The organism is Microbulbifer maximicatervae (SeqCode), from assembly GCF_052467325.1.
In genome coordinates this window covers 1501957-1559627 of the sequence record NZ_CP174310.1, presented here as the reverse complement: position 1 = coordinate 1559627, position 57671 = coordinate 1501957, and the positions used below count along the sequence as shown (strand labels likewise).

General features: G+C 49.4%; 48 protein-coding genes (1 of these 48 running past the window's edge). 24 read left to right on the top strand and 24 right to left on the bottom strand.

Annotated features, from left to right (window positions below; genetic code table 11):
- Window positions 1–495: 495 nt before the first annotated feature.
- Window positions 496–966 carry a hypothetical protein gene (locus ACJJIE_RS07100; RefSeq protein WP_444894085.1) on the top strand — a complete coding sequence of 157 codons (471 nt, stop codon included), beginning with the start codon at window positions 496–498 and terminating at the stop codon, window positions 964–966.
- A 609-nt stretch (window positions 967–1575) separates the two neighbouring features.
- Here ACJJIE_RS07100 and ACJJIE_RS07095 read toward each other — a convergent pair.
- From ACJJIE_RS07095 to ACJJIE_RS07075, 5 genes are all read right to left on the bottom strand, one after another.
- Window positions 1576–2025 (bottom strand): PaaI family thioesterase, encoded by a 450-nt coding sequence (locus ACJJIE_RS07095; protein WP_444894084.1) that lies wholly within the window; start codon window positions 2023–2025, stop codon window positions 1576–1578.
- A gap of 24 nt (window positions 2026–2049) precedes the next feature.
- A complete protein-coding gene (locus ACJJIE_RS07090; protein WP_444894083.1) occupies window positions 2050–2979 on the bottom strand; it encodes a DMT family transporter in 930 nt (309 codons plus the stop codon).
- Between the two features lie 82 nt (window positions 2980–3061).
- On the bottom strand, window positions 3062–5164 hold the full coding sequence (locus ACJJIE_RS07085) for a 3-hydroxyacyl-CoA dehydrogenase NAD-binding domain-containing protein (RefSeq protein WP_444894082.1): 2103 nt from the start codon (window positions 5162–5164) through the stop codon (window positions 3062–3064).
- 62 nt (window positions 5165–5226) lie between these two features.
- The gene (locus tag ACJJIE_RS07080; RefSeq protein ID WP_444894081.1) at window positions 5227–6429 is read right to left on the bottom strand and encodes a 3-oxoadipyl-CoA thiolase; all 1203 of its coding nucleotides are present in this window, start codon (window positions 6427–6429) and stop codon (window positions 5227–5229) included.
- Window positions 6430–6484: 55 nt separating this feature from the next.
- Window positions 6485–8362, bottom strand: coding sequence for an acyl-CoA synthetase (locus ACJJIE_RS07075; RefSeq protein ID WP_444894080.1), 1878 nt, complete (start codon window positions 8360–8362; stop codon window positions 6485–6487).
- Between the two features lie 468 nt (window positions 8363–8830).
- Here ACJJIE_RS07075 and ACJJIE_RS07070 point away from each other — a divergent pair, with 468 nt between their 5' ends.
- The 3 genes from ACJJIE_RS07070 (at window position 8831) to ACJJIE_RS07060 (ending at window position 12680) form a co-directional block, all read left to right on the top strand.
- A complete protein-coding gene (locus ACJJIE_RS07070; protein ID WP_444894079.1) occupies window positions 8831–10030 on the top strand; it encodes an acyl-CoA dehydrogenase family protein in 1200 nt (399 codons plus the stop codon).
- A gap of 27 nt (window positions 10031–10057) precedes the next feature.
- Window positions 10058–11185 carry an acyl-CoA dehydrogenase family protein gene (locus ACJJIE_RS07065; RefSeq protein WP_444894078.1) on the top strand — a complete coding sequence of 376 codons (1128 nt, stop codon included), beginning with the start codon at window positions 10058–10060 and terminating at the stop codon, window positions 11183–11185.
- A 64-nt stretch (window positions 11186–11249) separates the two neighbouring features.
- Window positions 11250–12680: a coniferyl aldehyde dehydrogenase gene (locus ACJJIE_RS07060; RefSeq protein ID WP_444894077.1), complete on the top strand. Its 1431-nt coding sequence runs from the start codon at window positions 11250–11252 to the stop codon at window positions 12678–12680.
- Window positions 12681–12715: 35 nt separating this feature from the next.
- Here ACJJIE_RS07060 and ACJJIE_RS07055 read toward each other — a convergent pair whose 3' ends face one another.
- The 3 genes from ACJJIE_RS07055 to ACJJIE_RS07045 all read right to left on the bottom strand — a co-directional run bounded on the left by ACJJIE_RS07055 (window position 12716) and on the right by ACJJIE_RS07045 (window position 16536).
- Complete coding sequence (locus tag ACJJIE_RS07055; RefSeq protein ID WP_444894076.1) at window positions 12716–13516, bottom strand: IclR family transcriptional regulator; 801 nt, start codon at window positions 13514–13516, stop codon at window positions 12716–12718.
- A 504-nt stretch (window positions 13517–14020) separates the two neighbouring features.
- Entirely contained in the window at window positions 14021–14992 is a 972-nt protein-coding gene (locus ACJJIE_RS07050) for a class I SAM-dependent methyltransferase (protein ID WP_444894075.1), read from the bottom strand.
- Between the two features lie 584 nt (window positions 14993–15576).
- Window positions 15577–16536 carry a ribonuclease Z gene (locus ACJJIE_RS07045; protein ID WP_282933089.1) on the bottom strand — a complete coding sequence of 320 codons (960 nt, stop codon included), beginning with the start codon at window positions 16534–16536 and terminating at the stop codon, window positions 15577–15579.
- A 201-nt stretch (window positions 16537–16737) separates the two neighbouring features.
- On the opposite strand from ACJJIE_RS07045, the gene ACJJIE_RS07040 reads away from it, so the two are divergent.
- Together ACJJIE_RS07040 and ACJJIE_RS07035 are read left to right on the top strand one after the other, a co-directional pair.
- A complete protein-coding gene (locus ACJJIE_RS07040) occupies window positions 16738–17583 on the top strand; it encodes an arylamine N-acetyltransferase family protein (protein WP_444894074.1) in 846 nt (281 codons plus the stop codon).
- Window positions 17580–18167, top strand: a complete 588-nt coding sequence (locus ACJJIE_RS07035; protein ID WP_444894073.1) for a flavodoxin family protein — start codon at window positions 17580–17582, stop codon at window positions 18165–18167. The genes ACJJIE_RS07040 and ACJJIE_RS07035 overlap by 4 nt, the downstream gene beginning before the upstream one ends.
- Here ACJJIE_RS07035 and ACJJIE_RS07030 read toward each other — a convergent pair.
- Window positions 18129–19427 carry an MFS transporter gene (locus ACJJIE_RS07030; protein ID WP_444894072.1) on the bottom strand — a complete coding sequence of 433 codons (1299 nt, stop codon included), beginning with the start codon at window positions 19425–19427 and terminating at the stop codon, window positions 18129–18131. The genes ACJJIE_RS07035 and ACJJIE_RS07030 overlap by 39 nt on opposite strands.
- 19 nt (window positions 19428–19446) lie before the next feature.
- A complete protein-coding gene (locus tag ACJJIE_RS07025) occupies window positions 19447–20907 on the bottom strand; it encodes an 8-oxoguanine deaminase (protein WP_444894071.1) in 1461 nt (486 codons plus the stop codon).
- A gap of 269 nt (window positions 20908–21176) precedes the next feature.
- Here ACJJIE_RS07025 and ACJJIE_RS07020 point away from each other — a divergent pair, with 269 nt between their 5' ends.
- The gene (locus ACJJIE_RS07020) at window positions 21177–21782 is read left to right on the top strand and encodes a TMEM175 family protein (RefSeq protein WP_444894070.1); all 606 of its coding nucleotides are present in this window, start codon (window positions 21177–21179) and stop codon (window positions 21780–21782) included.
- 50 nt (window positions 21783–21832) lie between these two features.
- Here the strand turns inward: ACJJIE_RS07020 and ACJJIE_RS07015 are convergent, their stop codons facing one another.
- The 6 genes from ACJJIE_RS07015 to ACJJIE_RS06990 all read right to left on the bottom strand — a co-directional run bounded on the left by ACJJIE_RS07015 (window position 21833) and on the right by ACJJIE_RS06990 (window position 27420).
- The gene (locus ACJJIE_RS07015; RefSeq protein ID WP_444894754.1) at window positions 21833–22198 is read right to left on the bottom strand and encodes a GNAT family N-acetyltransferase; all 366 of its coding nucleotides are present in this window, start codon (window positions 22196–22198) and stop codon (window positions 21833–21835) included.
- A 58-nt stretch (window positions 22199–22256) separates the two neighbouring features.
- On the bottom strand, window positions 22257–23411 hold the full coding sequence (locus ACJJIE_RS07010) for a JmjC domain-containing protein (protein WP_444894069.1): 1155 nt from the start codon (window positions 23409–23411) through the stop codon (window positions 22257–22259).
- Between the two features lie 129 nt (window positions 23412–23540).
- Window positions 23541–24914 carry an adenylosuccinate lyase gene (purB, locus tag ACJJIE_RS07005; protein WP_282933081.1) on the bottom strand — a complete coding sequence of 458 codons (1374 nt, stop codon included), beginning with the start codon at window positions 24912–24914 and terminating at the stop codon, window positions 23541–23543.
- Between the two features lie 15 nt (window positions 24915–24929).
- Window positions 24930–25568 carry a high frequency lysogenization protein HflD gene (gene hflD / locus ACJJIE_RS07000; RefSeq protein ID WP_413665869.1) on the bottom strand — a complete coding sequence of 213 codons (639 nt, stop codon included), beginning with the start codon at window positions 25566–25568 and terminating at the stop codon, window positions 24930–24932.
- Window positions 25569–25574: 6 nt separating this feature from the next.
- Complete coding sequence (gene mnmA / locus ACJJIE_RS06995) at window positions 25575–26720, bottom strand: tRNA 2-thiouridine(34) synthase MnmA (RefSeq protein ID WP_444894068.1); 1146 nt, start codon at window positions 26718–26720, stop codon at window positions 25575–25577.
- A gap of 97 nt (window positions 26721–26817) precedes the next feature.
- Window positions 26818–27420 (bottom strand): pseudouridine synthase, encoded by a 603-nt coding sequence (locus tag ACJJIE_RS06990; protein ID WP_444894067.1) that lies wholly within the window; start codon window positions 27418–27420, stop codon window positions 26818–26820.
- Between the two features lie 149 nt (window positions 27421–27569).
- On the opposite strand from ACJJIE_RS06990, the gene icd reads away from it, so the two are divergent.
- Window positions 27570–28820, top strand: a complete 1251-nt coding sequence (icd, locus tag ACJJIE_RS06985; RefSeq protein ID WP_020415259.1) for an NADP-dependent isocitrate dehydrogenase — start codon at window positions 27570–27572, stop codon at window positions 28818–28820.
- Window positions 28821–28924: 104 nt separating this feature from the next.
- Here icd and cspD read toward each other — a convergent pair whose 3' ends face one another.
- Window positions 28925–29224, bottom strand: a complete 300-nt coding sequence (gene cspD / locus ACJJIE_RS06980) for a cold shock domain-containing protein CspD (RefSeq protein ID WP_413662225.1) — start codon at window positions 29222–29224, stop codon at window positions 28925–28927.
- A 265-nt stretch (window positions 29225–29489) separates the two neighbouring features.
- On the opposite strand from cspD, the gene clpS reads away from it, so the two are divergent.
- Together clpS and clpA are read left to right on the top strand one after the other, a co-directional pair.
- Window positions 29490–29870, top strand: a complete 381-nt coding sequence (gene clpS, locus ACJJIE_RS06975; RefSeq protein WP_282933076.1) for an ATP-dependent Clp protease adapter ClpS — start codon at window positions 29490–29492, stop codon at window positions 29868–29870.
- 134 nt (window positions 29871–30004) lie between these two features.
- A complete protein-coding gene (gene clpA / locus ACJJIE_RS06970; RefSeq protein WP_444894066.1) occupies window positions 30005–32284 on the top strand; it encodes an ATP-dependent Clp protease ATP-binding subunit ClpA in 2280 nt (759 codons plus the stop codon).
- A gap of 97 nt (window positions 32285–32381) precedes the next feature.
- Here clpA and infA read toward each other — a convergent pair whose 3' ends face one another.
- The 4 genes from infA to trxB form a co-directional block, all read right to left on the bottom strand.
- Window positions 32382–32600 carry a translation initiation factor IF-1 gene (gene infA / locus ACJJIE_RS06965; RefSeq protein WP_010130378.1) on the bottom strand — a complete coding sequence of 73 codons (219 nt, stop codon included), beginning with the start codon at window positions 32598–32600 and terminating at the stop codon, window positions 32382–32384.
- 125 nt (window positions 32601–32725) lie between these two features.
- Window positions 32726–33445 carry an arginyltransferase gene (locus ACJJIE_RS06960; protein WP_413662222.1) on the bottom strand — a complete coding sequence of 240 codons (720 nt, stop codon included), beginning with the start codon at window positions 33443–33445 and terminating at the stop codon, window positions 32726–32728.
- Window positions 33438–34130: a leucyl/phenylalanyl-tRNA--protein transferase gene (gene aat / locus ACJJIE_RS06955; protein ID WP_444894753.1), complete on the bottom strand. Its 693-nt coding sequence runs from the start codon at window positions 34128–34130 to the stop codon at window positions 33438–33440. The genes ACJJIE_RS06960 and aat overlap by 8 nt, the downstream gene beginning before the upstream one ends.
- A gap of 88 nt (window positions 34131–34218) precedes the next feature.
- Window positions 34219–35166 carry a thioredoxin-disulfide reductase gene (gene trxB, locus ACJJIE_RS06950; protein WP_444894065.1) on the bottom strand — a complete coding sequence of 316 codons (948 nt, stop codon included), beginning with the start codon at window positions 35164–35166 and terminating at the stop codon, window positions 34219–34221.
- Window positions 35167–35576: 410 nt separating this feature from the next.
- On the opposite strand from trxB, the gene ACJJIE_RS06945 reads away from it, so the two are divergent.
- From ACJJIE_RS06945 to ACJJIE_RS06910, 8 genes are all read left to right on the top strand, one after another.
- Window positions 35577–36632 (top strand): methyltransferase domain-containing protein, encoded by a 1056-nt coding sequence (locus ACJJIE_RS06945; protein ID WP_282933071.1) that lies wholly within the window; start codon window positions 35577–35579, stop codon window positions 36630–36632.
- Between the two features lie 226 nt (window positions 36633–36858).
- Complete coding sequence (locus ACJJIE_RS06940; protein WP_444894064.1) at window positions 36859–39201, top strand: DNA translocase FtsK; 2343 nt, start codon at window positions 36859–36861, stop codon at window positions 39199–39201.
- Between the two features lie 93 nt (window positions 39202–39294).
- Entirely contained in the window at window positions 39295–39906 is a 612-nt protein-coding gene (gene lolA / locus ACJJIE_RS06935; RefSeq protein ID WP_282933069.1) for an outer membrane lipoprotein periplasmic chaperone LolA, read from the top strand.
- A complete protein-coding gene (locus ACJJIE_RS06930) occupies window positions 39899–41242 on the top strand; it encodes a replication-associated recombination protein A (protein ID WP_413662219.1) in 1344 nt (447 codons plus the stop codon). The genes lolA and ACJJIE_RS06930 overlap by 8 nt, the downstream gene beginning before the upstream one ends.
- Window positions 41243–41261: 19 nt before the next feature.
- The gene (gene crcB / locus ACJJIE_RS06925) at window positions 41262–41636 is read left to right on the top strand and encodes a fluoride efflux transporter CrcB (protein WP_282933067.1); all 375 of its coding nucleotides are present in this window, start codon (window positions 41262–41264) and stop codon (window positions 41634–41636) included.
- 47 nt (window positions 41637–41683) lie between these two features.
- Window positions 41684–42967 (top strand): serine--tRNA ligase, encoded by a 1284-nt coding sequence (gene serS, locus ACJJIE_RS06920; RefSeq protein ID WP_444894063.1) that lies wholly within the window; start codon window positions 41684–41686, stop codon window positions 42965–42967.
- Between the two features lie 92 nt (window positions 42968–43059).
- Window positions 43060–44454 (top strand): siroheme synthase CysG, encoded by a 1395-nt coding sequence (gene cysG / locus ACJJIE_RS06915; protein WP_282933065.1) that lies wholly within the window; start codon window positions 43060–43062, stop codon window positions 44452–44454.
- A gap of 64 nt (window positions 44455–44518) precedes the next feature.
- On the top strand, window positions 44519–44782 hold the full coding sequence (locus ACJJIE_RS06910) for a hypothetical protein (RefSeq protein WP_444894062.1): 264 nt from the start codon (window positions 44519–44521) through the stop codon (window positions 44780–44782).
- A gap of 22 nt (window positions 44783–44804) precedes the next feature.
- Here ACJJIE_RS06910 and ACJJIE_RS06905 read toward each other — a convergent pair whose 3' ends face one another.
- Window positions 44805–47162, bottom strand: a complete 2358-nt coding sequence (locus tag ACJJIE_RS06905; protein WP_444894061.1) for a penicillin acylase family protein — start codon at window positions 47160–47162, stop codon at window positions 44805–44807.
- A 295-nt stretch (window positions 47163–47457) separates the two neighbouring features.
- Here ACJJIE_RS06905 and ACJJIE_RS06900 point away from each other — a divergent pair, with 295 nt between their 5' ends.
- From ACJJIE_RS06900 to ACJJIE_RS06885, 4 genes are all read left to right on the top strand, one after another.
- Window positions 47458–50007, top strand: a complete 2550-nt coding sequence (locus ACJJIE_RS06900; protein ID WP_444894060.1) for a TonB-dependent receptor — start codon at window positions 47458–47460, stop codon at window positions 50005–50007.
- Between the two features lie 362 nt (window positions 50008–50369).
- On the top strand, window positions 50370–51674 hold the full coding sequence (gene egtB, locus ACJJIE_RS06895) for an ergothioneine biosynthesis protein EgtB (RefSeq protein ID WP_282933060.1): 1305 nt from the start codon (window positions 50370–50372) through the stop codon (window positions 51672–51674).
- 2 nt (window positions 51675–51676) lie between these two features.
- Window positions 51677–52645 carry an L-histidine N(alpha)-methyltransferase gene (egtD, locus tag ACJJIE_RS06890; protein WP_444894059.1) on the top strand — a complete coding sequence of 323 codons (969 nt, stop codon included), beginning with the start codon at window positions 51677–51679 and terminating at the stop codon, window positions 52643–52645.
- 187 nt (window positions 52646–52832) lie between these two features.
- Window positions 52833–53117 (top strand): DUF411 domain-containing protein, encoded by a 285-nt coding sequence (locus tag ACJJIE_RS06885; RefSeq protein ID WP_444894058.1) that lies wholly within the window; start codon window positions 52833–52835, stop codon window positions 53115–53117.
- Window positions 53118–53125: 8 nt separating this feature from the next.
- Here the strand turns inward: ACJJIE_RS06885 and ACJJIE_RS06880 are convergent, their stop codons facing one another.
- Window positions 53126–54373 (bottom strand): ArsB/NhaD family transporter, encoded by a 1248-nt coding sequence (locus ACJJIE_RS06880; protein WP_444894057.1) that lies wholly within the window; start codon window positions 54371–54373, stop codon window positions 53126–53128.
- Between the two features lie 76 nt (window positions 54374–54449).
- Between ACJJIE_RS06880 and ACJJIE_RS06875 the strand changes: the two genes are divergently transcribed.
- On the top strand, window positions 54450–55703 hold the full coding sequence (locus ACJJIE_RS06875; protein ID WP_444894056.1) for an MFS transporter: 1254 nt from the start codon (window positions 54450–54452) through the stop codon (window positions 55701–55703).
- 34 nt (window positions 55704–55737) lie between these two features.
- The gene (locus ACJJIE_RS06870; protein WP_444894055.1) at window positions 55738–56730 is read left to right on the top strand and encodes a hydrolase; all 993 of its coding nucleotides are present in this window, start codon (window positions 55738–55740) and stop codon (window positions 56728–56730) included.
- 25 nt (window positions 56731–56755) lie between these two features.
- On the opposite strand, the gene ACJJIE_RS06865 is transcribed toward ACJJIE_RS06870, so the two are convergent.
- Window positions 56756–57671: the 3' portion of a methyltransferase domain-containing protein gene (locus ACJJIE_RS06865; protein ID WP_282933054.1), read on the bottom strand. The gene runs 131 nt beyond the window's last position; 916 of the gene's 1047 nt are visible here — the last part of the coding sequence; the start codon falls outside the window, past its right edge; it ends in the stop codon at window positions 56756–56758.

Genomic DNA, 57671 nt, shown 5'->3' with positions numbered 1-57671 from the left:
ATTTTATTATTCAGGATATCCATAGATAAGAGTAGGGGGCGAGATGAGGCACAAGTATCTCCCTTGGCGACTGGTGCCGTGGCAGCGAATCTGGTGCAGGTATATCTATCGCTCGGAGGTGGATGGCAGATACAACAGGTACTTTCTGCACACAAGAAAAACTTGAATTGATAGTGTAGATATCTATCAATATTTTCATAGTATTAGGGAAAATAAAAATTTGTATATGTATTGGTCGGTGAAGAAAACCTTCCTCTACCTAAGTTGCATATCTAACAATTCATAGAGCCTCGTGGTCAGATTAATAATTGCACACTGATCCGGGCGTTTCTAAGGAATACTGAGCGACTCGTAGTGTCAACGATATCTTAAGGGATGGAAATGACCAGAACAATTAAGGATGGAGCTAATTTGATGACTATTGCAGCACAAACTGGGATGAGAATAGAGAATTCTGGTGGTCCCTATGTTATGACGTATAAAGGCAATTAACTTATGAAATATTCTTTGTTTTTAATGGCAATGTTGGTTTTGATTGGGCCAGTTTATGCAGAAGATAAGGAGTTTCGAGATTTGATAACCTCACATGAAAACAATCTCGCTTTTATGTACGACCTGCTTGAAAAAGGAATAGATCCAAATAGAGAGGCTCAGTTATACACTAACTTACTGGTTGGTTGGGTTACTTTTTCATCGGTTGCTGTTAAATACAACATTAAATCAGATATGCTAACACCTCGCAGAGTGTGCGAAATGGCTCAGCTGATGGATGTGACGTATCCAAAGTTATTGAATTCCCCCAAAGGCGTATATCCGATACAAATGGTTTCTTACGCACATAAATCCGCTATTTCTGCGATGAAGTTGATCGCTTTAGAATACCGAATCGATTGCGAGGAGTACTTCAAAGCAAAAAAAAATTTTAAAGGACGATTGGGAGATCTTAAAGAGCATGGAGATTCTTGATTGGGCTTTAATTCGAATAACGTGCAAAAAAGGGAAATTTAAGAGAAATAGAAGCACAGAGAGAGCTTCGTTTGGCTGGTGATGTTGAGCGTTACTACAAAGCACGAGCTGCTGCCGCCTATGCAGCCAGAGTGTTAATGCTGTACAAAATGAGTATGGATGTTGTTCAGCGGAGGAGCTAGACAAAAGTGTAATGGCTTTAGCTAATTTTGGCTTACATGGAAGGGCTCTTATTAACGTTGTTGAAGTTTCTACACGGGATGCACAGCTGCGGTTAATGAATGCCCATTCAGGCTTTACTGCTAACGACAATTAAAGTGTCCAAGGTCTTCTTAATCCTCGACAAATTGCAGTGTATCACCATCAGGTTTTTGGGCAGCTGGGATAGGTTACGCCTTCAACTATAGCAATTGGAGCTCCCTGTAGAACAGAGGCCTGATTGGGGCAAAATCTACCTACTGAACGATAGCCTGAAATAGATCACCATTCATTGCTTTAGCCGCACAGGCCGTAAAAGCCGCTGTAAATATCGGTGACGCTGAAGAATAGAGTTAAATCAAGAAGAGAGTGGTGTGAAATTAGATTTGATCGCAACAATGCTTTCAATACCTACTCAGAAACTTCGAAAGTGTTTGCATCAATCAGTTCACCATCTAATGTTTCACTACCACCACGATAGCGCATAGTCATTTGGCCGGTAGCAATTAAAGTTCCTTCACTGTCATATACCTCTGTATATGAATAGAATATCTTTCGCCCAGTACTCGTTAACTTACCTATCGCAGTGAGTTGATTAGTCTTTGCCTGACCGGTGAAATTTGCTGTTAAAGACAGTGTAAGGGCTCTACGACGGCGGTTGGGGTGGGGGCAGTAGAGGCCGCAGTAAGAGCCAGCGATATCGATTAATGTTGTAATAAAACCACCGTGGGGTACACCGTGGGTATTCAGATGTTCCGGTTGTACTTCTACGCTGATTGCAACATGGCCTTCCTGCCAATTATCTATGGTTACACCTAGATGGTCATTGAACGGGGGTTGTTTCTTGTTCTGCCAATTCATCCAATTTCACCTTAGAAAGTAAGTTTATGATGGGGCGCTACAATTTGTTTTCTGAGTTGAAAGGTAGACTGTGAGCAATCCTGCACTGATAACGATCAGCGTCCCCACCAGTGCAATAGTGTTAGGTAAGTGCTGCCAAATGAGCCAACCTAGAAGTCCGGCAATAACCACACCAAAGTAACTGATTGGTGACACCACGCTGGGTTTTGCATAGCTATATGCTTTGGTGTACAACCAGATAGCCAAGAGTACAGACACACCGTTGAAAATAAGATAGGGGAGTGTCCATAAAGGTACTGGTTCCCAATAATAGATACCCAGGGGCAGGCTGCACGCGAACGAGATTAATACGTAGTAAAACAATATAAGGCTGGGCCGGTCGGTACGGGACAAAATTCGTGTTCCGACCATAGAGGCAGCCAGGGTAAGCCCTGAAATCAGGCCGAAGGCATGGCCGCTACTAATACCGTCCACGTTGGGTTGAAGAATCAAGGTGATCCCCAGTAAGCCCAGTAAGATTGGTAGCCAGTGGGCTATGGGGATTTTTGCTCGAGACCAAAGCCAGGCAATAAGGGGAACAAAAATGGGAGCTGCATTACGCAATAGTCCCGCTTCCATTAGTGAAATTTTGCTTAGGGCAGAAAAATATGTGAAAAAGCATAACCACCCAGCAAAACCGCGTATTAGGTGGGTTCTCCAGTGTTGGGTGGTAAGGTGTCGAGGTGTTTGTCGCACTAGCCATGGAGTTAGCAGTATCAGGCAGATACTGTATTGGCTGAGCGTAATTAATGGCACGGGGACAGCGGTAGACACCCATTTGCTGGCTGCGGCCGCTGTACTTGCTACCAGCGCGGTAGCCAATGCAAAACCAATGCCCTTCCAGTTTTGGATATCCGTGCGGAGTGGCTGACTTGGTGGGGATTGTACTTCGACTAAGGCATCAGGCCTACTCATGGTGACACAACTTCTTTATTTGGCTGCAGCGGGTAAAGTGGGAAGCCAGTAGTCATACTGACTTCCCCTATAGTTTACAAGCTTAGATTTTGCCATCAGCCCATTGCGCAAATGTTTTTCCCTCTTGGGCTAGCCGTTCCAGTAAAGGGGCTGGAGTCCAGTAGGTATCTCCATGCTGCTGGCGGAAAGTACATATTTTTTCGTAGATTTCCTTCAAGCCGATACTGTCGGCATAGTGCATAGGTCCTCCACGATGGGGCGGAAAGCCATAACCGTAAACATATACAACGTCTATATCACTCGGACGTTGGGCTATGCCTTCCTCCAGGATTTTGGCTCCTTCATTAATCAGCGCGAAAGTTAGGCGGTTTAGAATCTCCTCGTCGGAAATTTCCCGCCTTACAACCCCTTGGCTTTTAGCTTGGACTTCAATGACTTTCAGTACTTCCGGGTCGCTGCTGCGAGCGCGAGTTTCGGGATCGTAGCGATAGTAGCCGGCTCCACTTTTCTGGCCCAGGCGGCCCATTTCAACCAGGGCATCTGCAATACAGTAGGTTTTTGGCTCTCCTCTTTCTGATTCGCTCAGGCCCTGGCGCGCCTTGTAGCCGATATCCAGCCCCGCTAGATCTCCAACGGCGATAGGGCCCATAGCCATCCCCCAAGACTGCATAATCGAATCAATCTGCTCCGGGGTTGAGCCCTCGATTAAACACAGCTGCGACTCTCTGCCATAGGGGCGCAACATACGATTGCCAATAAAGCCGTAACAGTTTCCCGCTAGTACGGGTACTTTCTTGATCGTTTTAGCGAGTTGCATGGCAGTGGCAATTACATCGTCAGCACTTTGCGAGCCGCGAACCACTTCGAGTAGTTTCATTACATTGGCAGGGCTGAAAAAATGCATCCCTATAACATCTTGAGGCCTGTTGGTTGCAGATGCGATTTGATCAATATCTTGGTAGGAAGTGTTGGTTGCAAGGATAGTACCGGGTTTGCAGGAGTGATCCAATTTGGCAAAAATTTCCTGTTTGAGCTCCATATTTTCAAATACGGCCTCAATGACCAGGTCTACATCAGCTAGGTCTGCGTAGTCAGTTGTGCCGGAAATCAACGAGAGACAATGAGTTTTTTGACCTTCTGTGAGTTTCCCTTTCTGCATGCTGATGGTGTAATTCTTGTCGATCACTGCTAGCCCTCGATTTATCGCAGTTTGATCGACTTCTACCAGCTTGACTGGAATACCGACATTGGCAAAGTTCATGGCGATGCCTCCGCCCATAGTGCCTCCACCGATAATGCCTACGCTCTTTATCTCCCTGGTGGGTAGGTCTTTTGGTAAGCCTGTGACTTTGGTTGCAGTGCGCTCGGCAAAAAATAAATGCCTGAGGGCGGCCGATTGGCTGGAGAGCAGGCATTCGATAAACAGGTCGAGCTCTTTCGCGAGACCTTGATCAAAAGGCTGGTGAACTGCGGCCTCTATACAGGTAACAATATGTTGCGGTGCAAGCTGACCTCGTGATCTCTTTTCAAGGCGCTTGCGGAAATCATCAAATACCCCCTCAGGAATGCTGTCAGGATCTATTGCGATGTCTCTGACTCGGCGGAGAGGAGCTTCATTTGCTATCAATTCACGGGTAAAGGCGAGGGCTCCCTCTAACAAGTCATCATCGATAACCCGGTCTATTAACTTCATACTTTTGGCTTTAGAGGCCGGTATTGGACTCCCTTTTGTGATTAATTCCAGTGCAGCGGCAACACCAGCCAAGCGTGGGGTGCGCTGGGTGCCACCGGCCCCTGGCAGTAATCCCAGTTTGACTTCTGGAAGCCCCACTTTGGCCGATGCTATTGCACAGCGGTAATGGCAGGCTAGTGCGACTTCGAATCCACCGCCGAGTGCCGTGCCGTGAATGGCGGCGATCACTGGTTTACAGGAGTTTTCTATTTCCTCAATCACTTCTGATAGGGCGGGCGCCTGTGGTGGCTTGCCAAATTCCGTAATGTCGGCACCAGCGATAAAAGTTCGGCCTTCACACACTAGCACCAGGGCTTTTGATGCATCACCTTGAGCGTTCTTAATCGCTCCCCAAATGCCCTCACGCAAGCCGTGAGAGAGGGCGTTCACAGGGGGATTGTTCAATCGAATTACACCGATATCGCCAATGAGTTCATAACTTACACTAGACATTGCTATCTCCAGATCTTAAGTGATAACTGTTCGGTCTCGGTTTTATTTACATCTAATCAGGTTCATATGCGTTCTATGATTACGGCGATGCCCTGGCCAATCCCGATACACATGGTGGCCAGTGCATAGCGCCCGCCGGTACGTTCCAGCTGGCGCAATGCTGTCAGCAAAATACGGGCACCACTGGCCCCCAGGGGGTGACCAACGGCGATGGCACCACCATTGGGATTTACCCGTGGGTCCGCATAATCAATTTCGAGCATTTTGAGGCAGGCCATAGCCTGTACTGCAAAAGCTTCGTTGAACTCCATTACATCCATATCCCCAAGCTCCAAGCCCGCCCGGGCAAGGGCTTTACGGGTAGCCGGTACCGGGCCCAACCCCATCACTCGCGGCTCTACTCCTGCAATGGCGCTGGCGAGAATACGTGCCCTTGGCTTTAGATCTGCTGCTTGGCCTGCTTCGGCGCTACCAACAATGAGTGCCGCCGCACCATCGTTGATGCCGGAAGCGTTGCCGGCAGTAACCACTCCATCTCCGAAAAGCGCGGGTAGGGCTTGAAGTCGCTCCAATGTTGCATTGGGACGGGGATGTTCATCTGTATCGATAAGACGCGCTGGCTTCTTGCGGCCTTGGGGTACTTCGATGGGAATAATTTCATCGACAAAGAAGCCATCGGTACGTGCCGACTCGTATTTAGTTTGTGATGCCAATGCAAATGTATCGCACTCTTCCCTGCAAATATTCAGGTCTGATGCAATATTGTCTGCGGTCTGAGGCATGCTGTGGCTTCCATACTCAGCAACAATGTCTGGGTTGGTGAAGCGGGGGCCTAGGGTCGTATCTGCCAATACCTGATTGCGATCAAAAGCACTGTTGGCTTTGGAGAGAACCAGGGGGGCGCGACTCATTGATTCGACACCTCCCGCGATAAATAGCTCTCCTTCCGAGGCGCGAATGCAGCGAGCGGCATCTGCTATAGCGGATAAGCCGGAACCACAAAGGCGATTTACCGTTATGCCGCCTGTGGATATGGGCAATCCAGCTAGCAGGCCTGAAAATCTGGCAACGTTGCGACTGTCTTCTCCCGCCTGATTGGTATTGCCCGCAATAACGTCCTCAAAATGTTGAGGGTTAAAATTGTTTCTTTCAGTCAGGGTCCTGATGACATGGGCAAGCAGGTTGTCGGGCCGGATACAGGAAAGGCTACCCCCATGGCGGCCAAAAACACTGCGACCGCCGTCATAAATATAGGCATGTGACATAGTGAAATTTCCGATGTTGGAGTTCTAAGTGCATTGAGTAATGCGGTAATTTCTTTTATTCAAACTCCAAAGCCACGGGTAAATTTTCCAGGGCTTCCTCTACATCGGCTTTGCTGGAGGCTTGTTCAAGTTGAACTTTTGCTACCTGGCCAAGGGATGCATCGAAGTGGGCGGAAAATTTAGCGGTAATACTTTTTTCCTCTAATGCCTGGCCTACGACATATTCGGTAGCGCGATTGCGCAGAGCTGGCTTGAATACTTTGGCTACAGCAGTGAGTGGAATCTCATCAATAATTTCCACGCGCTTAGGAATGGCTGCACGTTCAGAAATTTGGCTGCGGCAATAGTCAATGAGTTGTTCTTCTGTGGGCGGGTTAGTGGATGGAAACAGGGTAACGTAAGCTACTGGAACTTCTCCGGCATAAGCATCTGGTTGACCCACTGCAACGGCAATAGCAACGGCAGGGTGACGGGATAATGGTTCTTCGATCAGAGCCGGATCTATATTATGGCCGCCGCGAATAATTAAATCCTTGGCCCGCCCAGTTAAGAACAGGTTACCATCTCCATCGAGATATCCCATATCGCCGGTATTAAACCAGGACTTATCGACCCAGGCTTTAGCATTATCCTCTTCTGATAAGTAGCCAGAAAAAATATGTGGCCCGCGCGCGAGTACTATGCCCACCTCTCCTGTATTGCAGGTTCTAACCAGTCGGGTACCGTCTACTTCGGCAATTTTCATTTCCATATAAGGCAATCGCCGGCCAACGCTGCCTTCAGGGGCTTGCATATCGGTAGGAGGACGAGCTAAAAGACAGCTGGACTCCGTCATGCCGTAGCCATTACTGACAAGGACATTGAACTTCTCCTCAAAGGCATTCTTCAACCCCGTTGGCAGGGTGGAGGCTCCACAGCCAATATCTGTTAGAAAGCTGATGTCATTGTCACCCACGGGAATTTGCAGCAATACACCGAGGATGGTGGGGACGGCGGCAAAGCCCTTCACCTGAAAACGCGCAACATGATGCCACCAATTTGGTAGGACATTGGGTGAGCGAAAACCAGAGGGTGTCATGATAACAATTGTGCGTCCGGCCAATAGGGTGCCAATACCCGCAACAACCGTACCGAAAATATGAAACAGCGGAAGTCCGCTCAGGGTAGCGAAGCGCCCTTTACTGGATGACGTATCAGCACTTAATTGAGCAACGAAGGCAATATTGCTGTGAGTTAAGCGGGCTATTTTAGGTCTTCCAGTAGTGCCCCCGGTGTGGAAATAACTAGCGGTTTCACTCCCCTGGATATAACGTTCACTCTTTAGATGATCGTCCGGCTGTTGGGATATAGCCGAGACAAAATTATCTGCGTGAATACCCGCCGGAACTGGAGTATTGCTAATTGGCTTTTTACTGATTAGTAACAGAGTTTTTAATGTGGGAACTTGCTCGAGAATTTGCGTTACTTTATCCCATATTTCCTCGCTAAGATCTTGGCCAAGAGTGACCAGGACTTTAGCCCTGGTGGTATTCATAATTTCGATTATATGTTCGGGTTCCAGCAACGGATTAATAGGACTGGTAATACCTGCTGCCTGGCCTCCCCAAAGTGCAAAATGGGTTTCTGGCAAATTGGGTAGTAATAAAGTCACTGTATCGGTTGGCTCAACACCGATGGAGTGAAGAAGATTGGCAGTCTGGTGCACTCGCTGGGATAACTCGGAGAAACTTACTTTAACCGTGTCTTCGTCAGGTGCGGCCGTTGGCAGGAATTCGATGGCCGAGTCATGTTGGTAGAGGCGGGCAGATTGCCGGATTAAATCAAAAGTGCTTTCCCAGGGGTATCGCTGCGAAAGGGGGACTTTTTCATATTCCTGAATTTCAGCAAGTGACTGCAACATTTTATCGGAGGATTGAATGGGCGTGATCGACATGGGGGCTTCTCTCACTTTGGTTATTATGGTGACGACCATAGCAAAAGTGAATACAGCATTCCACTCTGCGGAATAAGGTGTTAGTGTTTTACCTATTAAGAAGTGCCCAATGCATTTTTTAATGGAAAATGGCGCAAAAAAACTTATTAAAAATAAAAAGGCGCCATGTTGTTGAGGTTTTTCCTGTTTTATTTTTCGAACGGTTGATTTGTGTGCCTATCTGGAGTTGATTGGCGCTAGAAATGTTCGGTTTTTTATTTCGATAAATGCATTTTACGCCAATAATTTAAATCGTTGGGATCGATTCAAAGGCAATTAAGTAACTTGTCGAGGTGAATCTGTTAAACACTAGTTCCGCCTGTACCGGGGATCTTTCAAAAGATTGCGTATTTTTGCTGCGCAAGATTGTGATAGAAGCAGTTTGTAGGAGCTGCTGTTCAATGCGCCGACTAATAAAGGAGCAGGCGAATGAATATAGATTTTTCTCCCGAAGAGTTAGCTTTTCAGCAGGAGGTCCAGCAGTTTCTCCAAGAGAAACTTCCTGAAGATATTAGAGAGAAAACCCTGAAGGAAATCCCCCTGGATAAAGAGGATTTTGTTCGCTGGCAAAAAATACTCTATGAGCAAGGGTGGGCAGCAACGAATTGGCCGGTTGAATATGGAGGTACCGGTTGGACACCTACTCAGAAACACATTTGGGCAGACGAATGTGCTAACTATGGCGTACCAGAGTTGATTCCTTTCGGCTTAAAAATGGTTGCTCCAGTGATCTTTACCTACGGTAGTGAAGAACAAAAGCAACGATTTCTGCCTGACATCCTGGCAAGTAATGTCTGGTGGTGTCAGGGGTATTCGGAACCAAATGCTGGCTCAGATTTAGCTTCCTTAAAAACAACAGCTGTCCGTGATGGCGATGAGTATATTGTCAACGGCACTAAGACCTGGAATACCTTGGGTCACTTTGCAGACTGGATATTTTGTTTGGTTCGTACTGGTGGGCCTCAAGTAAAGAACCAGGCTGCTATCAGCTTCTTGCTAATTGATATGAAACACCCCGGTATTACGGTTTCGCCAATTATGACCTTGGGTGGTCACCATGAAGTAAATGAAGTCCATTTCAATAATGTGAGGGTACCGGTAGAAAACCGTATTGGCGAGGAGGGGCAAGGGTGGACTTACGCCAAGGTTTTGCTAACCCACGAACGCACCGGTATTGCGCGGGTGGCAAAATCCAAGAAACGCTTACAAACGTTAAAGGATTTAGCCAAAGAGACCTGCGATGGAGAAAGTAGTCTGCTTGAGAACCCGGCTTTTGCCCAAAAACTGGCCGAAGTTGAAATTGATCTCTTGGCTCTGGAGTTTACTGAACTACGTACGCTTGCGGCGGTAAGTACAGGTGGTGCCCCAGGAGCGGAATCTTCCATCCTTAAAATCAAAGGAACCGAAGTCGCTCAACTTATCGATGAACTGTATATGGAGACGGCGGGTTACTACGGAATGCCGTTTGTGAGAGAGCAGTTTAGGAGCGGGTTTGACGGAGAATGGGTGGGTCCCGGTGTTATTGCCAGCAGTGTGCCTCGTTACTTAAACAACCGTAAATCCTCAATTTATGGCGGAAGTAATGAGATTCAGAAAAATATTATCAGTAAATGGGTACTTGGCCTGTAAGTGCAGCATCTAAAGAGGACTTGAGCGATGGATTTTTCCTACAGCGAAGAGCAGCGGATGCTGCAAAGCAGTGTGAGCAAGTTTATCCAGCAGGATTATGACTTTGACCGTCGTTGTAAAATAGTGAGTAACGATATTGGCTTCAGTAAGGAAAATTGGAAGCTATTTGCGGAACTCGGCTGGTTAATGGTGCCATTTGGAAAGGATGATGGAGGCCTAGGAGGCTCCGCCGTAGACTTGATGGTGGTTATGGAGGAGTTCGGCCGAGGTTTAGTGGTTGAGCCTTTCCTGGCCAGTGTTGTTCTCAGTGGTGGTCTTATCGCTGACTGCGCTAGTGAGGTGCAAAAGCGAGAACTCCTGGGAATGTTAATGGAAGGCCAATTGCAATTGGCATTTGCTTTTACTGAGTCACAGAGTCGCTATAACCTTACTGATATAGCCATGACTGCGGTAAAGGATGGAGACAATTACCTCCTGAATGGACATAAAGCTGTCGTTCTAAATGGTGACGTAGCAGATAAATTCTTAGTTGCTGTGCGAACGAGCGGAGCACAGCGAGATCGTGAGGGGATCACCTTACTACTTGTCGATCCCAATACAGAAGGGCTTCAGCGGCATGGATATGCCACTGTGGATGCACACCGTGCCGCTGAAATTAAATTCAATAACGTGAAAGTACCCATAGCTAATCTGATAGGGGAAGAGGGGGCGGCTTTAGGAGCTATAGAAAAGGCTGTTGATAGAGCGACGTTGGCATTGTGTGCAGAAGCTGTTGGAGCTATGGAAAGGATCTATAAGAAGACAGTTGAGTACACTAAGACGCGGGAGCAGTTTGGTGTTCCTATTGGCAAGTTCCAGGCACTACAGCACCGCATGGTGGATATGTTTACTGAGTATGAGCAAGCGCGCTCAATATTGTTGATGGCTGCGCTACAGCTTGATAGCAATAACGGAGTTGCGCCTAAGGCGATATCCGCTGCAAAAAGCCGTATTGGTAAAGCTGCGCGGTTTATCGGCCAAGAGGCGATACAGTTACATGGCGGAATAGGGGTTACTGAGGAGTTGGATGTAAGTCACTACTTTAAGCGTCTAACAACAACTCAGTACCTATTTGGCAGTACTGATTACCACACTTTACGATTTGCCAAGCTGTAAATCATAAAGTACTGACTATACGGCCAAACTCACTCTCTACTTGCCACTTTGCGAGGGCACACACATGGAAAAAGTTGTCGAGCACACCAGATCTGTGAGCATAGGTAAAGTAGAGAGTGTTTTTAAACTTCAAAAGGATGCATTTAATAGGAACCCCTATCCGAGTCTTCAGGAGCGTCTGGAAAGTTTAAAAAAATTAGAGCAATTGATCCTGGAAAACCAGAAATCCATAGCAAAGGCAATAAGCGAGGATTTTGGTAATCGTGCCATCCAGGAAACTAAAATTGCAGAGATCTATGGGTGTATCGAGGAGATTCGTTACACTCGTAAGCGCTTAAAAAGGTGGATGAAAATTCAGAAGCGCCATGTGCCTTTGCTACTTCGAGGAGTAAAAAATCGCGTATTACCTCAACCAAAAGGGGTGGTTGCTATTGTTACCCCCTGGAATTACCCACTACTTCTGTCTGTCGGGCCCTTGGTGAGTGCGATATCCGCAGGGAATCGCTGTATGATCAAGATGGCCGCTAACTCACGCGCCCTTTCTACATTACTACATCAGCTATTTAATAGGTTCTTTTCAGAGGATCTGGTAGCTATTCTTCCTGGAGTGAGCGCTACGGAGTTTACAGCCCAGGCATATGATCACATGATTTTTACTGGATCTGGCAAGGTAGGAAAAGTGGTAATGCGGAGAGCTGCGGATCACCTAACTCCTGTGACACTAGAACTGGGGGGCAAGTCTCCAGCCATAATATGTGGTGACTTTGATGAAAATATTGCTGCGGAACGTATTTTGAGCTCAAAATTCTTCAATGCGGGCCAAACTTGTGTAGCTCCAGATTATTTATTGATTCCTGAAGAAAAACTTTTAGGATTCTTAGAGTCGGCTAAGAGACTTGTGCCCAAATGGTATCCATCTTTAAATTCAGAAGGTTATACTTCGATTGTTGATGAAAAGGCGTTTAATAGGCTGACTACTTGTCTAAAGGATGCTCTGGAGAAAGGGGCTACAGTTCTGCCGTTATTAGATGTTGAAAACAATAAGGGTTTGCAAAAAATTGCTCCCACCTTAGTGTTAAACCCGACAGAAGACATGAGTCTGCTACGTGAGGAGATATTTGGCCCTATTTTACCTATTCTTACCTATAGGGATCTGTCTGATACGATAGATTACATAATTAGTAAAGATAGGCCTTTAGCATTATATATTTTTAGTTCTAGCGGGGAGATTCAGGAAAAGATTATCAAAAGCACAATGTCTGGAGGTGTTTGTATCAATGACTGCGCGATGCATGTCTCCCAGGCAGACTTGCCCTTTGGTGGTGTTGGGGCGAGTGGCATGGGGCAATATCACGCTTATGAGGGTTTTTTGGAATTCTCAAAATTACGCCCGATCTTTACACAAGCCAAAAAGTCAGCGGCGGTGCCTTTACGACCACCTTACGGCCAAAGATTTGATAAAATTTTCAACTTTCTACTGCGTTTCAAGCTGTAGCTGTACTGGTTGAGAAAATCTGGAGTTTGAGTCGACTAATATCGGATTAACATAGCTTCGATATTGCCTACCAGGTTTTTCAACAGGGGAGCTACTTCATTTTCTAAGTATTCCGGGTTAAGTCTAAAAGCAGGCCCGCCAGCATTAAAAGTGTAAATATGACCTTGGCTTAAAGAGAGAGGTACTGCGATACCGTTGACATCGCGATTCCACTCGCCAAAAGAACAGCAGAAGCCGCGCTGCTTGTAGCTGGTGACCGCTTCTTCAATACCGGCTTTGATCGTTGGCCATTGATCACCAGCTTTTTTCTCCAGATAGCCATAAAAATACTCCCTTTCTTCTTGAGGGAGTGCTGCCAAAAAGGCTCGCCCGGAGCCGCTGGAAGCTATGGGTACGCGATTACCGATTTCATGGCGAAAAGTTGTGACATTTGCTGGAGCACAGAATTCGACAAAAATCATATCCAGCCGATCCCGATCAGAGAGGCCAACAGCGGTGCCGGTAGAGTTGGCCAGATCCTGCATTAAAGGCTTGGCTACCTGCCTGACTGTAAGATTTGAGACAAAAGCATAACCAAGAGCCAGGACGCCACTACCCAGCTGATATTTTTCCATTCGATCGGAGTAGGTTAGATAACCTAACTTGGTTAGAGTATAAGTCAGTCTGGAAACACTGGAGCGGGGTAGGCCAGTACGCTGGGCGATCTCCAAATTACCCAGAAAGCCATCACCAGGTTGAAAAGCTCGGAGCACATCCAACCCACGAGCTAGAGCCTCAATAAATTTTCGATCTGGTTCGGTATCTTTTTTCCTATGTGGATCTCGCAACAAAACCATGAGCTTATATCCTGCTTTATTGGTGTAAATTATACAGTTTTGCAAGTAAGCCTAAAGAGAATTTTTTGATATTTTAGAGTGAATATTTCCCTGTTCTGAAGAGCGATTTCTTTAGTGTGTATATTGTTTCATCTGTAATTCGAATTTGATTGTGATAGAGAGATGTGCATTATGTTGATGGTTAAATCGTAAGTAGGGTATAGGTTATCTTGCGGGGAGGGAGGTCAAGGACTCAACGAAAGAAGATATTTAGGCGTTTAAAGCAAACGGAATAGAGATTGATGCCAGGTAATGGTTTAATTAATTTCGTGTCAGGATTGGGTTGGCAATATACAATTCTAGTTGCTGTGCGAAGTCATGATGAAGAAGGTGTTGCTGTTGTAGTTATAGCTCTCTAGGTGTATTGATGGATAAAGAACATAAGATGAAATATAGGGGCGGCATTAATTGTTGTGGGTTTTTGGCGGGCATAATTTGCACGCCAAAAATGTTCTTCGGATGCTTTTAAGGTTTTAGGAATTCAATTTTCCAGCCTGTGCAGCTATTTTCGTCGTAGAATTCATCTCGCGTCAGTAGTTGCATGCCTAGTCTTTCAAATACTGCTATAAGATTATTCATGTCTCTATCTGACAATGATGAATCTAGCTGGTTTTGCGATCTTAAAGCTGTATATTTCAGTTCTGTATCAAAAAAAGAAAGAAATCTATCTTTTGTGGCGTTACTGGATGTTAAATTTTTTTGTAGGAAGCTTTCTAGAGAGTTTCGCACAAAGAAGGTTGTTGCAGATTTTGGGTGCTTGGAGATTAGCATTTCCACGGATGCAATTAGACGCTTTAATTTTTCGGCTGTATGCGGATTTCCTAATTTTATTTTTGCTTTTTCAGTGGATTGGGTGTCTTCAAAATCATGGATCAAAGATGTAGTTTTCTCTAAAATTTTTAAATCTTCGATGATTAGTTTGTGGGCCGAAACTTCATCTGAGCAATCTTTGTAGGGTTTGGAATTTGTTTTATGGCATATCGCTTTAAACATTCCCCCGGGCTCAAGTGATTTTCCTATGCTTGTTGCCGCCTCTACTTTATTACTATACTCGAAGCCAAATTGTGAAGTGATCAGGCTGAATTTTTCATCAAGTGAGTGAATTTTTTCAATTGCCATGCAGGAATGAAAGTTTAATTTCTTTAAGGCTTCTTGATGTCTAGGGTTTTTGTTAGTTGCTAGGGGAGTGATGTTGGCTGCATCAGCGGCATGAATTTCTAGTGGTTTTCCAGACTTTGATGCTTCATCTGCAATTAATAGAGCTACTGCGCCATTGCCGCATGCAATATCGAGAACTTTAGAGTTGGGATGTAACCCAGAGACTGTGGATCTCCAATATTCTCCCGTTTTTCCTATATAGCTATTGGGTAGAACTTGCGCAAAAGAGGTGGGGAATCCTTGTTGCCAGAAATTTGTCCACTGTTCCAAATGTTGCATGGGTACCTCGATTTTTTTTTGATTTATGTGTCGAATAATACGGTAAAGGCGTATTTAAGAGCTACTTTCTGTGTCTTTGGGAATGGAGAATGGGCGGCTAATTAGAGTCATTAGCCCCTCACAACGGTCAGGCAGATGTAATTAGTGTGACGTTTGTGACATTTGGGAGTTTTTAATGTGAAGCAAAATATTTAATATATTTACCTATAGTTAGGATGGGTTTATTTTTCTCCTTTCCCCTATAGGATACATATCTTTTTAATGGGGAAGCGTAAACTAGTGCCTTGCTTTTCCGACGCCACGGCTAGTTTGTGTAGTAAGCAGGCCAGATATATGGTGGTTTTGAGGCGGTGAAAAGGCAATTGACTTGCTGGTCAAGCCTGATGGGGCTCTCCAAATACATATAGCCCTTTTGATAAGTTGGTGTTTATAAACCTTAGTGACTGAACGTGCTTGCTTGGTTCTACCTCACAGCGTAAGTTCATTTGTCGTATTGTGACTTTGAATTTCAGTCTAGTTTTTAGAGGAAGTCGTTTTTCTATTTGGTCCAGTTTTTTCAATTGACTATTTTGGTGTAGAGAGGGCTATATATATTTATGAGTCAGTAGTCCTGACTCTGCCAGTTTTAGATGCATAAAGTCCTCAGCTAAAAACAGTTGTCCCCTGTAAATTGATTGAGCCTCACTCCTGATTTTCTCGATTGAGCATTGCGCATTAGGCTCTTTTTGATAGCGAGTACTGAAATGGGTAAGAACTAGATTTGGTATTGACATACTCTCTGCAAAGGAGGCTATTTGAGTAGAAAAACTATGCCCTACACGGCTCGCTTTTGCGGACATATTTTTTGCGTAAGTCGATTCATGCACTAGTACACTGCTGTTATTACAGGTATTTTTTAATAATTCAGGTTTATCATTATCTCCACAAATAGTAATCTTACGTGGGAGCCTCGGCTTCTGGATGAAGTTGGCCGCGCTGTATGCCTTACCATGACAAACAATATCGATACCCGCCTTTAATTTTCCCCACAGGGGACCTTTAGGGATGTCACAGGAGAGTAATCTCTGTGTATCTAGAGTAGTTTCAATATATCTTTCAGTAAAACTATACGCATAGGAGGGCACCCTATGAGAAAGTTGTGTAGTAGTAATCGTGAACTGCCCTATGTCTATTTGGGGTAGGTCTTCAACGGGAATGAAACTGAGGTCAAATGGAATGTAAAGTTCGGTGATTTTTTGAGTTGATAAAAGCCAATCATAGACGGCTCTAGGGGCAATAAGTGTCAGTGGTGCCGTTCTTCGCTGCATCCCTGAGCTGCCAAGTAGACCGGGCAGCCCGTAACAGTGATCACCATGCTTATGGGTAATAAAAATTGCCTTTAGTCTACTAAGTGATAAGCTCGTATGTAGAATCTGCTGCTGAGTACCTTCTCCACAGTCGATTAAATACCAGTTCTTTTTCCGGCTTTCTAATAGTCCAATACCAGACACATTCCGCTGCTTGGTCGGAGTGCCTGATGATGTCCCTAGAAACAGTATTTCCACCAAGTCCTCCTTGGTTGTTCTCGCTCTGTTAGCGATATTCGGGTCTGTGGTGGCTAAGTAATCCCTGCGCTTTAGCCCAGGTACACTTGAGATCATAACCAGTGTAGAAGAGCCGAATAAAGTTATTGACCTAAAGTTAGGTTTAGGTATTAAGCTGCCCTCTATTGTTTGGGAATTTGGAATTAGATGAGGCAATTCACGATGGCTATCCCTGGTATTAATTTGCAGAAATATTTAGATCGTATCAATTTTGAAGGAGTGCCAGCTGCTAACTTAAAGTGCCTGCAGGCATTAGTGACCCAGCATGTTCGTACTATTCCATTCGAGAATGCCACTTCATTCTTGGGAAGCCCCGTCAATATTGAGTTGAGTTCTATTGAGGCCAAGCTGATAGAGCAAAAACGAGGGGGGTATTGCTATGAACATAATGCCTTGTTAGGGGCCGCGCTTAGACAAATGGGTTTCAAAGTTACAGACCTTGCGGCACGGGTTCTTTGGCAAATGCCTATTGGGCATCAAGCTGCCCAATCTCACATGATCCTGATGGTGGAACTTGAGGGTTCTCGCTTTCTGATCGATGTTGGATTTGGCAGTAACACTTTGACTGCACCATTGAATATAGATTCTAGTGATCGTCAGAGCACACCGCACGGTGTTTACCGCTTTACTTTAATAGATGATGATTACCTGTTAGAGGTCACAACCGATAGTGGTTGGCAACCTATGTACAGCTTTGACTTGAAACCTAAAACTCATGGTGATTATAAAATTGGTAATTGGTATTGTTCAACGCATCCTGAATCCAGGTTTGTAAAGCACTTGATTGTCGCTCGGTCTTTCCCAGAGGGACGGCATACACTTTTCAATAGACAGTTAAGCTATCAGCCACTTTTAGGCTCCAAGAGTGTTGTCATGTTGGCGGATGTCGATGAGCTTCGGGCTACTTTACTAGATGTTTTTGGGATAAAAGTACCAGCAGGCAGGGAAATTGATCAAAAGTTAGGCCGGATATTTGAGTTAGACGGTATAGCGGAGCGAGTCATATGAAGAGGATAGGTGTTGTTTACCATTCTGTATCTGGCTGCAGCAAAGCTCTTGCGGAGTCTGTAGTGGAGGGGGTTAACACGGTAGAGAAGTGCATCGGTGTTGCCCTTGAGGTTCAAGGGGAGAGCATTGATCAAGGACGTTATAAAGACCAGTCATTATTAGTTCAGTTGGATCAATGTGAAGCTATAGTAATGGGTTCGCCGACCTTTATGGGTACTGTCTCCGCTCAATTCAAAGCATTTATGGATGCAGCAAGTGAGCGCTATGGAGATCGATGCTGGTTGGATAAGTTAGCTACAGGATTCACCGTAGGCAGTAATTTTAGCGGTGATCAATTAGGTACCATCAGGACACAACAGGTCTTTGCTGCACAAATGGGCATGTTGTGGGTTCCCTTGGATATTTTACCGAGTCAAGATTCCCTGGGTAGAAACCGAGGTGGCTGTCAGTCGGGCTTGGTAGCTGTCGCTGAAAGGGCTGGAGAAATTCATGAGTTGGACCGACTTACAGCTGTACATTTAGGTCATCGAATGGCGGACTTAGCACTACGAATTTCCGATTTTAGGGCTACGCCTTTTGAGTAGCTTTTTGCTACTCAAAAGCAGGCTGCTGATGCAGCCTACGATGACGATAATGCCGATTAGCTGAAATCCCGCTTGGTATTTGTAGAATCCCTCTGTTGGTTGTTGAACAGAGTCAAAAAAGTTGGCTAGCAGATCACTGAGTGAGCGGATGTAAGCGAACTCTATATCTTGATCTAGTGAGAGTCCGATGAGGGTTTGAATTATCCCTCCTAAAATAAATCCTCCAGTCACGATTAGGGCTGAGGCAATAGCATGGACCTTCTTTGGAAGCTCGGACTGTACTATTGTAAGAGATAGGATGGCGCTGCTGAGGCCAAAGCCCAAGAGAAAATTTGCAGCCAGAGTCAAGAAGTCGGGCAAGTGAATGCTCAATAAGATTGCAACAGCGATAATTGCTGAGAAGCTAAAAACTCTGGCTGGAATTACGTAATCGCCCCTATGTTGAGACCAAGCGCCAACGATAAAGCTGCCAATAATAATACCCAGTGAGGCGGCAGTATTAAATAGAGCACTTTCTCCCGGCGTTTTACGAAAAAAAGCAACTTGAAACTGTATATCCCATAAGTCTAGATAGGCGACAATTACGCCGAAAAGGCAGGAATAGAAGACGAAGGCCAACCAAAAAGGCCTTGATTTTACGCATAGTTTTAGCTTGCCAGCGAGTGATGATTTTTCTGTTGGAATCGTATTGACTGAGTTTTGGCGACTGCCGATAAAGAGAAATAGCAGTATAGCGAGGCAAAGAAGAAATAAGGTTGCGGCAAAGTAGGGCTCTCGAAAAGAAACCTCCACATCAAAGACACCGAAAAGTAAAGAGAGTGAGGCCGCCGCGAAGTTTGACAGCCCCTGGCTAATAGCGACCATCAACGAAAACCGGCTGGGTAAATCCCTCCCAATAACGTAAACAACTCCCAAGAAACTGCTGGATAGACCAAGGGCGATTAACAATTGTCCAGCAAGGGCTGAGCCGAAAGAGTGGCTGCTGGCAAAAATTGCACAGCCGCTAGCTGCAAAAATTGCCGATACGCCCAATAAATATCGCGGACTTATTGGGCCTAATAGCGAGCCGAGTGCAAGTTGGCCAATCGAGTAAGCAATAAAATAATATCCGCCTAAAATCCCCAGTGCATGATGACTTAAATCGAGTTCGGCAGCCAGATTTGGCGATAGAAGTGCAAATAAGATTGAGTTCGAAATGCTGGCAGCAAAGAAAATGAGCGCAAATATCCAAGCTGTGTATCTTTTCTTTTCCTCTGCCATAATTTAATTGCCGCTTGAATCAGCTACCACGAATCAATTTCAGGCTCCAGTTGTTATGCTCCTCAATAACCTGTTCTAAATCTATAGTTGTAATATTTCCATCTCGGACAATAATGCGGCCGTGAATAACTACAGTTTTTGCGGTTTGGGGTGCCCGGAATACGATAGCTGCTACTGGGTCTGAAAGGCTTCCGGCATAGTTAATCGTGTTTAGTTCAAGGGTGAAAAAGTCTGCACAGCGGCCGACTTCAAGTGCGCCAATATCGGAACGATTCAGGACACTGGCTCCTCCAATGGTGGCCAATTCCAATGCCTCCCGCGCTGTCATCCACTCTTTGTCGCGCAATGGATGGGATTGGGGGAGTTGAGAGTACTTTAGTGGTCCCTCCGGTGGGAGTAATCCCATTCGAACTCTGCTGAGAAGCATTGCTTGGCGGGTCTCCAGTAATAAATTGGATGCATCATTGCTGGCTGAGCCATCCACACCGAGTCCCACACGGATACCGGCATTTAGAAAATCCTTGATAGGTGAAATTCCCGATGCAAGCCGCATATTTGAGCTGGGGCAGTGCGCAATACCGCACTGGTTACGAGCCAGAGCTTGGATCTCCAGGGTATCTATGTGTACTACATGGGCGAACCATGTATCTGACCCTAGCCAGCCCATTTCTTCCATCCACTCTAAAGGGCGTTTGCCAAAGTGCTCTAAAGTAAGTCGTTCTTCATCGAATGTTTCACATATATGAGTATGAAGCATTACACCTTTATCTCGTGCCAGGCTAGCCGTGTCCTTTAATAGTCTTTCTGAAACAGTGAAAGGCGAACAGGGCGCAAGAGCTACCTGGGTCATGGCTCCATGGCTGGGGTCATGATAGCGATCGATAACGCGAATACTGTCGTTCAGGATAAATTCTTCATTCTCTACGCAATTGTCAGGAGGCAACCCTCCCATTGAAGTGCCCTGTGACATGGAGCCTCGGCTGGCGTGAAATCTGATTCCCAAATCTTGCGCTGCTTCAATAATCACGTCGACATTATTGCCATTCTTAAATAAATAAGCATGATCAAAAACTGTGGTGCACCCTGACAGAAGCAGCTCGCAGAGCCCCACGAGTGCGCTGGTACGAGACGCTTCTGGGGTGATGCGTGCCCAAATGGGGTAGTGCAGCTGCAGCCACGTAAATAAGTTTGTGTTTTGAGCGAGGGGGAGATTGCGGGTAAGGGTTTGGTTAAGGTGGTGATGAGTGTTTATAAACCCTGGGAGCACAATCTGATTGCTGGCATCGATAACTGTGTCTGCTTCCTCTGGCAGGCAGCTTGTGGGGCCGACAGAAGTGATGATCCCATCCTCCGCAAAGAGAGCTCCGTTTGCGATTTCTCTTCGGGAGTTATCCATAGTTACCAGGATTTCGGCATTCTTGACTAACAGGGTCTTGGGAGTGTTGATAAAGCGAATCCTCTGCTTATCGGTGAGTTCCAAATTTTGGATCTGTATATAGAGATAGTATCTGTAGCGAGGGCTGCTGAGCTGGTTCTGGCGCCATTGATGGTACTAATGCGCCAGTAATCTATAGCAGAAAAGAATACACTTAAAAAGTCGTTATCAATGTATTTGATTTATCCATTTAGAGAAATCCCGCGAAACAAGTAATCAGAAAGGGGGGGGTAATGTGCCCAGGGGTGCGGAAAAAGAGTTGGTCAAATAATAAGCTTTATTGGGGGGCCATTATGCTTGTCTGATGATGATCGATGCGCCATAAGTCTTTTCTAGCCAGTCGTATTAATGCCGTGAGTGATGGCGTTTTTGCCATTGCTATGACGCTGTTGGTTTTTAATATCCAGATTCCCGATCTGGAGGATATAAAGCCGGGCGAGGATTTCCACAGCAATATTCTTCAGCAGTTGCCCCACTTTTTTTCCTGGATACTGAGCTTTGCGATTCTCTGTCGGCTGTGGCTTACCCACAATCATCTGATGTCGGACCATCAATTTAAATCGGTAGCCTTTACCAGTTTTAACTTTTTGTTATTGGGGGCGGTGGCGTTTATTCCCTTTCCAGCAAGTTTGATGGGGGAATACCCTGACCAAGTTTGGTCAGTGATCTTATTGTCAGCAAGCTATGCGGTGGCCGCTATAGCAATTGCGGGTATGTGGTGTGTCGCTGCCAATCGAACGAACGTATCCGCGCACCGTGTACTAGTGGTCAGTATGGTGATGTTGTGTACCAGTATCCTGGCGTGCTTGTTGACCCTTTTCAATCCCTATTGGGGGCTTGGGCTTTGGATAGTGTATGTGTTGGGGATAGCGCCTCTGGCTCACTTTGTCGAAAAGCGCTATGCCCCTGCAGAGAGTTGAGATGGGACGCTGGGCCTGCCATATGGGTGTTGGTGGCAGGCCTCAAAAGATTAAATCAGGCTGCACACCATTTTAATATGGGGAATTCCCGCTTCGTAAAACACGTCGCCTTCAGCTTCAAATCCAGCCTGCAAGTAAAACCTCTCAGCATGTTGCTGTGCATGTAAATGGACTTGCTGAAAGTTTTGTTTCTTCGCCTGCTCGCAGATGGCTCGTAATAGCTGGGCCCCGATGCCGCACCCACGTGAAGACTTTTGAACAGCCATACGACCAATTTTTCCGCCTTGGGTGAGGCGTCCGGTGGCAACCGGAGTTGTTTCGCGGTAGGCGAGGAAGTGCTGGGATGTCTCCTCTTGATCATCCCATTCCAGGTCCGCAGGTACCTGTTGTTCCTGTACAAAAACTGCTTCGCGAATTGAGCGAATTGCGTCCCGGTCAGTGTTCCAATCCGCTAGGCGTATAGCTACTGGTATCTCAGAAATCCTCAGGAGGGTAGATTAAGGTGCCCTGTGCAACCAGCTGATCGAGAAGGCCGCTGTCTTCGGCTATTTCCGGGAAGGCTTCGATATCATCCCAGGAAATTTCATGGGATTCAGCAAACTGCTCGGCAAATGCCAGGGGGCAGGGGAAGGCTTCACCATCAACAAACAAAGTGGCTGGCTCGCGGCAAAAGGCGGTGCGGGAAGCGGGATTTAAAACCAGTTGTGCTCCCTGGGGCATTTGTTCGCGCCAGTCTGCAGCGTCGTCAGCGTCCAGGGCGACAGTATCCGGGTATTTTGCTTCGGTCATAATCGAGCCAAACCACTGGGCGATTTTCTCCGGCTGCTGCAGCCACTCGCCGAGCTGTTGTTGCAGGCGGATAACAGAGGCGGGGTCAATTTCCGCTGGGTTTTTCGCCACTTCAGCACCGGCATCGGTGTAGCGCTGGCTGTCCGGCAAATCCATAGCAATTTCAGCGGCGAGATCTTCGAGGATCGCTGCGGCGGAAGGGGCGCGGAAACCAATAGAGATCGTGGTGCACCCACCTTCGGCTATTCCCCAATGGCTGTATTGGGGCGGCAAGTAGAGCATATCGCCGGGCTCCAGTACCCAGCTGTTTTCTGCTTCGAATTCTTTCAGGATATTGAGGGGTGTTCCTTCGAGGCGGGGATTGCTTTCATCCACTTTGGGGCCTTGCTGCCACAAGCGCTTGCCTTCGGCCTGGAGAAGAAACACATCGTAGTGATCGTAGTGGGGGCCAACGCTGCCCTTATCGGCGGCGTAACTGATCATCACATCATCCAGCCGCCAGTCGGGGATAAAGCGGAAGAAATCTTTTAGTTCAGCAATTTCTGACAACCACTGATCGACAGCTTGTACCAGCAGGGTCCAGTGGGTTTTAGGGAGGGAGAGAAAATCCTCTTCAGTGAATGGACCGGTGCGAAGCTCCCAAGGGCCACTTTCACCATTTTCCAATACCAAGCGAGACTCGACCGCCTCCTCCAGGGCCATACCTGCGAGTTCTTCACCCGAGATGGGTGATTCAAAGTTGGCGAAAGCATTGCGTATCAGCAGGGGTTTCTGCTGCCAGTAGTCACGCATAAAAACTTCGATGGGCATGTCGCCAAGATGGGTAAGGGGGCTGGCCACGGTAACTCTCACTGTCAGAAGGCTAGGGTTTGTATCTGGATATTCTGAGGTTCGAAAACTATCCAGCGTACTTTTGTATTTCTTAAAAGATGACCAGCCGCACTGGGTGCGGCTGGTAGCTGGGCTCGGTTAAATTTTGCGAGCCTGTTCCACGGCGTTACCGATATAAGATGCCGGAGTCATTTCCAGCAGATCGCTCTTGGCCTCTGCGGGAATCTCCAGATTCTCGATAAATACTTTCAGGGTTTCACGGTTGATACCCTGGCCACGGGTCAGGGCCTTCAGTTTTTCGTAAGGCTCTTCAATGTTGTAGCGACGCATAACCGTTTGGATCGGTTCCGCCAACACTTCCCATGAATTATCCAGGTCTTCCGCCAGGCGCTCGCGGTTGATTTCCAGTTTGCCCAGGCCTTTCATGGTGGCGGCATAGGCAATGGCGGAATAGCCCGCACCCACCCCCATATTACGCAGCACGGTTGAGTCTGTCAGGTCGCGCTGCCAGCGGGATACTGGAAGTTTGGCTGCCAGGTGCTGGAATACGGCGTTGGCGATACCCAGATTGCCTTCGGAGTTTTCGAAGTCAATGGGGTTAACTTTGTGCGGCATGGTGGAGGAGCCAACTTCACCGGCTACGACTTTTTGCTTGAAGTAACCCAGGGAGATGTAGCCCCATACATCGCGGTCAAAATCGATCAGGATGGTGTTAAAGCGGGCAACAGCGTCGAACAGCTCAGCAATGTAGTCGTGGGGCTCGATCTGGGTGGTGTAGGGGTTCCAGCTAAGACCCAGAGAAGAAATGAATTCTTCAGCATTTTGCTCCCAATCAATATTGGGATAGGCGGACAGGTGAGCGTTGTAATTACCTACCGCACCGTTAATTTTACCCAGCAGCGGTACCGCTTTAATCTGGGCTACCTGGCGGCGCAGGCGCGCGGCCACGTTGGCAAGTTCTTTACCAACAGTAGACGGGCTGGCTGTCTGGCCGTGAGTACGGGACAGCATGGGGACGTCGGCAAACTCCTGGGCCAGGCCTACGATAGCGTCAATCAGGGCTTCCATCGCAGGCAACATGACGTTGTCGCGGCCGGCGCGAAGCATCAGGGCGTGGGACAGGTTGTTGATGTCCTCAGAGGTGCAGGCAAAGTGTACGAATTCACTCACTTTTGCCAGCTGGGCATTGCTGCTGATTTTATCCTTGAGGAAGTATTCAACCGCTTTTACATCGTGGTTGGTGGTGCGCTCGATTTCCTTGATGCGCTCAGCATCTTCCAGGGAGAAGTCGGCCACAATGCTGTCGAGCAGCTTGTTGGCAGCTTCGTCGAACTGCTCAACTTCGGCGATCTCTTTATGTGCGGAAAGTTTTTGCAGCCAGCGTACTTCCACTTCAACGCGGGCGCGGATCAGGCCGTATTCACTGAAAATTTCACGCAGGGGGGCAGTCTTGCTCTCGTAGCGACCATCAATAGGGGATACCGCTGTGAGTGCGGAAAGCTCAACTGTCATAGTAAATCTCCGGGATTAGTGTTCTATAGATTCGATATGTGCGATCAATTCGTTGGTCGCATTCAAAAGCTTTTTGCGCTGGAACAGAAGGTGCAGGCGACGCCCACCCAGCTGTCGCCATAGGGTTGCCGAGCGGATGCCGGCAAATAGCATGGAGCGAATTTGGTTGGCGATACGCTGCTGTTGCAGGTAATTGAAGTCACCCAGTACTTGAATCCGGAAGCGGAAGGTACCTAGCGTATCGCTGTAGATGCTGGCGAGGTTGGAAAATACATTCTCGTGAGTCAGCTCGAAGTGCTCTGCTTGAGTCTTGGCCTTATCCAATCGGCTGCCAATGATTGATAGCAGGTCATTATTCTTGCTGAGTTGTCGCTGCAGGTAGATCACCGAGAGGGCGTAGCGTAGACCGTCGGTATATTCCGGGTGTTGCCGGGTCTTTAGTATTTGCTGCGATACTTTTAAGCCGGGCAGCAGCTTGTCAGCACCGGCGAATATATCTTCAGTGCGATCAGGGTTTAGTTGGAAGAGGCTATATACCCCGGTTTCCAGCTGTTCCTGCGGTGCAGAGCCTGTTTTGGCCAGGCGCTCCACCAGTGTTGCGGATTGGAATATTCCTGCCAGTGCCAGTGCCTGATCCCGCCAGTTATTCAAAATTACTCCTTAATCTTTCTTGTATTTTTCCGGTACTGCGGCGCCGACTCCCGTGGCTTTCTCGATCACCGCACCACCGAGACAGATTTCTCCATCGTACAGTACCAGAGATTGTCCCGGTGTGATTGCGCGTTGTGGCTCGTCGAACTCTACAACCAAATCGCCATTGTCCTGCAGGTGCACGGTGCAATCCTGATCTGGTTGGCGATAGCGCGTCTTGGCCTGGCAGCGGAAGGTTTTGCCCGGTGCTGCGCCATTAATCCAATGGGTTTGTGTTGCTTCCAGCCCCGTTGCATAAAGCAGGGGGTGGTGTGCACCCTGGGCCACAATCAATACATTGCGCTCCAGGTTTTTTCCGACAACATACCAGGGCTGTTCGCCTGCACCCTTGACGCCACCAATACCGAGCCCCTGGCGCTGGCCAATGGTGTGGTACATCAGGCCCGCGTGGCGCCCCATGACTTCACCTTCTGGGGTTTCCATATCGCCGGGCTGGGCGGGCAGGTACTGCTCAAGGAAATCCTTGAAGCGGCGCTCGCCGATAAAGCAGATGCCGGTGCTGTCTTTCTTGTTGTGGGTGATAAAGCCGTTTTCTTCAGCGATACGGCGAACCTCGGGCTTCTCCAGCTCCCCTAAAGGAAAGAGCGAGCGGGCAAATTCGGCTTCTCCCACCGCGTGCAGGAAGTAGCTCTGGTCTTTGTTGCCGTCGAGGCCCTTCAATAAATAGGTGCGGCCATCGATATCGCGGCGACGGGTATAGTGCCCGGTGGCTATTGCATCGGCACCCAGCACTTCGGCGTACTCAAGAAAGACCTTAAATTTGATTTCCCGGTTACACAGGATGTCCGGGTTGGGAGTGCGCCCAGCTTTATACTCTGCCAGGAAGTACTCGAATACGTGATCCCAGTACTCCGCAGCAAAGTTGGCAGTGTGCAACTTGATGCCCAGTTTCTCACAAACCGCCTGGGCATCCGCCAGGTCCGCCTTAGCGGTACAGTATTCTGTGCCGTCGTCTTCATCCCAGTTTTTCATAAACAGGCCTTCCACTTGATAGCCCTGCTGGATCAGCAGGTGTGCGGCTACAGAGGAATCCACACCGCCGGACATACCGACGATGACGCGCTTTGGCTGTTTGTTGTGGGTGGAATCAGGCATAAGAAGGACAGTCACTACTTCACTGGTATGAAAGGGGGGCGAATTTTACCTGCGAACGCCCCGTTTGACCAAGACCGCTTTGATCTTCCGTTATAGATTATCGCTTTCGGCGCGGTCGATTGCGGTTGTTTGCCGGCTTTGTTCGGGGCTTGGGAGCGCTAAAAACCTCTTCCGTTCGATACTCGCCAGGCTTTAATGAGTCGAGCTTCCAGCTGCCTATCGCCACCCGGATTAGCCGCAGGGTAGGGAAGCCTACCGCCGCAGTCATCCGCCTTACCTGGCGATTCCGCCCCTCGGAGATAGTCAGCTCCAGCCAGCTGGTTGGGATCGATTTGCGTTCGCGAATTGGCGGCGTGCGGGGCCAGGGCTCCATATCAGGTAGGCGCTTGGCCTTGGCAGGTGCGGTTCGGCCATCCTTCAGGTCGACCCCTTGCTTGAGCATATAAAGGGCATCATCAGTAATGTCACCCTCCACCTGGGCCCAATAGGTCTTGGGCATCTTCCGCTTGGGGTGACTGATTTGATGTTGTAGCGCTCCATCATCAGTCAGAAGTAGTAATCCTTCAGAATCGTAGTCCAGGCGGCCCGCCGCATAGAATCCCTTGTGCTGGATAAAGTTAGCCAGAGTGGCGCGATCCAGATCATCTGTAAATTGGCTTAATACGCCAAAAGGCTTGTTGAGGAGAATAATCTTTGCCATAAGAAAAATTGAGTATTGTAATCCAACTACAAAAATTAGCCGAGGCTGCTATAATCCCGCCGTTTTTCATCCCCGCCCTAAGGTCCCGGGGGAGCGGTGCAAGCAACGCTGGACCTAAAAAGTCATAGAATTTTGGGAGTTTACGCAATATGGGTCATATCCAAGTGCCGGCAGACGGCGAAAAAGTTACAGTCAATTCCGACGGTTCGCTGAATGTTCCGAATCGCCCGGTTATTCCTTTCATCGAGGGTGACGGCATCGGTGTGGATATCACCCCGGTAATGCGCAAGGTGATCGACGCGTCTGTAGAAAAAGCTTTCGGCGGCGAAAAGAAAATCGAGTGGATGGAAATCTACTGCGGTGAGAAAGCGGCAGAGACTTACGCTGGCGACTGGTTCCCGGCTGAAACTCTGGAAGCGATCAAAGACTACGTTGTTAGCATCAAAGGCCCCCTGACCACTCCAGTAGGCGGCGGCTTCCGTTCCTTGAACGTAGCCCTGCGTCAGGAGTTGGATCTGTACGTATGTCAGCGCCCGGTGCGCTGGTTCAGCGGTGTACCTTCTCCGGTTAAAGAGCCGAACAAGGTAGACATGGTTATCTTCCGTGAAAACTCCGAAGATATCTACGCTGGTATCGAGTGGAAAGCTGACACTGACGAAGCTAAGAAAGTTATCAAGTTCCTGCAGGATGAGATGGGTGTTAAGAAGATCCGTTTCCCTGAGAACTGTGGTATCGGTGTTAAGCCGGTTTCTGCAGAAGGTACCAAGCGTCTCGTGCGCAAGGCTATCCAGTACGCTGTGGACCAGGATCGCGATTCTGTAACCCTGGTACACAAAGGCAACATCATGAAGTTCACCGAAGGTGCCTTCGCTGATTGGGGTTACGAGCTGGCTCGCGACGAGTTTGGCGCCCAGCCGCTGGACGGCGGTCCCTGGCACAGCTTCAAGAACCCGAAGACTGGCAAGGAAATCGTTGTTAAGGACGTAATTGCTGACGCTATGCTGCAGCAGATTCTGCTGCGTCCGGCTGAGTACGACGTAATTGCTACCCTGAACCTGAACGGCGACTACCTGTCTGACGCACTGGCTGCACAGGTTGGTGGTATCGGTATCGCTCCGGGCGCAAACCTGTCTGACGACGTTGCCCTGTTCGAAGCAACCCACGGTACTGCGCCTAAGTACGCTGGCCAGGACAAGGTTAACCCGGGCTCCCTGATTCTTTCCGCTGAGATGATGCTGCGTCACCTGGGCTGGAACGAAGCTGCTGACCTTGTAATCAAGGGTATGGAAGGTGCTATCGAAGCCAAAACTGTAACCTACGATTTCGAGCGTCTGATGGACGGTGCTGAGCTGAAGTCCTGTTCTGCGTTTGGTGACGAAGTTATCAAGCACATGGCTTAAGCTACATCCGTGAGGCCGGGCTGGCTTTAAGTTGGCCCGAGCCCCATGAAAAAAGCCCTTCACATTGGTGAAGGGCTTTTTTATTGTCTGTTTGCTGGGCTCGCTTAGCCGACAGCTTCCGCTTCCTTCTCCCTCGACTTTTCTGTGTGTACTGCATCAGATTCGCTTTTGCTCGAAGTGTTGGGTGAAGTGGTTTCGGAGGTCAATGCGGAGATATTCGCAGCGTGGTAGCCCTTGTCTCCCCGAATAATATCGAAGGTGACTTGCTGGCCGGCCTTCAGGGTTCGGTAGCCTTCCATCTGAATTGCGGAATAGTGCGCGAACAGATCCTCCCCTCCCTCATCTGCAAGAATAAACCCATATCCCTTAGCGTTGTTGAACCACTTTACAGTACCGGTAGGCATAACGATTCCCTCTAATTGCCTGAGTGGCCCCTGGCCACCTTACAGAGTTTTTATATTTATTTGACCTGCTGGTTAGTCGGCTGCGATCCTATCTGCGACTAACGTTTGATGTAGCGGTCACTACCTCTTGTAGTCAACAGCTGGGGGATTGTCAAGGTTCCCCGCTGACCGCTGTGTCAAACGTCAAATAAGGTTACAATGTCACGTCATTGAAGGTTGCATTAGCTGCAATTTTCAGGCTCGATAGAATTCATTGATAATTGTTATGAGTACTTCGCTAATCATTAAACTAAGCTCCAGTGATTCCGATGGAGACAACCCTTACCTGGATGACTTCGATGGTGGGTTGGCCCTTGAGGAGGCGCCGCCGCAGCTGAAGCGGCCGCCGATGTACAAGGTCATTATGCTCAATGATGACTACACCCCCATGGATTTTGTTGTTGAAACTTTGGAGTTGTTTTTTTCAGTAAACCGGGAGCGCGCCACACAGTTGATGTTGCAGGTTCACACACGGGGAAAAGCAGTGTGCGGTGTCTATACTCGGGATATAGCGGAGACAAAGGCTGCACAGGTCAATCAGTTCGCTCAAGAGAATGAGCATCCCCTGTTGTGTGAAATTGAAGCGGACGAGAGCAAAGAGGATTGATTCTGACAAAAACTGCTTTGAACAAAGGGTCCCGTCACCTGAAGGGAATCAGCCAGGATATAAACGCCGGCGAAAGGTGCGCGCCTACCAGCGGAGTCGGCGGGAAATATTGGCGATTAGGGTTTGAGGTTTAGATGCTCAGCAAGGACTTAGAGGTAACGCTTAATTTAGCGTTCAAAGGTGCTCGGGCGAAACGGCATGAGTTCATGACCGTTGAGCACCTATTGCTGGCGCTCTTGGATAATGAATCCGCAGCAGATGTGCTACATGCTTGTGGAGCGGATTTAAGTGCATTGCGCCGTGAACTCTTGGAATTTGTAGATTCCACAACACCGTTAATTCCGGAGGCTGATACAGATCGTGAAACCCAGCCGACACTGGGCTTTCAGAGGGTTTTGCAGAGGGCTGTTTTTCATGTCCAATCATCCGGTAAGAAGGAAGTCACCGGGGCTAACGTTCTGGTTGCTATTTTCTGTGAGCAGGAGAGCCAGGCTGTTTACTACTTAAAGCAGCAGAGTGTTGCCCGGATAGATGTCGTCAATTACATCACTCACGGAATCTCCCGTGTTGGCTCCAGTGGCAATAATCACCATCACGGTTCCGACACCGCACCTGAACAGGTTGATGAGGAGATTAGTGGCGGCTCAGAGCCTGGTGGTTCCGATCCGCTGGAAAGCTATGCCACCAACCTCAATCAAGAGGCGATTCTTGGCCGTATTGACCCCCTTGTCGGTCGTGCTCCCGAAGTTGAGCGTGTCACCCAGGTTCTCGCCCGCCGCCGCAAGAACAATCCATTATTGGTGGGGGAGTCTGGTGTCGGTAAGACTGCAATAGCAGAGGGGTTGGCGCGACGAATTGTCGATGAGGACATCCCTGAGCCGTTAAAAGAAAGCACTATTTATTCACTGGATTTGGGCTCCCTGTTGGCAGGAACCAAATATCGTGGTGATTTCGAGAAACGGTTTAAGGCGCTGTTGGCCGAGCTCAAGAAGCGTGAGCACGCGGTGCTGTTTATCGATGAGATTCACACCATTATTGGAGCTGGCGCCGCTTCCGGGGGCGTTATGGATGCCTCTAATCTTCTCAAGCCTCTGCTTTCCAGCGGCCAGTTGCGTTGTATCGGTTCTACCACGTTTACTGAATATCGTGGCATCTTTGAGAAAGATCGCGCTCTTTCGCGTCGCTTCCAGAAGATTGACGTCAGTGAGCCCTCAGTGGAAGAAACCGTGCAGATCTTACAGGGACTCAGAAGTTGCTTTGAAGATCATCACAAGGTTCGTTTTACAGATGGGGCTCTGGATGCTGCGGCTCAGCTTTCTAGCCGCCACATCACTGAGCGATTTTTGCCGGATAAGGCTATCGATGTAATCGATGAGGCCGGGGCCTACCAATCCCTGCTGCCTGCTGAAGAGCGGAAAGAAATTATTGGGATTTGCGAGATTGAAATGGTGATCGCCAAAATGGCGAGAATACCCGCCAAGAGTGTGTCTGCTTCTGACAAGGAGCAGTTATCACGCCTGGATGACAATCTCAAAATGGTGGTGTTTGGGCAGGACAGCGCGATTGATGCCCTGGGTACGGCGATTAAGCTGAGTCGCGCCGGCCTGGGCCCTGAAGAGAAACCCATCGGCTCCTTCCTGTTTTCGGGCCCCACCGGAGTCGGCAAGACAGAGCTCTGCCGCCAGTTGGCGAAGGTGATGGGTATCGAGCTGATTCGTTTCGATATGTCTGAGTATATGGAGCGCCATACGGTTTCCCGCCTGATCGGCGCGCCCCCTGGGTATGTAGGTTTTGACCAGGGTGGTTTACTGACAGACTCGGTTACCAAGCACCCCCACAGTGTTGTGTTGCTCGATGAAATTGAGAAGGCGCACCCCGAAGTATTCAATCTGCTTTTGCAGGTGATGGATCACGGCACCCTAACTGATAACAACGGCCGCAAAGCGGATTTCCGCAATGTTATTCTGATTATGACTACCAATGCGGGCGCTGAGGTGATGAGCCGTCGTTCAATCGGGTTCTCCCATCAAGATCACTCCACCGATGGAATGGAGGAGATCAAGAAGATGTTTACCCCGGAGTTCCGCAATCGCCTCGATAATATTATTCAATTCCGTTCTCTGCCTCTGGATGTCGTGAAGACGGTGGTGGATAAGTTTATCGTTGAGTTGCAGGCCCAGTTGGATGACTCCAAGGTGACACTGGTTGTTGATGACGAGGCTCGAGAGTGGCTGGCGGTGCGGGGTTATGACGAGAAGATGGGTGCGAGGCCTATGTCCCGTCTGATTCGCGACAAGCTGCGCAAGCCTTTGGCAGAAGCCGTGCTCTTTGGTGAGTTGGCAGAAGAGGGTGGGCGTGTTTGCGTCACCATTGAAGATGATGAGCTGGCGATTAAAACGGCGGTGCCCGCCTAAAGTTAAATTAGCTTCAGTCAAGCAATAAAAAAGCCACCAAGAGGTGGCTTTTTTATTTCAGGTCAAATTGCCTTGCGGAATTTGGCCTCTGAGCGAATTAGCGCGCGCGGTACGTAATGCGGCCCTTGCTCAGGTCGTATGGAGTCAGCTCCACTTTCACCTTGTCGCCGGTGAGAATGCGAATGTAGTTTTTACGCATCTTTCCAGAGATATGCGCAATTACCACGTGTCCGTTTTCCAGCTTTACGCGGAAAGTGGTGTTCGGCAGGGTGTCGATCACCTCGCCTTCCATTTCAATATAATCGTCTTTTGCCATGCGGCAGCAACCTTACAATAACTTGATCAGACCTTTACCCCGGAGGCTCTTTGGCCTAGCCGCGGCTTGACGGGCGAGCATTTTGCACGAAAAGGCAAGATAGAGCAAAGGGAGAGTGTGTTGAACTAGAGCGATTTAAGGCTCCAGCGGTTTTCTTTTAACATTTCGATGGGGCGAAATTGGCTTTTATAGGCCATTTTGTGGCACTTCTCAATCCAGTACCCCAGGTAGAGATTAGGTAGTCCCAAGCGCCGGGCCCATTCGATCTGATAGAGGATGCAGTAACTGCCCAGGCTCCGTTTATCCTCATCGGGATCGAAGAAAGTATAGATGGCCGATAACCCGGCAGTCAGGATATCTGTTACCGCCACTGCCACCAACTTGCCGCGGGCTCTCAGCTCAATATAGCGAGTAGACCCCCAAGCCTGACTCAGGAAGCTGCGGTATTGTTCCCGGCTGGGCGGGTACATCTCCCCATCGGCGTGGCGCTGCTCGATATAGCGGGCGTAGAGTTCGTAATGCTCATCTGTATCGATGGACTCGATATGGAATATGTCCAGGTCCTTGTTGCGCTTCCAGCAGCGTCTCTGGTTGCGGTCGGGGACAAACAGGCTCACAGGTACGCGAGCCGGTATACAGGCGCGACAGGTCGCGCACTGGGGGCGATAGAGGTAGGCACCACTGCGCCGGAATCCCAGCTCTGACAGGCGGTTGTACAGACGCTGATCCACTTCTGTTTGTGGATCGACAAACACCGTTGTTGCCTCCCGATCCGGCAGGTAACCGCAGGGGTGGGGCAGGGTGGCCAGTAGGCGCACTGAATCCAGCTGAGAGTATTTACCCATAAGTCCACGAAAGCTTCCAGGGCTGCGGGAAAGGCGGCTGCTTAACGCCGTCTGCCAGCAGTTGTTCGAAATCCTTACGACACATTTCCACCGCCCCAAGGCTGCTGAGATGAGGATTGCTCACCTGGCAGTCGATCAGTGGGCAGCCCCACAATTCTAATTGCCGAACGAGGTGGACAAAAGCGACTTTTGAAGCGTCTGTCTCCCGGTGAAACATCGACTCCCCAAAGAACACTCGCCCCAGCGCAATACCATAGAGTCCGCCAACGAGTCGACCGTCGCGCCAAACCTCCACAGAGTGGGCAAATCCCTGATGGTGCATGTCGATATAGGCGTCGCACATCTCATCGGTGATCCATGTGCCGGTTTCATCCGCCCGGGGGGCACGGCAGGCCTCAATTACCTCGGGAAAGGCTTGGTCGAAGGTGACCGAAAAGGTTCCTCGGCGCAATACTTTGCGCAAAGTGCGGCCAATACGAAAGTTTTGCGGGATAACCACGCAGCGAGGGGAGGGGCTCCACCACAAGATCGGCTGGTCATCTGAATACCAGGGGAAGACCCCTCTTTGATAGGCTTCAACCAGCCACTCGGGAGTCAGACCTCCTCCGGCTGCCAGCAAGCCATTGGGGTCATCCAATGCGAATTCAGTTGGGGGAAAATCAACAACGGTGTGGTCGAGCCACATCAGGCGGCTTTGGGTATTCCCTGCCACGATCTGACTCCTGTCGGTAGAGGGGGATACCGGGCAGAAAAGCTCTGCCCGGGGATTTGACTTACTTCTCAGCGTCGAGGAAGCGCTCGGCGTCCAGGGCGGCCATACAGCCGGTGCCCGCAGAAGTTACCGCCTGGCGGTAAATATGGTCGGATACGTCACCTGCGGCAAATACACCGGGAACAGAAGTCTGGGTGGCATTGCCTTTCAGGCCACTCTCTACAATGAGGTAGCCGCCATTCATTTCAAGCTGGCCTTCAAAGATACCGGTATTCGGTTTGTGACCGATGGCAATAAACACACCGGAAACGTCCAGCTCTGTAGTGGAGTCATCCTGGGTGTTACGCAGGCGCAGTCCCGTTACACCGTTATCGTCACCGAGCACTTCGTCCAGGGTGTTGTGCCAGCAGACGTTGATGTTGCCATTTTCCACTTTATCCATCAGGCGGTCCTGAAGGATTTTTTCTGCGCGAAGTTCGTCGCGGCGGTGAATCAGGGTCACTTCACTGGCGATATTGGAGAGGTACAGGGCCTCTTCTACGGCGGTGTTGCCACCACCGACAACAGCAACTTTCTGGTCGCGATAGAAGAATCCGTCACAGGTCGCACAGGCGCTGACGCCACGTCCCTGGAAGGCTTCCTCAGAGGGCAGGCCCAGGTACTGTGCTGAGGCGCCAGTGGCGATAATCAGCGAGTCACAGGTGTAAGTTTCGTTGCCTTTCAAGGTGAAAGGACGCTGTTTCAGATCAACAGATTCGATGTGATCGAAGATGATTTCTGTCTCGAAGCGCTCTGCGTGCTGCTGCATTTGCACCATCAGGTCCGGACCTTGAAGTTCCGGAATACCGCCCGGCCAGTTCTCGACTTCAGTGGTGGTGGTCAGCTGCCCACCCTGTTGCATACCCGTGATAACAACCGGGTTCAGGTTTGCCCGTGCAGCGTAGATAGCCGCAGTGTAGCCGGCAGGGCCTGAGCCGAGGATGATCAGTCGATGATGGTTATTGCTCATGAAGTACTCTTTAAAACTCTCAATTTGCGAAGTTTACCCAATGGGCTGGGAGTCCATATGCCCGTCCATTTTTTGATCAGGCGAGACTATTAAATTGGGCGATATAATAGGCGATATTTACCATTCGGCGAAATAGTTTGCCTTAATTTGTTCGATTGATCTTACCTATTCAACTCTCTTTGACCTGGCTAGAGCTTTGGCTCAAATCGGAGTTTGCGCCAGAGCTGGCCGTAAGAGCTGGAAAAATGTAAAAAAGTTCCAATCTAAGGCAGCTGCTGCTGGCACTGCTAGGGGGAGAATGGGGTGTCACAAATTAGAATTACGGATTGTTAGATGTATTGAGTGTGTGAGCGTCATAGAGGCCAGTGACTTCGAGTAAGTGCCCAAACCCCGGTGGGTTGAGGATCGTTATGCGCTACAAAAGAAAGTTCATACCCTTAAACCTGAAGCGAGAGCAGTTGGGGCACCCTAAAACTTTCCTGACCCTCAGTGAGGAGGCCCAGGCTTTCGTAGCCGAAATTATTGACGATAGTTATTCATTGCGTTTTTCCATTGACCTGGAGCCGGATGGCGATCACCGGGCAAGCTTACATGGTCCACCCCACCTGCTGGATCTATTTACCGCGCTCAACTTGCAAATACGCTGTGAAATTGTCTCTGATGGATATGGTGATACAGGAGGTGGGGCGGTTACTTGCGCGGGTGAGCCAGAAGAACTCGAGAAGTTTGCTATGGCGCTGGGCCTCAGCAATGGTTGTCGAGTTCTCGACTTGATGTGTGGCAGGGGAGTCCTGAGCAGCTACCTGCTTAAGTTTGCCAAAGCTCATGGGGTTATTATTCAATGTAGTTTGTGCGATTCCCACCCTTCGCAGCTTGAAAACCTTGACCCAAATATTCAATTGCTAGCTGCCGATATCACTATAGGTGACGGAAGAAACTTGCCATATCCCAGTGAATTATTTGATGCTGTGGCAATCAGAATGGGCCTGCACGAAGTGCCTTATAAAGATCAGCCCCTGGTTCTCCAGGAGTGTTATCGGGTTTTGAAGCCGGGAGGTCCGCTGTTGGTTTGGGACTTGATGCCGGCGTCTGCCGGGGTCCAAGATTTACTGTGTGCCCAAAAGCGAAAATTGTCAGCGCTGACACACCGTGAATCGTTGCTCTTGGATCGGTTCTTTTTGCGGGAAGACCAGTTGTTACAATTGCTCAGCGATGCAGGCTTTTCGCAAGCAGAGCGGGTATCCAGAACCTATTACCGGGATAGTACTCAAGACAAATTAAAAACAGAGTTGGGCGGGGATCAATACAAATTAGAAATTCTGAATAGTTACCTCCGCGAGAGAGTTACCCAGGCGATTATTGATGAGGTTTGCTGGGAGGATTCAGGGCAGGATATCTCGATGATGATTCCAAATTGCATCTATCGCACGTACAAACCGATAAATTTAGAAGAGAATACTGGCTAGGAAGCGCTCCAGGTTTTTCGATACTGCCGCCAAACAACAAAAAACTACTTGGTGTCAGGGATCGTAAGGCGCAATCTGAAAGCGTAGATTGTAAAATAGCCTGATTGAGTTGCTTTCTTCTGTAAGCAATACAGAATTTTGTCAGGCGGCATGGGGATTCAGGTCCCAGGTAGACACCGCCAAGTTCATGTGGACATAAAAAGTACAGCATTATTGAGGTAAGCCATTGAAGGCCGAAAGCGCAACTGAAAAAAGCCCTGCAGAGAACAATGCATTGCCAGATTCATTGATCGCCCGACTCGTTCGCGAGGGGGCCCTGATCAGTTTGCTGGCTGGTGCCCTGTTGCTCGCCATTAGCCTGTTAAGCTTTAGCGCAGAAGATCCAGGCTGGTCGCAAACTGGCAGTACCCAACAAGTGCACAATGCCATTGGGCCAGCCGGTGCTTGGCTGGCAGATGTGTGTTTGTCTTTGCTCGGATGGATGGCTTACCTGTTTCCCTTGCTGATTGGTCTGCGGGCCTATCACATCCTTCGCGATCGCAATGCCCGCTTCCATTTGCCGCTATTTGCTTTGAGAGTATTTGGCTTGCTGCTTGTTCTTGTCAGCGGGGCGGCAATGGCGACTCTTTGTTTTGATCCCGCAGAAAACCCTTTGCCGTTTACCAACGGGGGCATCATTGGTAGCGCGATGGCTTCTGCCCTGGGTTCTAGCCTCGGTTATGTAGGGGCAACTATTTTACTGCTGGCGATATTTGCTATCGGTGTCACTGTTTTTACGGGTTTGTCGTGGCTCAAATTGGCAGAGGCAATCGGCAAGAATGTGCTCGGCTTTTTTGCCTTGCTGGGCAGTTTCTATCAACGCTGGCGCCAAAAGCGCAATGAGCGGAGGGTGGCCAGAGAGGCGATAGTCGTGCGCAAGGCCGCTGTGGAGGAAGAGAAGCAGCGAGTTGCCAAACGAATTCCCCCAAAGATTGAGCCCACTGCCCCCAAGCCGAAGCAGAGTCCTCGGGCTGCGAAGGAAAAACAGCGAGAGCTTTTCAAAAGTGGCCCGGTTACTGGAACCCTGCCGCCGCTGGGGCTTCTCGATCCAGCAGATCAAAACAAGAAGGCCGGTTTCTCCCGGGAATCCCTGGAAGCGCTGTCGCGCCTGCTGGAACTTAAGCTGAAAGACTTCGGCGTTGTTGCCGAAGTGGTATCTGTGCTGCCGGGGCCGGTAGTAACCCGCTTTGAAATTCAGCCAGCTCCCGGCGTAAAGGTGAGCAAGATTTCCAATCTGGCAAAAGACCTGGCGCGCTCACTGGCGGTGATCAGTGTGCGTGTGGTTGAGGTAATCCCAGGCAAGTCGGTTGTGGGTATCGAAATCCCTAACGAAAATCGACAGATGGTGCGCCTCAGTGAAGTGTTGTCGGCAGATGTCTACGATAATGCCAAATCGCCGTTGACTCTGGCGCTCGGTCACGATATTTCCGGTCAGCCGGTGGTGGCCGATCTGGCCAAGATGCCTCACTTGCTGGTAGCGGGTACCACCGGTTCGGGTAAATCCGTGGGTATCAACGTTATGTTGTTGAGCCTGCTGTACAAATCCACGCCCGATGAGGTCCGCCTGATTCTGGTGGACCCAAAAATGCTGGAGCTCTCGGTGTACGAGGGCATTCCGCATTTGTTGACCCCGGTCATCACCGATATGAACGATGCCGCCAATGGTTTGCGTTGGTGTGTTGGAGAAATGGAGCGCCGCTACAAGTTGATGGCGGCAATGGGGGTGAGAAACCTCGCAGGCTTTAACCGCAAAGTGAAAGAGGCGGAAGAGGCCGGGGAGCCGCTGATCGATCCTATCTGGCAGCCAGATCCCGCCTCCAGCGTGCCGGAAGATGAACAAACCGCACCGGCCCTGAAAGCACTGCCTGCCATTGTTGTCGTGATTGATGAATTTGCCGACATGATGATGATAGTCGGTAAAAAGGTCGAACAGCTGATCGCGCGAATCGCACAAAAAGCCCGTGCAGCTGGGATCCACTTACTGCTTGCAACCCAGCGTCCGTCGGTGGATGTTATTACCGGCTTGATTAAAGCCAACGTACCTACTCGAATCGGCTTCCAGGTTTCGTCCAAGGTGGACTCCCGCACAATCCTCGACCAGGGCGGTGCGGAGCAGCTGCTCGGTCATGGTGACATGTTGTACTTACCGCCTGGAAGTGGTGTTCCTGTTCGTGTCCACGGCGCTTTTGTCGACGATCACGAAGTGCATAAAGTTGTCGCGGATTGGGGCCGTCGCGGTGAGCCTGATTATATCGATGGTATTGTCGACGATAGTAATAACAGTATTCCCGTGCCTGGATTACAGTCTGAAGGCGGTGAGGATGAAGACCCTGAAGCCGATGCGCTCTACGACGAAGCCGTAGCTTTCGTCACTAAATCCCGCAAGGCGTCAATTTCCTCTGTGCAGCGTCAGCTGCGGATTGGTTACAATCGCGCGGCTCGAATTATTGACGCCATGGAGGCTGCTGGGGTGATATCTGCGGCGGGCCACAACGGCAATCGAGAGGTGCTGGCACCGCCGCCAGCCTGATAGGAGTTTGGCCCTTGGAGCAGTGGCGGGTTAAGCCACTGTTCACTTAGTCGGGGTTAATCTTTAAGGAAATCAATACGTTGGGACTCCACTATGAAAAGAATTCTGCAGGGTCTGCTGCTTTCAATCAGTGTTACCGCCAGCGCGGCCTGGGCTGATGCCACCGATGACCTGAGCGATTTACTCAAGCCGTTGGAAGCGATTTCGGGTAATTTCAAACAGACATTGATCGACGAGCGTGGTGAGGTCACACAAAAGAGCAATGGTAGCTTTTCTGTGCAGCGCCCGGGCAAATTGCGCTGGAAAACCGGTGAGCCTTATCCCCAGTTACTGGTGACAAACAACAAGACGCTTTGGCTGTACGATCCGGACCTGGAGCAGGTGACAGTTCGCCCAGTGGATGCTCGTATTAAGGATACCCCAGCCCTATTACTGGGGGGCAAAGTAGAGGAAATTCGAGGCTCGTTTAATGTGAGCCAGAAAGAAGGGGTTTATCACCTGACCCCCAAGAACCCCTCGGCCCCTTTTAAAGCCATGGAAATTCGATTTGCCAAAAATGGCTTGCCGTCGGCAATGACCGTGCGCGATGGTATGGGACAAACCACTGAAATTCAGTTCAGTGGTATGGAAGCGAACCCAAAACTATCCGCTTCTATATTTGATTTTAAGCCCCCGGCCGGTACTGACATTATTAAAGATGAGTGATCTGTTCGATACTCCCAAAACCCACCAACCCCTCGCGGCCCGTATGCGGCCGAATTCCCTGGCCCACTATGTGGGCCAGTCGCATTTATTGGGGGAGGGCAAACCTCTGCGGGAGGCCGTAGAGCGCGGCCAGCTGCACTCAATGATTTTGTGGGGCCCACCCGGTGTGGGTAAAACCACTTTTGCGCGGTTGCTAGCTGAAGAGTGCGATGCTCGATTTGCAACACTGTCTGCGGTACTCGCCGGAGTGAAAGATATTCGCCAGGCGGTGGCCGAAGCTGAGCAGCACCGGATACAGTCGGGCCGACACACTATTTTATTTGTCGATGAAGTGCATCGATTTAATAAGGCTCAGCAGGATGCCTTCCTTCCCTACGTGGAGGAGGGCACTGTGACTTTTGTCGGGGCGACTACGGAGAACCCGGCTTTTGAGTTGAACAATGCGCTCCTGTCCCGGTGTCGGGTCTATCTTTTGCGCAGTATTCCCGAAGAGGAGTTGTTGGGGTTGCTGCGCTACGCCCTGCAAACCGACCAGCAGTTGCGCGAGCGGAGCGTCAACATTCCCGAAGAAGTGTTGGGCAAGATTGCCCGGGCTGCCGATGGGGATGCCCGCAGTGCTTTGAACTTGCTGGAAGTGGCCTGCGATCTGGCCAAAGAGGAGGCCGGGCGACTGATTGTCGATGAAGACGTGCTCGCCGAGGTGCTCAGTGCCGATGTTCGCCGTTTTGATAAAGGCGGCGATTATTTTTACGATCAGATTTCCGCCATGCATAAATCAGTGCGGGGGTCTGACCCGGATGCGGCGCTCTACTGGTTTGTGCGGATGCTGGATGGAGGCTGCGATCCGTTATATATCGCTCGCCGTGTCGTGCGTATGGCCAGTGAAGATATCGGCAATGCGGACCCGAGGGCCTTGCAGTTGTCGCTGAATGCCTGGGATGTGCAGGAGCGTCTGGGGAGTCCCGAGGGCGAGCTGGCAATTGCCCAAGCCATTACTTACCTGGCGGTTGCGGCAAAAAGCAATGCAGTTTACTCCGCTTACAATCGTGCCGTGGCGGATGTTCGTCGCGAGCCCAGTTACGAAGTGCCAGTGCATTTGCGCAATGCCCCTACCAAACTGGCAAAAAGCCTGTCCCACGGTGCGGAGTATCGCTACGCCCACGACGAACCCGATGCTTTTGCTGCGGGAGAGAATTACTTCCCCGAAGAGATTGCCGAGCGGGAGTACTACCAGCCGGTTCCCCGAGGGCTGGAGTTAAAAATTTCAGAAAAATTGCAGACTCTGCGCCGACTAAATCGCGAGAGTGACAGGCAGCGTTACAGAAACTCTAAATAAATAGAAAGGAAACAGCTAAATGCAGTGGCTGGCAGTCGCCTTGGGCGGCGCACTTGGGGCAGTTCTTCGCCACCTGGTGAGTATCTGGAGCTTTCCGGTATTTGAGGGTCGGTTTCCGCTAGGAACCATCATTGTCAATTTAACAGGCTCTTTTTTGATCGGTATTGTTTATGTACTGATCGCTCACCGCGCCATGTTGGGGGAGGAATGGCGTCTACTGTTGATGACCGGCATGTTTGGCGCACTGACAACCTTTTCCACTTTCTCCCTCGAAAGCCTGATACTGTGGCACAATGGCCAGCCGCTGGTGGCCCTTGGCTATATTGTCGGCAGCCTTGTTGGTTGTTTGTTGGCCACCGCTGCTGCTGTCGCTTTGGCGACACGGTATTTTTAATTTAACTTCTCTGTTGTAGGAGCCTGATAACAGGCGAACTGGAAACGATGCTCGATCCCAAACTGATTCGCACGGATATGGACCAGGTGGCCGCTGCCCTGAAAAAGCGCGGTGTAGAACTGGATACTGCCAAACTTGAAGCCCTTGAAGAACGCCGCAAAGAATTGCAGGTGCGCACCGAGAGTTTGCAAAACGAGCGCAATAGCAAGTCGAAAAATATCGGCCGTGCCAAGGCGAATGGTGAAGATATTGCCCCGCTTTTGAAAGAAGTGGAGTCCCTCGGTGGTGAGTTGCAAGATGCCAAACATGCACTGACAGAATTGCAGGGAGAGCTGGATGCAATCTTGTCTGCGATTCCCAACTTGCCGGATGCCTCAGTGCCCGAAGGCGAGAGTGAAGACGATAATGTGGAGGTTCGCCGCTGGGGCCAGCCGCGTACTTTTGACTTTGAAGTTAAAGACCACGTAGACCTGGGCACACACCTTGGTGGCCTCGACTTCGAGATGGCAGTGAAGCTAACCGGCTCCCGCTTTGCGGTAATGAGCGGTGAGGTTGCGCGTCTGCATCGCGCGTTGGCACAGTTTATGCTGGATACTCACACCGAAGAGCATGGTTACCAGGAAACCAATGTGCCGGTTGTTGTGAATGCTGATTCCCTGTACGGCACTTCCCAGCTGCCTAAATTTGAGGAAGACCTGTTTAAGCTCGAAGATGATCGTGGTTTCTACCTGATCCCGACTGCGGAAGTGCCCCTCACCAATATGTATCGGGATCATATTGTTGAAGACAGTGCTAGCCTGCCGCATAAATTGGTTGCCCACACTACCTGCTTCCGCTCTGAAGCTGGCTCTCACGGCCGCGACACTCGTGGCATGATTCGCCAACACCAGTTTGAAAAGGTAGAGCTGGTTTGGGTGGCGCGCCCGGATCAGTCTGAAGAGGCACTGGAAACCCTGACGCAAAATGCGGAGACCATTTTGCAGAAGCTGAACCTGCCATACCGCACAGTGATTCTCTGCGGTGGCGATATCGGTTTCTCTGCTCGAAAGACATACGATATTGAAGTTTGGATTCCGTCCCAGGATAAGTACCGCGAGATATCCTCTTGCTCCCTGGTAGGTGACTTCCAGGCGCGCCGAATGAAGGCACGCTGGCGCAACCCGGAAACCAATAAGCCCGAATTGGTGCATACACTGAATGGCTCCGGCCTTGCCGTGGGTCGTACCCTCATCGCTGTTCTGGAAAATTACCAGCGCGAGGATGGCAGTATTGAGGTGCCGGAAGTATTGCGGCCCTATATGCGAGGCCAGGAAGTGATCTCAGCTTCCTGAGCGTAGCACTCCAAAAGGGCGAGCGTAGAGTTCGCCCTTTTTTGTTTGTAGTAATGAGTTTCACTTTGCCCGCTATTTGATGGAATAAGAAGTTGCGTTATTTACCCCTCGCATTTGATGTCAAAGATCATCCCTGTTTGATTGTTGGAGGCGGCTCCATTGCCACCCGTAAAGCTCGCTTATTGCACAAAGCGGGTGCACGGATATTGGTGGTATCCCCGGAAATTACCGATGAGCTTCAACAAATGGTGACTGATTCTGGTGGGGAATGGTTTCAATCAGTTTATTCGAGCGAGTATTTACAGAAAGCGGGGCTGGTTGTTGCTGCATCTGATAGCGAGTCCGTGAATGCACAGGTTTCAGCCGATGCCCAGGCTCAGCGCCTGCCGGTCAATGCGGTGGATGCGCCAGAGTTGTGCACGTTTACTTTCCCGGCCATTGTGGAGCGGGGAGATCTATCGATCGGTATCAGTAGTGGAGGCGCGGCTCCGGTACTGGCGCGCAGAATCAGGGCTCAGCTCGAAGCTCTGCTATCGCCAGGGCTGGGACCGCTGGTAACTTTGGCGGCGCGGATGCGCGATAGGGTTAAGGCAGCGCTGCCAGAGTCTCGCCGCAAGAATTTTTGGGAGTGGGTTTTTGCCGGCCCCGTTGCCAACCGCATGGAGGCGGGGCAGCCAGCAGATGCCGAGCAGGCGCTGTTGGATGCGCTTCAAGACTGGCAGGGGAGCCCGAATCCGGTGGGTGAGGTTTATCTGGTAGGTGGAGGTCCAGGAGATCCAGACCTGCTGACTTTTCGCGCACTGCGCTTGATGCAGCAGGCGGATGTGGTGCTCTACGATCGGCTGGTTTCACCGGAAGTGATGGAGTTGGTGCGCCGGGATGCAGAGCGGATCTATGTAGGTAAGCGCAAGGCTTTCCACGCGGTGCCACAGGACGATATCAATCAGCTGTTGGTAGATCTGGCCAGCCAAGGTAAAAAGGTTTTGCGGCTTAAGGGAGGCGATCCCTTTATTTTTGGTCGAGGCGGTGAGGAAATAGACAAGTTGTCAGAGGCGGGAATTCCCTTTCAGGTAGTGCCGGGAATCACTGCGGCCTCTGGTTGCGCCAGTTACGCTGGTATCCCACTGACTCACCGGGATCACGCTCAATCTGTGCGCTTTATTACCGGGCACCTGAAAGAGGGTGAGTTGGACCTCCCTTGGCAAGAACTTGCGGGCCCAGCACAAACCCTGGTTTTCTATATGGGGCTTACGGGGTTACAGACTATTTGTGCTGAATTGATTAAACACGGGCTCGATGCGAATACGCCGGCTGCCTTGGTTGAAAAGGGCACTACGCGAGACCAGCGAGTAGTTGTTGGTGACTTGAGCAGCTTGCCGGCCCTTGCTGAAAACAGTGAAGTTCGAGCGCCAACACTCACCATCATTGGTGGGGTAGTGAGCTTGCATGAAAAGCTTCAGTGGTATCAGCCAAATCGAGAAGATTAAGGCAGGGACCCAATGACGCCGAGAGTACCTATACTGAAAAGGTACTCTCAGAGTGGTGTTCAATATGCTGCTTGCATTTATTCGCTTTTATTGCACCAATGCTGTGCGCTTTTTTCTCCCACCGGTCCGTGAAATAGCAATTCCTGAACAGCTAGACAGTCACACCCGGCGCTACACCTACCACTACCAGCAAAAGAAGAGTTGGGTGAGAAATCTCTGGATTACAGCGGCGGCACTGATGTTGTGCTTTCCAGTGCTGCCTTTCGTTGTGAGTCTTGCCTTCTTCACCACGTTTCTGTCTTTTGCAATTCTCGATGAGACTGCCTGACTTTAGCGTCCCTGCGGTACCTCTAATTTAACGTGAGCCGGTAGCGAGGCTCGCGTTCAACAAATGATGAAGTGTTTCCCTTTACCCAATCCTGATGACCGTTGCCGAAAAATGGTGAGAGTGGATGAGCACTCTGACCTGTGGCCATATGGAAAATACCGTCTGCATCCCGGCCCGGTGAAACCACTAAGCGCTGGGATGCGCCATGAGTGGGAGACTGGAAGCGGGGCATATGGGTATCTCCTGCGAGAGGCTCCGCAGGCATAGCCAGGAACCAGTTCAGCGGTGGTATTGCTTTGCCCAGTGGATGCTGGATCTTTGCCGTGTTTTCTGCACCCCAGGATTGACGCTTAAGGGGCAGATTGCTGCGGTTCATTTTTTCCAGTACTTGATCCAGCGCGGCGAGCTTTATCGCGTTCCAGGATTCAAAATCCGGGTTGAGAAGCTGTTTTGGCTCTTGCTGAGCCATTTCCCAAAGAGGGTATTCAAATTGGCGCTTGAGTTGGCCGAAAGAAAACTTGGGCTGATAGCGGCGCATGTAAGTCAAAATGGGCGCTGTCGTAAGCTCCATCAACTTCAGGCGATAGTTGCGAACGATGCGATAGCCTACGGAGTCGATGGCGGCTCGGCCTCCCCAATTTTGAATCTGTATATATACCTCGCGATAGTCTTGCTGATCCTCAAGTAAGGTGAGGAGGTGTTGCTGCCACCGCTCGAGAAATACTGCCCGATCGTCGAGCTGGATATTTAAAAGGTCCTGCTCATTGAATTTTTCTTGAGCGAAAAGCCGTTCGCGAATTTGTTGCTGACGTGCGCCGAGCGCATAGCCGTGGTTGCCCATGAGTTTGAGATAGTCCCCATCAACGATACGAGCGTTGGCACTCCAGATTCGGCCGGACTCCGGGTTATACAGGCGGGGGTGCTCCTGGGGGCTTAAATAGCCGTCCCAATAGGCACTACCATCTGCCCAACTGATTGATCGACTGCCATCAAACCCGACTCGCTTGGGAATAGCGCCAGCCACAGTCCAACCAATATTGCCGTTACTATCGCCAACCACTAGGTTCTGATGGGGGATGCCTATGGTGGGGCCAAGCTCCAGAGCTTCTTCGGCGGTGCGAACAACTTCCATATCAATCAAGTTCATATTGCCGCCCAGAGTGTCGTGAGCAACCCAGCGGAATGCGAGAGGAACGCCATCTTGGTTTGTACCGATAACGGGACCCCAGATAGTTGTGCGAACTTCTATGGTTTTTGGGTCGCTGCCTTTGACGGCGATAGATTCTGTTTCATAGGCAAAATTCCTCCAGCCTTCAGGCGTTTTATATTGATTGCCGTCTTCGCTGAGTTCCAGTGGAATCAGGTCACTCCAGTCGCCCCCGGTGTTGGTAAATCCCCAGGCAACTAATTCGTTGCTTCCGGCAACCATAATTGGGCCGCCCGGAAGGGTTACGCCACGGACAAATCGGTTGGTGCCAGGTATGCTCCAGCCTGCTCGGAACCAGATATTGGGAACACTCAGCCCGAGGTGCATATCGTTGGCAAGAATGGCTCCACCGTGCGCTGTCAAATTACCGCCGACCACCCAGTTATTACTGCCGTAAATTTTGTCATCACTCTCCATCGCCTGATAAACGATAGTGTCCTGTTCATCTAAAAGCGCAGAAATCGGCGTTTCTGGGAGGCTGACTTTTTCTCGTGCTTCGCCAAATAGTGGTGCGTCCCATCGCCCGCCTTGGGGAAAATAGAAAGCGTAGAGATCTGCTGGAAGCAATTCGGCTAAAGCGGTGTCGCGAAGTTCATAACTACCGCGTTCACTTTGTAGCGTCAGGTACATGCTGTAGATAGTTAACAGGCTGTCGGCAGAATTCCAGGGGCGCGGTTCCTGACCCAATAACAAATACTCCCAGGGTTTTGCGGGAAGCTGATTGAGACCGAAATTAATACCGTTGATATATTGATCCAGAAGGGCCTTTTGTTCCGCCGGCATCGCAGCAATGTTCCGCTCTGCTCGCTGGCGAAATTGATGCAAGCGTACCTTTTGGTCGTGTCTTATAGTGGATTCGCCCAGTAATTCTGATAATTCTCCAGCAGAACTTCTCCGCAACAGATCCATTTGGAAAAAACGTTCCTGCGCGTGTAAAAAGCCCAATGCGAAGGCTGAACTGTTTCGGTTTTCAGAATGAATTAATGGCACTCCATGTGAATCGCGCTCGATAACAACCGGGTCTTTTAATTTACCCGTGGTAATGGTCCCATCAAGAATAGGCAGGCTCTGTCGGAGCCAGATCCAGGAACCCATTAAAAATAAAATGATCAGCCCCAATGCGCTAATAATAAGTACTGACATATACCGCTTGAGAAATGGAAATTTTGTCATTGTGATTGCCGCTAAATCTCTGGGTTTAAGTCGGTAGCACAGTTTTGTGCATTTTTAATTTCACTTGCAAAGTTACCAAGGGATACAGGGAGTAACTTTTAGTGACAAAGCTCAATCCTTGAATTCTCAGATTTTCCTGCCATTCGCTGCTATCTCTCGAAGAACTGACTGGTCACAAGAAAAAAGTCATCGCAGGGTTTTCAATACGAAAACACAACCGTAAGATGGCGTGCAATAACAAAAACAACAACAAATCGAAAACATCAGGCTGTATAACAATAAACGCGAGGACGCGATGATGCACGATGTTGGTAGAGATGTAACAAACCGTAGATTCAACCTTTCCATTCTTTCTGGAACCATTGCATTCCTCACTGCTGTTGGCTCTCACGTTCACGCTGCAGAAATTGAGGAGGTTGTGGTTACGGCGCAGAAACGGGCAGAAAACCTGCAAGACGTACCTATCGCGATTTCCGCCTTCACTGGAGAAAATATAAAGGAAGCCGGTGTCAAAAATCTGACTGACTTGGGGAAATATACGCCGGGCGTGGAAATGCACAACGATACCGCCCTGCAACCAACGTACAGTATTCGCGGCGTGCAAACTAATGATTGGACTATAGGCTCTGATCCCGCTGTGGCAGTTTATGTAGATGGCGTCTATACCGGTCGCAGTGCGGGTGCTGAGATACCGCTTACCGATATTGAGAGGGTTGAAGTCCTTAAAGGGCCGCAGGGTACGCTATTCGGCCGTAATGCCACCGGTGGTGCGATTCACATTATCACCACCAAACCGCAGGCGGATGATTCTACGGAATTAAACCTGACAGCCGGTAATTATGGGCGCCAGTCATCGGATCTCCTGGTAAATCGCCAGATTAGTGACAATCTGTATGGGCGCTTTTCAGCGTCGACAAATCGCCGCGATCCATATGCCGATAATTTAGCAAATGGCTTCTCTGTGGGGGACCAGGATACTCAGACCTATCGCGCCTCTCTGCTGTGGGAACCGGCGACGGATACAGAGGTATTATTGCGTGCCAACTATGGAATTATGGATCAAGGCAGCGCACTGAGAACAACGATAGTGCCCAGCCTTAAAGGTGATACGGATGTTTATGGCGATTACGCCCTGGATACCCCGACTATTGAAGACCGGGATTCCTTTGGCACTTCACTGACAATTACCAAAGACTTCGATAGCTTCACTTTTACTTCGATTACTGCCTACAGTGAGTTCGATGCCCATCTGCAGCAAGATGAGGATGGTACCGCCAACCCGGACTATATGTTTGGATCAGCTAATACTGATGATCAAAGCCAGTTCTCTCAAGAGTTCCGACTCAATGGTGCTACAGATACTATCAAATGGACTCTGGGAGCTTCTTACTCCGAAGAAGAGGTGGATCACACCACTTATGCCAATTTCACTACCGGATCGGTGGAATCCTTTGCCGTTTATGAAGGGGTAAAGGCTGCCTATCCAGACCTGACCCAAACCGAGCAAGAAGACTTAGCGGTTATCACCCGTGCGCAGCTACAGCAGGCGGGGTTGGAGGGAATTGCCAGCGCTTCCTTTGTCTATGACCTGATGCTGCAAACAGGCCAGGTAGATGCATTACTCGCTCAGTTAGGGGCCACTGGAATAACCGCCGATATGCTCTATGCGGAAGATGTAGTTGGACAGATGATGGCGGGCTTCAATCCCTGGATAGCCTCGGATGCACATTGGGGGGAGAGCGTTCGCAACACAGGTGATTACCGTTCCAGTGCTATTTACGGTGACATGACCTGGAGCCTTACTGATAAGTTGGACCTGACTGTTGGTGCTCGTTATACCTACGATCAAAAAGATTTCACCATCCAGACAGCTTATGGCAACAGTATCCCACTGTCCCTGTCCGGCGGAGATGTGCGCTTGGTTGACGGAGATGGCAACGTAATCGGCACTGTAACCCTGCCTGAAGTCGACTTGGGGTCCCAGTTGTTTGGCATTGTGTTTTTCAACAATGGCCAGCCGGTTTTGGACTCCAAATTGAGTGATAGCTGGAGCGACCTTTCCGGTCGTATAGTGCTGGATTACCGCTGGAACGACGATGTGATGACCTATGTCTCCCTGGCGGATGGTTTTAAAGCCGGTGGATTCAATAGTCTTAACTTTGGTCCCGGGGTTGAGTCATCTTTCGATCAGGAAGATGTCGTTAACCTGGAGGTTGGTCTTAAGAGCAGTCTGTTCGACAACCGAGTACGCTTGAATACCTCTATTTACACCTACGAATACAACAATTTGCAGGAACTGGATCTGGTGGGTACTCCTATTCCCAGTTATAACCTGCGGAATTCGGATGCAGAGGGTACTGGGGCGGAGATCGAAGTACAGTGGGCAGTAACAGAGAGCTTGTTTATTGCCGGTAATTACTCCTACCTGGATACAGAGTTTACTGACTACCAGATCATCGAAGCCATTGGTGAGACTGAAGAGGACTCGAAAGTAGGCCAGTCTCGGGTATCAACGCCAGAGAATAAATTCAACCTAATGGCTGAATACACAGTGGACCTTGCATCTGGCGGGGAGTTTATTTTCCGTGGCGATTATAACTGGACAGATGAGCGAATTGGTTCGATTACTGACCGGACACGTATCGTGGAAGACTATAAGTTATTCAACCTGCGGGCAGCCTGGAACAGCCCTTCAGATAGTTATTCTTTAGCGCTCTGGATACAAAATTTGACGGATGAAGAAATCGCTGGCGGCTATGGTGGTACCGGCGCAGCCATTGGTGCCAGTCCCGCTTGGCGCTTTATGCCGAGAATGTACGGTGCGGATTTAACTGTCCGATTTTAATTAACCCATGGGTTAATACGGCACAGGGATGTGCTGTTGTCGACCTTGGGAAGGCATTTAAAGGCCACTGGGGCATTGTGGGATTATTTAGAGCTCCTTATTTCGGCAGTAGCCTATAAAAAACGTTTAGATTGTGAAAATTGCGTCTAAATTTTGAAAGAAATAGTACATAAAACAATTTTTGCTCTATTTTATTAAGTTATTCCTGTCAGCATGACGAGAGAGTGGGCCGGTTTATCCGGCCCTTTTTTTTATTGATTCTTCAAGAGAAAAATAAACTGGCGCATATACCCTTCTGTTGAATAGCTACCCTCTAGGTTTACACCTAAAACTGCGTATGATGATTTCAATAGAGAAGAAATGTGTCGCAGTTGATTACTAATATGGCAATACACGTCGGTGAAGTAACTTTAGAGGAAGTACAACATCAACTTCTCAGTGATTACCAGAAAGTTCGTGCAGAGACAGAGAACCTCGCGTTGCCGTTATCCCCGGAGGATATGCAGCTACAGTCTATGCCAGATGCCAGCCCTACCAAATGGCATTTAGCACATACGAGCTGGTTCTTTGAGACCTTTATCCTTGCCAACCGGTTGCGGGGATATCAAACGTTTAACCCACACTTCAACCACCTGTTCAACTCTTACTACAACAGTTTGGGTACCCCCTTTGCACGCCCTAACAGGGGGCTAATTTCACGTCCTGATAGTGCCCAGGTTTATGAATATCGAAAATTCATCGATGACTCCATGCACCGGTTGCTCTGTGAGTACCCGATTCCTGAAAATTTGGCCGCGTTGGTCCAGCTGGGCTTGAATCATGAGCAGCAGCACCAGGAATTGATATTGACCGATATCAAGCATGCCCTATCAACTAATCCCATGGCACCAGCTTACCGGGATATGTTTCCTGAAGATGAAGACGGGGCACTGGAACCGCTACGCTGGTTGAGTATACCCAAGGACTTCTATGGGATTGGGAGTAATGGGGACGCTTTCTGCTTTGATAATGAAGGACCTGAGCATCAACAGTTTATCGATGAGTTTGTTATTGCCTCCCGACTGGTTACCAATGGCGAGTACCTTGAATTTATAGAGGATGGTGGCTATGAACAGCATCGACTGTGGCTTTCGGATGGTTGGTTGTATTTGCAGAACAACCAGCAAAAGCATCCATTCTATTGGCGGCTGAATGGCGATGGTTGGCATCAGTACTCCCTCTATGGATTGCTACCCTTAAATCCAGCTGAGCCTGTCTGTCATCTTTCTTTTTATGAGGCAGATGCTTTCGCAACCTGGGCTGGAAAACGATTGCCTACCGAATTTGAATGGGAGGCAGCTGCTTGCCATTTACGTCAGCCGAATCAGATGGCATCAGCTAATTTCCTGGAAAAACGCCACTTCAGGCCGTTGCAGGCGCAGCGAGGACAAACGCAGTTCTTAGGGGATTTGTGGGAGTGGACTTCCAGTGCTTACTTGCCTTATCGGGGCTTCAGAGCCCGGGAGGATGCAGTAGGGGAGTACAATGGAAAGTTTATGTGTAACCAAAAGGTTCTTCGCGGTGGATCTTTTGCAACCCCGGCTGACCATATCCGGATCAGTTACCGCAACTTCTTTTATCCACATCAGTCGTGGCAATTTACCGGTATCCGTTTGGCAGGAGACTAAATGTGAAAGCAGCCGTATCATCAATGCAGGAAAGTTCACAACAAGACCATGAATTTCTCAATGATGTGTTACGGGGGTTGGCCGGAGATCAGAAAACACTACCGTGTAAATACCTATACGACGAACTTGGTTCTCAGTTATTCGAGAAAATATGTGATGTAGACGATTATTATTTAACCCGTACTGAGGCTAAGATATTCAATCAGTATCTACCGGATATTGCTGAGGAAGTTGGCCCAGGGGCACTACTGGTGGAGCCCGGTGCAGGCAACTGCGAAAAAGTAGAGGGCTTACTGCATCTTTTAAAAAGCCCTAGCGGATACTATCCCATCGATATTTCCCCGGAGATTCTCTATCTGGCGGGGCAACGAATTAAAAAAGGCTTACCTCATATTTCTATCTGGCCGGAAGTGGGTGACTTTACTCAAGCCGAAGTATGGGACAATCTGTCAAATATTGAGTCAAAAAAACGTGTGGTGTTTTTTCCTGGTTCGACAATTGGAAACTTTGAGCCGGATAGGGCGGAGCAATTGCTGGAGACGTTTGCGGCGAATTTGAGAGCGGGAGACGGCCTGCTTATCGGAACTGATTTAGTTAAAGATTCCGTTGTGCTGGAGAGGGCGTATCACGATAGTGAGCATATTACGGAGCAGTTTAACAAGAACCTCCTGCAACGAATTAACAGTGAGTTGGGAGGCAACTTTGATTTGTCATCTTTCTCTCATCGCGCCTTCTATCAGCCATTGCGACAGCGCGTAGAAATGCATTTAGTTAGCCTTCGGGATCAGAGAGTCGCAATCGCTGGGGAACAAATCGTCTTTTTGGAAGGAGAGACTATTCATACCGAGAATAGCCATAAATATAAAGTGAGTAGTTTTAATACCCTGTTGATGAAAGGCGGCTTTAAGCCTGTTCGCCACTGGACTGATTCCTCTGAATCTTATGCTATTCACTATGCCCAGGCTATCTAGGGAATGTCTTCTCCTCTCACTGGTGATATTGGTCGTACCAGCAAGTTTTGCTGTTACGGAGGAAAAAAAACAGTGGGATGCCGATAGTTTTATTGTGTATAAACACCCGCTTTGCTTCTGTTGTAACAAGTGGGTGGATTATCTACGGGGTAACGACATTGCTGTATCTACCAGTTCTGAGCTGAATATGGCAAAAATTCGGCAGCGATGGGGGGTTCCTCGGGGGATGGAGGGTTGCCATACGGCGGTGTGGCACAACAAATATGTTTTTGAAGGCCATGTTCCGGTCAAACATATCCTGCAATTTATTTCCTCTCCTCCAGAGAATGGAATTGGTCTGTTAGTACCCGGGATGCCAGTTGGCAGCCCAGGGATGGAAGTGGATGGAAAGTTTGAACCTTACAATATTTATTTGCTGCTGGAAGGGGGAGACTACCGCCCCTTTGTCCGAGTCGAGAAGCCCCAGAGTTAGCTCCTTTTTTAGGTCTGTAGCGAGCTGTACCAAATAATATAGAGATAACTCGCTGCCACACTGATAACACTTACCGGCAACATCAATAAAAAGAATTGCCAGAAGTTAAATGGTTGCACACCAAATTTTTCCGCCTGCTGCAGCACTATTACATTGCTGGCTGCGCTGATGATAAAGAGGTTACCAGCAACTGTAGATATGGCTGATAGCATCATAAGTGTTTGGGTGTCGTGTTCATGTAGCAGATTCAGGTAGATTTCCACTACGGGAACATTGGAAAACAATTGACTGGCAAAAAAACTGGCAAAAGTTACGGTTTCAGGTTTAGCCAGATTAATCCCGCTTTCGTGCAGAAAAAACTGTAGTGATCCGGACTTGAGTAGTGAGCCGGTCACAATAAACATGGAAATAAAGAAAAAGAGGGTGGGCCAGTCTACTTCTCTCAGTATTCTTCTTCTTTCATGACTCGCCAGATAAATGGGTGAGCAGGCGACCAAGCCTATTTGACCCAAGGTTGGGTGGTAAATACCTTCTACGTTATGAAGTACACTGCCTAATGCTATTAGAATAACCAGAAGGGCTGCCGACAATAGAGGTGGCCATTTTTGTGCTATCTCATTGTCCTCTCGTGGCTGAATGCCTACATTGTGACTGGGTTCGTCAACTTTAAGAAACCTTTTTAACCAAAGAATCGACAGCAGCATGGTGATTGCTGCCGGGATAAAGATCCACTCGGCAAATACCAGAAACATATTGTCAAACCGCCCTGCGTTGGCAATCAAGATATTCTGTGGGTTGCCGACTGGGGAGATCATGCTTCCGATCGTTACTGTGGCGCAAAGTAAAATAAGTAGGGGTACAACACCCCAGTTCATATCCCTAGCCATCAATAGAGCGATGGGTACACCAATCACTGCTGCAGCATCATTGGTGAGAAGGGCGGCGCAGACGGCCATGATCAGGACATAGCTTGCCAGTATGGTATTGGGTTTTTTTCGCGAGAGTATTCGCTTGCTGATTTGCGCTGAAATCCCTGTGTCGTATAGAGCGGATGCAATCGAAAATACAGAGAATAAGTAGAGGATTAAATCCCAATCTACAGCAAAGAATGCGTCTTTAAGTGTGATTTGCCTCAAGGCCAAAAGTGCTACTGCGCCAAGGGTCATGATGTGCCAGATACGAACGGCAGACGGTAGCCATTGGCGCGCGGCTATTAGGATAAAGATGATCGCCGAGACGGTTAAGCTGATAGACATCTATCGTTATCCGAGTGTCGCTAGTCCCAACTGCTACTCTGGTTTTCAGCATTGCTATTTTCTGAGGCTCTATTCAGTGCAGCGGAGTGCCAACAAGGCCGTTCATAAGAGTTTAAACAAACCTCTTCTCTTTACGAATTTCTTTGCTGGAGATGTGGTTGCGGGGTTGGGGCCATATCTGGCGATCTACCTGCTCTCTGCCATGCACTGGAAGCCGGGAGATATTGGGGTTGTCCTGGCAATTGGCGGGGTAACCACTGTACTGCTGCAGACACCTGCTGGCGCATTTATCGATAGTACTCGCTTCAAGAGAGGGCTTATTGCCACTTGCGGGATCATTATCGGTATTGTTTCTATCACTATTGTGGAATTTACCAGCCACAAGCCACTGATTTATCTCTCCCAGGTTTTGATGGGAGGCGCAATTGCCTTCGTGGCTCCCTCTATTGCGGCAATCACACTCGGGGTTACCAGCGATAAAAACTTTACCTATCAAACCAGTGCCAACCAGGCCTCCAATCATGCTGGCAATGTCTTTGCTGCGGGGCTCGCGGCGATTCTTGCTCTGACCATTTCCGGGCAGGGGGTGTTCTGGTTGATGGCGGTTATGGGTGCCCTTATGGCTATCTCGGTAGCCTTTATTCCGGGAAAATCAATCGATCATATCCGTGCTCGGGGCGGAGAGCACCAGGATGAAGAGGGCAAGGAGCAACCGTCGGGTTTTAAGTCACTCCTCTCTGACAGGCGTCTGGTTGCTTTGGCTGTCAGCGTGTTCTTGTTCCACTTTGGCAACGCAGCGATGTTGCCCTTGGTGAGTCAGAAACTGTCGATTAACTCGAACGCTGATATAGCTATTGCCTTTACGTCAGCCTGTATTATCGCCGCCCAGTTTATGATGATGCTGATGTCCTTTATGTGTGCGGCCAAAGCGGATACCTGGGGGCGCAAGCTGATCTTTCTGATAGGTTTTTTTATCAATCCGGTACGGGCTCTGTTGTTCATGTCTACGGACAATCCGTACTTCCTGGTAGCAATTCAATCCCTGGACGGTGTGGCCAATGGTATATTTGGCGTCATTATTATCTTAATGTGTGCAGACCTGACACGTGGTACCGGCCGTTTCAATGTTACCCAGGGCGCCATGGCCGCCTTGGTGGGAATTGGTTCGGCATGTAGTAATTTTTCTGCGGAGTATATTGTTCAGTATTTCGGCTATGGCGTTGCTTTCCTTACTTTGGGAGCTATTGCTCTGATCGCCGGTACATTTTTTCTGATTTTTGTCCCAGAAACGAAAGGGGCAACAATCCCTAAACCATCAGCAGGAAACTGATAGCCCCGGTTGTTTCGACTATTGATAGAAATCTATGGTTAATTCTTTTTCTCCAGCCCCAGGCCTTAGCAATCGACATATTCAGACCGTATTCAGTCGTTTTCACCGCGCCGCCCCCTGGATTGAGACAGATTGCCGTTGGTACGAGACGCCTGATGGCGATCGTCTTTCCCTGCATTTTCCCAGGCCGCTACGCAATGATCCCGATTACCCTCTGGTATTGATACTTCACGGTTTGGGAGGTTCGGTTGAGTCGCCCTATGTGCAGGGGCTGATGGAAACTCTTCTGGCGTACCATTACCAGGTCGCTGTAATGCATTTTCGGGGTTGTGGTGGTGTGCCTAACAAGTTGCCGAGGGCCTATCACAGCGGTGACACTGAAGATCCTCGCTGGCTGGTTAGTGAACTTAAGAAGCAGTTTCCATTAATGACGATTGCCTTGGTTGGCTTCTCATTGGGCGGAAATGTTGTTCTGAAAATGTTAGGTGAGGATGGTGGTTGCGGGCAGGTAGCCGCAGGGATTGCTGTCTCGGCACCAATGGACCTCCATGCCTGTAGTCGCTACATCAACACTGGTATATCCCACCTTTATGAGCGCCACCTGATTAGCGGGCTTCGTTTGAGCCTGCTTCATAAGGCGAAAGACCCACAGTTGGCTGCGGCCTTACCCGATCTCAATTGCAGTGGGGACTTTGTCGATTTCAGGCATTTCGACAATGCTTTCACTGCGCCGTTACATGGTTTTCGTGATGTGGATGAGTATTACACCCAGGCATCCAGTAAGCCTTTACTCAAAGATATTCGCACGCCGACTTTGATTATCAACGCCGTTGATGATCCTTTTGTTTGTCCATCAGCGATACCTGTAACCAGCGAAGTCAGTTCTGCTGTCGATTTGGCGGTGAGTGATCGAGGGGGGCATGTAGGGTTTATAGATGGGACGGTATGGAGCCCCAGTTATTGGCTGGAGAAAAAAATACCCTACTTTTTGGGGGCTGTCGTTGGGATTCCAAAGGGAGCCCGTTAGGGAACTCCCATTTCCAGGCTCAGGGTTAACAGCACTGGGTACTCGACTGATCCGCTTCGGGAGTGTCGCTGGCAAATGGCATTTCCTTGCCGCAGCCGGGAAACAGGCCAAAGTGCCGCGAAAAATCGCCAATAAACTCGAAGTGGGGTGCGAGACGGGTCTCTGCGAGCATTCTCCAAGTATTACCGCACACAGGGAATACTCGTCCGGTCTCAATAATGTGGTGTCCATCGAGAACGAATTGATCGGCAGAGCCCGGTAGTGTGCCTTTGTAAATCACTGCTTGGCCGTAATCCTCACAGTCTTTTTCCAGTTGCGCTAATTTGAACAAGCGATAAGTGGCGGAAAAAAACCGAATTGAACCACAGCGCTGGGCCAGGGTTGGGTTGGTGATAAGTAATGGCCGGCTCTCCACCAGGCGTGGATCGCGGAAGCCGCTGCCCTGAGCAATTTCCAGGAAGTCATTCCAGTAGAGTGCGCCCCCAAGACACTCGCCAAACAGCTCGGGGTCAGAGCTAATTGCGGGGGGAATGCGACGGTCGGCATAGACATCGGAGAAGTAAAATTCTCCCCCTTGTTTCAGCAGCCGGAACAAGCCTTTGAGTACAGCATCTTTGTCTGTGGAAAGGTTAACCACACAATTGGAAATGATCACATCAAAGCTTTCAGGCTCTAATTCCAGTTCCTCCAGCTTTTCGATGTAGCCGTGCAGGAAGCGGACATTGTCATAGCCAAACTTGTCGGCGTGATGGGCTTGGTGCCGCCTGGCCACAGCCAACTGCTCTTCCGTCATATCGACACCTACTACTTCACCTTTTGGGCCTACCAACTGGGAGAGCAAGTAAATATCCCGGCCTGAGCCACAGCCAAGATCCAGTACCCGGCAGCCTTCCAAAAGTGGAGGGCAGACAAGTCCGCAGCCGTAATAGCGGGATAGGACA

What these genes read in the sequence shown, in the direction of transcription:
- ACJJIE_RS07095 (WP_444894084.1), bottom strand. Translation starts at nt 2,025, where the DNA reads ATGAATTGGCAGAACAAGAAACAACCCCCGTTCAATGACCATCTAGGT.
- crcB (WP_282933067.1), top strand. Translation starts at nt 41,262, where the DNA reads ATGCAGTGGCTGGCAGTCGCCTTGGGCGGCGCACTTGGGGCAGTTCTT.
- ACJJIE_RS06870 (WP_444894055.1), top strand. Translation starts at nt 55,738, where the DNA reads ATGGTTAATTCTTTTTCTCCAGCCCCAGGCCTTAGCAATCGACATATT.
- clpS (WP_282933076.1), top strand. Translation starts at nt 29,490, where the DNA reads ATGAGTACTTCGCTAATCATTAAACTAAGCTCCAGTGATTCCGATGGA.
- ACJJIE_RS06945 (WP_282933071.1), top strand. Translation starts at nt 35,577, where the DNA reads ATGCGCTACAAAAGAAAGTTCATACCCTTAAACCTGAAGCGAGAGCAG.
- ACJJIE_RS06880 (WP_444894057.1), bottom strand. Translation starts at nt 54,373, where the DNA reads ATGTCTATCAGCTTAACCGTCTCGGCGATCATCTTTATCCTAATAGCC.
- mnmA (WP_444894068.1), bottom strand. Translation starts at nt 26,720, where the DNA reads ATGCCTGATTCCACCCACAACAAACAGCCAAAGCGCGTCATCGTCGGT.
- ACJJIE_RS07100 (WP_444894085.1), top strand. Translation starts at nt 496, where the DNA reads ATGAAATATTCTTTGTTTTTAATGGCAATGTTGGTTTTGATTGGGCCA.
- ACJJIE_RS07080 (WP_444894081.1), bottom strand. Translation starts at nt 6,429, where the DNA reads ATGTCACATGCCTATATTTATGACGGCGGTCGCAGTGTTTTTGGCCGC.
- purB (WP_282933081.1), bottom strand. Translation starts at nt 24,914, where the DNA reads ATGACAGTTGAGCTTTCCGCACTCACAGCGGTATCCCCTATTGATGGT.
- ACJJIE_RS07030 (WP_444894072.1), bottom strand. Translation starts at nt 19,427, where the DNA reads ATGGCAGAGGAAAAGAAAAGATACACAGCTTGGATATTTGCGCTCATT.
- ACJJIE_RS06930 (WP_413662219.1), top strand. Translation starts at nt 39,899, where the DNA reads ATGAGTGATCTGTTCGATACTCCCAAAACCCACCAACCCCTCGCGGCC.
- aat (WP_444894753.1), bottom strand. Translation starts at nt 34,130, where the DNA reads ATGTGGCTCGACCACACCGTTGTTGATTTTCCCCCAACTGAATTCGCA.
- ACJJIE_RS07050 (WP_444894075.1), bottom strand. Translation starts at nt 14,992, where the DNA reads ATGCAACATTTGGAACAGTGGACAAATTTCTGGCAACAAGGATTCCCC.
- trxB (WP_444894065.1), bottom strand. Translation starts at nt 35,166, where the DNA reads ATGAGCAATAACCATCATCGACTGATCATCCTCGGCTCAGGCCCTGCC.
- ACJJIE_RS07035 (WP_444894073.1), top strand. Translation starts at nt 17,580, where the DNA reads ATGAAGAGGATAGGTGTTGTTTACCATTCTGTATCTGGCTGCAGCAAA.
- ACJJIE_RS07085 (WP_444894082.1), bottom strand. Translation starts at nt 5,164, where the DNA reads ATGTCTAGTGTAAGTTATGAACTCATTGGCGATATCGGTGTAATTCGA.
- ACJJIE_RS06900 (WP_444894060.1), top strand. Translation starts at nt 47,458, where the DNA reads ATGATGCACGATGTTGGTAGAGATGTAACAAACCGTAGATTCAACCTT.
- ACJJIE_RS07070 (WP_444894079.1), top strand. Translation starts at nt 8,831, where the DNA reads ATGAATATAGATTTTTCTCCCGAAGAGTTAGCTTTTCAGCAGGAGGTC.
- cspD (WP_413662225.1), bottom strand. Translation starts at nt 29,224, where the DNA reads ATGCCTACCGGTACTGTAAAGTGGTTCAACAACGCTAAGGGATATGGG.
- ACJJIE_RS06910 (WP_444894062.1), top strand. Translation starts at nt 44,519, where the DNA reads ATGCTGCTTGCATTTATTCGCTTTTATTGCACCAATGCTGTGCGCTTT.
- ACJJIE_RS06990 (WP_444894067.1), bottom strand. Translation starts at nt 27,420, where the DNA reads ATGGCAAAGATTATTCTCCTCAACAAGCCTTTTGGCGTATTAAGCCAA.
- serS (WP_444894063.1), top strand. Translation starts at nt 41,684, where the DNA reads ATGCTCGATCCCAAACTGATTCGCACGGATATGGACCAGGTGGCCGCT.
- ACJJIE_RS07020 (WP_444894070.1), top strand. Translation starts at nt 21,177, where the DNA reads ATGCGCCATAAGTCTTTTCTAGCCAGTCGTATTAATGCCGTGAGTGAT.
- icd (WP_020415259.1), top strand. Translation starts at nt 27,570, where the DNA reads ATGGGTCATATCCAAGTGCCGGCAGACGGCGAAAAAGTTACAGTCAAT.
- ACJJIE_RS06885 (WP_444894058.1), top strand. Translation starts at nt 52,833, where the DNA reads ATGGCAAAAATTCGGCAGCGATGGGGGGTTCCTCGGGGGATGGAGGGT.
- infA (WP_010130378.1), bottom strand. Translation starts at nt 32,600, where the DNA reads ATGGCAAAAGACGATTATATTGAAATGGAAGGCGAGGTGATCGACACC.
- lolA (WP_282933069.1), top strand. Translation starts at nt 39,295, where the DNA reads ATGAAAAGAATTCTGCAGGGTCTGCTGCTTTCAATCAGTGTTACCGCC.
- ACJJIE_RS07060 (WP_444894077.1), top strand. Translation starts at nt 11,250, where the DNA reads ATGGAAAAAGTTGTCGAGCACACCAGATCTGTGAGCATAGGTAAAGTA.
- clpA (WP_444894066.1), top strand. Translation starts at nt 30,005, where the DNA reads ATGCTCAGCAAGGACTTAGAGGTAACGCTTAATTTAGCGTTCAAAGGT.
- ACJJIE_RS06905 (WP_444894061.1), bottom strand. Translation starts at nt 47,162, where the DNA reads ATGACAAAATTTCCATTTCTCAAGCGGTATATGTCAGTACTTATTATT.
- ACJJIE_RS07040 (WP_444894074.1), top strand. Translation starts at nt 16,738, where the DNA reads ATGGCTATCCCTGGTATTAATTTGCAGAAATATTTAGATCGTATCAAT.
- ACJJIE_RS07055 (WP_444894076.1), bottom strand. Translation starts at nt 13,516, where the DNA reads ATGGTTTTGTTGCGAGATCCACATAGGAAAAAAGATACCGAACCAGAT.
- ACJJIE_RS07090 (WP_444894083.1), bottom strand. Translation starts at nt 2,979, where the DNA reads ATGAGTAGGCCTGATGCCTTAGTCGAAGTACAATCCCCACCAAGTCAG.
- ACJJIE_RS07065 (WP_444894078.1), top strand. Translation starts at nt 10,058, where the DNA reads ATGGATTTTTCCTACAGCGAAGAGCAGCGGATGCTGCAAAGCAGTGTG.
- ACJJIE_RS07075 (WP_444894080.1), bottom strand. Translation starts at nt 8,362, where the DNA reads ATGTCGATCACGCCCATTCAATCCTCCGATAAAATGTTGCAGTCACTT.
- ACJJIE_RS06960 (WP_413662222.1), bottom strand. Translation starts at nt 33,445, where the DNA reads ATGGGTAAATACTCTCAGCTGGATTCAGTGCGCCTACTGGCCACCCTG.